At 34.3% G+C, this 57,671-nt stretch carries 40 protein-coding genes (2 of these 40 running past the window's edge); 19 read left to right on the top strand and 21 right to left on the bottom strand.

Annotated elements, in window-relative coordinates; genetic code table 11:
* The 6 genes from HGP29_RS21855 to HGP29_RS21830 all read right to left on the bottom strand — a co-directional run.
* On the bottom strand, positions 1-87 hold the beginning of the coding sequence (locus HGP29_RS21855; RefSeq protein WP_168884572.1) for an MBG domain-containing protein. It extends 3,954 nt beyond the left edge of the window; 87 of the gene's 4,041 nt are visible here — the first part of the coding sequence; its start codon is at positions 85-87; its stop codon lies off the left edge, out of view.
* Positions 88-359: 272 nt separating this feature from the next.
* Positions 360-2,954 (bottom strand): T9SS type A sorting domain-containing protein, encoded by a 2,595-nt coding sequence (locus tag HGP29_RS21850; RefSeq protein ID WP_168884571.1) that lies wholly within the window; start codon positions 2,952-2,954, stop codon positions 360-362.
* A gap of 712 nt (positions 2,955-3,666) precedes the next feature.
* Positions 3,667-5,757: a hypothetical protein gene (locus HGP29_RS21845; protein ID WP_168884570.1), complete on the bottom strand. Its 2,091-nt coding sequence runs from the start codon at positions 5,755-5,757 to the stop codon at positions 3,667-3,669.
* Between the two features lie 132 nt (positions 5,758-5,889).
* On the bottom strand, positions 5,890-7,407 hold the full coding sequence (locus tag HGP29_RS21840) for an alpha-L-fucosidase (RefSeq protein WP_168884569.1): 1,518 nt from the start codon (positions 7,405-7,407) through the stop codon (positions 5,890-5,892).
* A gap of 137 nt (positions 7,408-7,544) precedes the next feature.
* Positions 7,545-8,471 carry an alpha/beta hydrolase gene (locus HGP29_RS21835; protein WP_211093379.1) on the bottom strand — a complete coding sequence of 309 codons (927 nt, stop codon included), beginning with the start codon at positions 8,469-8,471 and terminating at the stop codon, positions 7,545-7,547.
* Positions 8,472-8,595: 124 nt separating this feature from the next.
* Entirely contained in the window at positions 8,596-10,002 is a 1,407-nt protein-coding gene (locus tag HGP29_RS21830) for a sulfatase (protein WP_168884568.1), read from the bottom strand.
* Between the two features lie 215 nt (positions 10,003-10,217).
* Between HGP29_RS21830 and HGP29_RS21825 the strand changes: the two genes are divergently transcribed.
* Positions 10,218-12,674, top strand: coding sequence for a glycoside hydrolase family 2 TIM barrel-domain containing protein (locus HGP29_RS21825; protein WP_168884567.1), 2,457 nt, complete (start codon positions 10,218-10,220; stop codon positions 12,672-12,674).
* A 50-nt stretch (positions 12,675-12,724) separates the two neighbouring features.
* Here HGP29_RS21825 and HGP29_RS21820 read toward each other — a convergent pair whose 3' ends face one another.
* From HGP29_RS21820 to HGP29_RS21810, 3 genes are all read right to left on the bottom strand, one after another.
* Complete coding sequence (locus tag HGP29_RS21820; RefSeq protein ID WP_168884566.1) at positions 12,725-13,624, bottom strand: alpha/beta hydrolase; 900 nt, start codon at positions 13,622-13,624, stop codon at positions 12,725-12,727.
* Between the two features lie 86 nt (positions 13,625-13,710).
* On the bottom strand, positions 13,711-14,376 hold the full coding sequence (locus tag HGP29_RS21815) for a LytR/AlgR family response regulator transcription factor (protein ID WP_211093378.1): 666 nt from the start codon (positions 14,374-14,376) through the stop codon (positions 13,711-13,713).
* The gene (locus tag HGP29_RS21810) at positions 14,373-15,479 is read right to left on the bottom strand and encodes a sensor histidine kinase (protein ID WP_168884565.1); all 1,107 of its coding nucleotides are present in this window, start codon (positions 15,477-15,479) and stop codon (positions 14,373-14,375) included. Before HGP29_RS21810 ends, HGP29_RS21815 begins: the two co-directional genes overlap by 4 nt.
* Before the next feature lie 207 nt (positions 15,480-15,686).
* On the opposite strand from HGP29_RS21810, the gene HGP29_RS21805 reads away from it, so the two are divergent.
* The 3 genes from HGP29_RS21805 (at position 15,687) to HGP29_RS21795 (ending at position 18,430) form a co-directional block, all read left to right on the top strand.
* A complete protein-coding gene (locus HGP29_RS21805; RefSeq protein WP_168884564.1) occupies positions 15,687-16,070 on the top strand; it encodes a hypothetical protein in 384 nt (127 codons plus the stop codon).
* Between the two features lie 381 nt (positions 16,071-16,451).
* Positions 16,452-16,982 (top strand): hypothetical protein, encoded by a 531-nt coding sequence (locus tag HGP29_RS21800; RefSeq protein ID WP_168884563.1) that lies wholly within the window; start codon positions 16,452-16,454, stop codon positions 16,980-16,982.
* 164 nt (positions 16,983-17,146) lie between these two features.
* On the top strand, positions 17,147-18,430 hold the full coding sequence (locus HGP29_RS21795; protein WP_168884562.1) for a C45 family autoproteolytic acyltransferase/hydolase: 1,284 nt from the start codon (positions 17,147-17,149) through the stop codon (positions 18,428-18,430).
* Positions 18,431-18,503: 73 nt separating this feature from the next.
* Here the strand turns inward: HGP29_RS21795 and HGP29_RS21790 are convergent, their stop codons facing one another.
* The 6 genes from HGP29_RS21790 to HGP29_RS21765 form a co-directional block, all read right to left on the bottom strand.
* Complete coding sequence (locus HGP29_RS21790) at positions 18,504-22,514, bottom strand: T9SS type A sorting domain-containing protein (protein ID WP_168884561.1); 4,011 nt, start codon at positions 22,512-22,514, stop codon at positions 18,504-18,506.
* A gap of 279 nt (positions 22,515-22,793) precedes the next feature.
* Positions 22,794-26,516: an Ig-like domain-containing protein gene (locus HGP29_RS21785; RefSeq protein ID WP_168884560.1), complete on the bottom strand. Its 3,723-nt coding sequence runs from the start codon at positions 26,514-26,516 to the stop codon at positions 22,794-22,796.
* 432 nt (positions 26,517-26,948) lie between these two features.
* Positions 26,949-27,269 carry a hypothetical protein gene (locus HGP29_RS21780; protein WP_168884559.1) on the bottom strand — a complete coding sequence of 107 codons (321 nt, stop codon included), beginning with the start codon at positions 27,267-27,269 and terminating at the stop codon, positions 26,949-26,951.
* 175 nt (positions 27,270-27,444) lie between these two features.
* On the bottom strand, positions 27,445-29,697 hold the full coding sequence (locus HGP29_RS21775) for an Ig-like domain-containing protein (protein WP_168884558.1): 2,253 nt from the start codon (positions 29,695-29,697) through the stop codon (positions 27,445-27,447).
* A 173-nt stretch (positions 29,698-29,870) separates the two neighbouring features.
* Entirely contained in the window at positions 29,871-31,517 is a 1,647-nt protein-coding gene (locus HGP29_RS21770) for an arylsulfatase (RefSeq protein ID WP_168884557.1), read from the bottom strand.
* 241 nt (positions 31,518-31,758) lie between these two features.
* Positions 31,759-35,145: an Ig-like domain-containing protein gene (locus HGP29_RS21765; protein ID WP_211093377.1), complete on the bottom strand. Its 3,387-nt coding sequence runs from the start codon at positions 35,143-35,145 to the stop codon at positions 31,759-31,761.
* A 487-nt stretch (positions 35,146-35,632) separates the two neighbouring features.
* Between HGP29_RS21765 and HGP29_RS21760 the strand changes: the two genes are divergently transcribed.
* The 9 genes from HGP29_RS21760 (at position 35,633) to HGP29_RS21720 (ending at position 43,846) form a co-directional block, all read left to right on the top strand.
* On the top strand, positions 35,633-36,211 hold the full coding sequence (locus HGP29_RS21760) for an NAD(P)H-dependent oxidoreductase (protein WP_168884555.1): 579 nt from the start codon (positions 35,633-35,635) through the stop codon (positions 36,209-36,211).
* Between the two features lie 178 nt (positions 36,212-36,389).
* On the top strand, positions 36,390-37,304 hold the full coding sequence (locus HGP29_RS21755) for an AraC family transcriptional regulator (RefSeq protein ID WP_168884554.1): 915 nt from the start codon (positions 36,390-36,392) through the stop codon (positions 37,302-37,304).
* Between the two features lie 132 nt (positions 37,305-37,436).
* The gene (locus HGP29_RS21750; RefSeq protein WP_168884553.1) at positions 37,437-37,874 is read left to right on the top strand and encodes a nuclear transport factor 2 family protein; all 438 of its coding nucleotides are present in this window, start codon (positions 37,437-37,439) and stop codon (positions 37,872-37,874) included.
* 20 nt (positions 37,875-37,894) lie between these two features.
* Positions 37,895-38,323: a nuclear transport factor 2 family protein gene (locus tag HGP29_RS21745; RefSeq protein WP_168884552.1), complete on the top strand. Its 429-nt coding sequence runs from the start codon at positions 37,895-37,897 to the stop codon at positions 38,321-38,323.
* A gap of 47 nt (positions 38,324-38,370) precedes the next feature.
* Positions 38,371-39,279 carry an alpha/beta hydrolase gene (locus HGP29_RS21740; RefSeq protein WP_168884551.1) on the top strand — a complete coding sequence of 303 codons (909 nt, stop codon included), beginning with the start codon at positions 38,371-38,373 and terminating at the stop codon, positions 39,277-39,279.
* Positions 39,280-39,549: 270 nt separating this feature from the next.
* The gene (locus HGP29_RS21735; protein ID WP_168884550.1) at positions 39,550-41,184 is read left to right on the top strand and encodes a T9SS type A sorting domain-containing protein; all 1,635 of its coding nucleotides are present in this window, start codon (positions 39,550-39,552) and stop codon (positions 41,182-41,184) included.
* A gap of 164 nt (positions 41,185-41,348) precedes the next feature.
* A complete protein-coding gene (locus HGP29_RS21730; RefSeq protein WP_168884549.1) occupies positions 41,349-41,702 on the top strand; it encodes a RidA family protein in 354 nt (117 codons plus the stop codon).
* Positions 41,703-41,892: 190 nt separating this feature from the next.
* Positions 41,893-42,561, top strand: a complete 669-nt coding sequence (locus tag HGP29_RS21725) for a CatB-related O-acetyltransferase (RefSeq protein WP_211093376.1) — start codon at positions 41,893-41,895, stop codon at positions 42,559-42,561.
* Between the two features lie 160 nt (positions 42,562-42,721).
* Entirely contained in the window at positions 42,722-43,846 is a 1,125-nt protein-coding gene (locus tag HGP29_RS21720) for an RDD family protein (protein WP_168884548.1), read from the top strand.
* A 76-nt stretch (positions 43,847-43,922) separates the two neighbouring features.
* Here the strand turns inward: HGP29_RS21720 and HGP29_RS21715 are convergent, their stop codons facing one another.
* On the bottom strand, positions 43,923-45,050 hold the full coding sequence (locus tag HGP29_RS21715; RefSeq protein WP_168884547.1) for a linear amide C-N hydrolase: 1,128 nt from the start codon (positions 45,048-45,050) through the stop codon (positions 43,923-43,925).
* A gap of 182 nt (positions 45,051-45,232) precedes the next feature.
* On the opposite strand from HGP29_RS21715, the gene HGP29_RS21710 reads away from it, so the two are divergent.
* The 3 genes from HGP29_RS21710 (at position 45,233) to HGP29_RS21700 (ending at position 47,532) form a co-directional block, all read left to right on the top strand.
* A complete protein-coding gene (locus tag HGP29_RS21710) occupies positions 45,233-46,027 on the top strand; it encodes a helix-turn-helix domain-containing protein (protein ID WP_168884546.1) in 795 nt (264 codons plus the stop codon).
* A gap of 70 nt (positions 46,028-46,097) precedes the next feature.
* Positions 46,098-46,487 (top strand): VOC family protein, encoded by a 390-nt coding sequence (locus HGP29_RS21705; RefSeq protein WP_168884545.1) that lies wholly within the window; start codon positions 46,098-46,100, stop codon positions 46,485-46,487.
* Positions 46,488-46,656: 169 nt separating this feature from the next.
* Entirely contained in the window at positions 46,657-47,532 is an 876-nt protein-coding gene (locus HGP29_RS21700) for an alpha/beta hydrolase (protein WP_168884544.1), read from the top strand.
* Positions 47,533-47,572: 40 nt separating this feature from the next.
* Here HGP29_RS21700 and HGP29_RS21695 read toward each other — a convergent pair whose 3' ends face one another.
* A complete protein-coding gene (locus HGP29_RS21695) occupies positions 47,573-50,581 on the bottom strand; it encodes a CHAT domain-containing protein (RefSeq protein ID WP_168884543.1) in 3,009 nt (1,002 codons plus the stop codon).
* Positions 50,582-51,098: 517 nt separating this feature from the next.
* Here HGP29_RS21695 and HGP29_RS21690 point away from each other — a divergent pair.
* Positions 51,099-51,620: a hypothetical protein gene (locus tag HGP29_RS21690; RefSeq protein WP_168884542.1), complete on the top strand. Its 522-nt coding sequence runs from the start codon at positions 51,099-51,101 to the stop codon at positions 51,618-51,620.
* A gap of 119 nt (positions 51,621-51,739) precedes the next feature.
* Here the strand turns inward: HGP29_RS21690 and HGP29_RS21685 are convergent, their stop codons facing one another.
* The 4 genes from HGP29_RS21685 to HGP29_RS21670 are packed head-to-tail and all read right to left on the bottom strand — an operon-like array spanning position 51,740 to position 56,530.
* Positions 51,740-52,717 (bottom strand): deoxyhypusine synthase family protein, encoded by a 978-nt coding sequence (locus HGP29_RS21685; protein WP_168884541.1) that lies wholly within the window; start codon positions 52,715-52,717, stop codon positions 51,740-51,742.
* Entirely contained in the window at positions 52,707-53,564 is an 858-nt protein-coding gene (speB, locus tag HGP29_RS21680; RefSeq protein WP_168884540.1) for an agmatinase, read from the bottom strand. Before speB ends, HGP29_RS21685 begins: the two co-directional genes overlap by 11 nt.
* The gene (locus tag HGP29_RS21675; protein ID WP_168884539.1) at positions 53,557-54,966 is read right to left on the bottom strand and encodes a type III PLP-dependent enzyme domain-containing protein; all 1,410 of its coding nucleotides are present in this window, start codon (positions 54,964-54,966) and stop codon (positions 53,557-53,559) included. Before HGP29_RS21675 ends, speB begins: the two co-directional genes overlap by 8 nt.
* A gap of 37 nt (positions 54,967-55,003) precedes the next feature.
* Complete coding sequence (locus HGP29_RS21670; protein ID WP_168884538.1) at positions 55,004-56,530, bottom strand: carbon-nitrogen hydrolase family protein; 1,527 nt, start codon at positions 56,528-56,530, stop codon at positions 55,004-55,006.
* A 503-nt stretch (positions 56,531-57,033) separates the two neighbouring features.
* Between HGP29_RS21670 and HGP29_RS21665 the strand changes: the two genes are divergently transcribed.
* Both HGP29_RS21665 and HGP29_RS21660 read left to right on the top strand, forming a co-directional pair.
* The gene (locus HGP29_RS21665; protein WP_168884537.1) at positions 57,034-57,423 is read left to right on the top strand and encodes a tautomerase family protein; all 390 of its coding nucleotides are present in this window, start codon (positions 57,034-57,036) and stop codon (positions 57,421-57,423) included.
* A 224-nt stretch (positions 57,424-57,647) separates the two neighbouring features.
* Positions 57,648-57,671 carry the 5' portion of a group III truncated hemoglobin gene (locus HGP29_RS21660; RefSeq protein ID WP_168884536.1) on the top strand. Its footprint extends 366 nt past the window's final position, so 24 of the gene's 390 nt are visible here — the first part of the coding sequence; its start codon is at positions 57,648-57,650; its stop codon lies off the right edge, out of view.

Below are 57,671 nucleotides of genomic sequence, written 5' to 3'. Positions count from 1 at the left end.
ATCTCCTGTTACATCTTCAGCTAAAGAAGCCTGAGTGAAACTGAAGAGGAATGTGATTGTCAATAAGTTTAGTAAAAAAAATTTCATTCCATTATAAAATAAAATAAGAAAATAGCCGCTTCATAATACTATTAGATATTACGAATGCGTAATAAAAGTTTGAATATTGAATTCCTGTTATAGAAGGTAAAGTCATCTTCTATGGTTAAGTAGTATTTTGTATAGTAAGAGGTCATTCAACATCATATTGTAAAATTATTGGAATCAAGTAGTTTATATGAGCTCAAATTAGACCATTTCATGACAAATAATTGACATAAATGACACAAAATATAGGTTAATTAGCGTATAAACAACATTTATTTTAATGTTATTTTAGAGCGATAAATCTCATCATTAAATCCCTTAATTTGTAGCACATAAATACCTCTAGGAAGACTACTTACATTAATGACATCTACCTGATTTATCTCTGTTATTAGGTAATTCACTCCCAATAGATTGGTCATGGTCACCTGTTTAGGTCCATCCCAATTTCTAGTATTAATCGATAATTGACCTGTTGCTGGATTTGGATAAACCATTACCTGAGTTGCATGAGAGTTTGTAGATGTAACTTGATTATTTTCTGTAATTGAAAATGTGATGGATGCCTCAATATTAAAAGAAGTATTGATTGCAGTTACCGTCACTTCTCCCTCTGCCTTTGCAATCAGAATGTTATTTGTGATAGTTGCTATATTCTCGTCATCAACAATAAATTCGAAATCTTCTAACGCTAATTTTTCATGATCGATAATAAGATCTAAAGTAATCACATCTCCAACAGACAATTCCGTAAAGTGATCACCAAATGAAACGTTATAATCTGGTGTTTCAACAATTGTATTCGTATTGAAGTTATTGTCTGCTCCAATATTGGGGATTTGAGTAGATACTGTTAACGAGTTACCAAAAATATCCTGCTGTGGGAATGGTGTCACATCTTTAAAAATACCTTTCCCTATAACATAGAAAGAAGGTTCAGGAAATGATTGGCCTGCATTGATTACTGGACTCTTTTCTAAAATTTGATAATTTTCTTTCTGACTTTTCCCTTTATCTTTAAATAAAGGATCTTTCATCAATGCTTTTGTATCTAATTTAGAGAAGTCCTCATTTACATTACCAAAGAATAAATTATTGGAAACTATAAAATCCTCTTCCATTTCTAATTCGATAATATCTCCTATTCTTCCCTCTCCTTCATGAACAAAAATATTATTGTACACATATGTATTTTTACTATACATTGTGATATCTGGAGTATAAGGCTTATCGATGTATACTGTATTATTATAAATATATACACTATCTGATGGGATGTGTTCTCTCTGAACTTTGATTCCATCTACAGTTGTTGTGCCCACAAAACCGGAAGTCCATAGTGTATTTCCATGAAAATCTCTAAAACCATCATTCACACTAACATTAAAACGATAAGCTACATTGGTATTGTCTCCTAGTATTTCCACAAAACCACCTTCACAATCTTCTGTATAATTGTATTGATATAAGATATTTTTATTCCCAAAATCAATATGTAAACCATAAGAATCATTTGGACCTCTTACACTGTATGATTCATTGTATTGAGCAATAATATTATTCGAAGAAAACACCCACATTCCACTTCCTCTACCTACCAATCTTGGTTCCTCTTCAGTGCTATACCCCGTATGGTCGAAAAGGTTATTTTCTACCAATGCATTATGGACCTTAGATAGAATAACTCCAGAGCCTCCAGTTTTCTGAAATTCATTATTTCTGATCACAAAATTAATCGACCTGTTAACGCTATCTTCTTCGGTTGTTTTTCCTTTGTGGATAGACCATACTCCTGCTTTTCCTATGTTTGTAAAGAAACAATCTTCAATTAAAACATCTCTAATGGTTATTTCCTTATCTACCTTATTACTATCCGATTCAAAACGAAGTCCAGTTACGTTTAATGCATCAAAGTCCTCAGGTAAAGAATCTCCAAAAATATCTGAGAATTTTAGATCATGAAAGGTTAGACCTTCAGCAACCCCCACTCCCCAATTATTGGCTACCACAAGAATTCCAAAGCTCTTTTCATGTCCCCAAGAAAATCTACTCATGTTTTTTCTATCGTTCTTTATCCATAAGTGAGAAATATCTAGAAAAGAAGTATTGATCAACTTCATTGCTTCAAAATAATCTCCTCCGTCAATATTTCCAGAACCTGAAATCACTGGTAATTCACCTTCACCATAACTAGAAATTGTTATTGGTGCTAAAGCAGTTCCGCTACATTTTAGAATCAAGTTTCCTTCAAATGTGTCACCTCTTTTAAATAACAATTGATCTCCGGGTTTTAATAATCCGCCTGTATTAATGTCTTGAGCTATTTGTGATGCTTTTGCCAACGTTTTCCAAGGAGATGCCATTGTTCCTTCATTTGCATCATCGCCCTCGGCACTGAAATAATAACTTTTGGGAATTGAGCTTTCACTTTCCTGATAGATTCTAATTCTATCTAACAAAATCGTATGACCTGAAACTGCTTTAAAAGTAATCGTATTGTCACCTTCTTTAAGTTCGATTTCTAATAGTGTAGCAACAGCGGGACCAACATATGCCCAATTTGATGGATTCAAGTTATATTCTTGAAAATCATTATCATTTGATTTTATTTCTACTTGCTGTGAAGAACCACCATTAAATTTAAAGACCTGCAATGCGTAGGTACCGCTTTCGGTAATATCATTAATATCAAAAGTGATCCATTCATCAGGTTCTATTTTCATAAATTCCCCACCCGAAGCATTAACGTTAGTGGTCAAAACTGCACCAGATGAAAACAAAGCTTTTTCAGCTTCCAAAGATTGATCATATTCTGCAAATACCCATGAAGGTAAAAAAGCAAAAAAGAGTAGTAGTACTTTTTGCATATTAGAACTTTAGTTTGTCATTTTTAAAAAAGTGCGGGAATTGAAAAATCAATGAATTCGACCTACAGCTTAGATTCTTTTTCTCATTTTTAAAAGAAAAATAGACTCCTCAAACGAGAAGTCTATTCTTAAAATCCATTACTGTTAATTGTCTTCATTAATCTACTTATATAGTGAGTCACACATAACATACTTAGAAATAAATCCTACTATAAACCTCCTCAAACGAAATAAGGAGTAAAAAAATATTCCCATTATTTATAATCTTGCCTAAAATATGGCTACACTTCTCTCAAAGAACTCATCCGAATTAATTAGTCATCGAATGACAAAGTAGCAGCGTTTTCTGCATCCTTGTATAACAAATTTATTATTTCATTATGACCTGTTAGGACAATTAATCATCAATAAATAGCAATAATCAGCTCAACGGTCACATTTCAGACCTGAATTAGCGTAAATTATACTTTTAATGAAAAATGAGTCTAGAAACCAAAAAAGGTCAGACAATATCTGACCTTTTCATCATGGTATGTAATTACTATTAATAATTCTCATTTTATTAACTTTCCATAAGTCTGTTCAACTTGTGGTGAAGTCTGTTTACTTTCTTTTTGAACATTACAAACATACTCAGTCCAAGTGTAAATGATGATCACTTATGAACCTATTCATAACACTTTATAGACCTTCTATCATTTATAATACATTATTACTGTTGCTGTAAACGATAACTATACATTTTATAGTTGATTTGTCTCATGTAGTTTACTAATTCGTAGTAAACCTGATCTGTTGCAGAAACTACTCCACAGTTAGCATTTTCTCCATTGCCCTTACCTGCAGTTGTTGAGTTGGCCCACATAAACCAATGGGTTCCCACACAACGAGGATTTCTTAATGCTCCAGAAACAAAGTTGATGTACTTCTCTCCCCTGTTACGTTGGTTGGAAGCATATCCCAACCCTGGAAAAAACTTACCCGTATCTAAAGCACCAAAGTTGAATTCTGAAATAATAAAAGGCTTATCGATGTATTTGTAGGGATACTTATAATGTTCCACTTCATTTTCGTAAGCATTGAACGACATCAAATCGAGGTACTTTGCACTCACTTCTAAATTTATGTTGTTCTTATGATTACCATGCCAACGACAACCAATATACATCGTGTTGGGAGCATATTTCTTTATCAAACGTTGTGATATCCCAAAGTAAGTCTCGCACATGTTCTTATAATGTGCTTCCGTATACTTTCTGATATTCACCCACTTGATCTCTTTTTTCTTTACATATGTATTTAAAAGCTCCTCCCAGCTAGAGAAGCTAGTTCCAGCAAGTTTATTGAATTGATGAATCTCTTTCAAATTATCTTGTAAAAGCTTCACAAAAGCTGCTTTACCATAAGATTTCTTCCCTTTTTCTAATGTACTGATTGCCAAACCTGCAGGGTTCTTCCAATGGATCTCATTATTAACAAATACACCAAATAAGAAAGGGTCATCTGCTTTACCTTCTAATCTCTTCTTTAATTTCTCTTCCAAATTGGACTCCCACTTTGGGTTAAAGACATCAGGAAATTTCTCATGAATTTCTGGATAAGTTTCATGTACTATTACAGTGTAGGGTAATTTATTTTCTTCTTTATGTTCATTGATACTTTCTTCAGACCAACCTCCAAGAGTATTTAGTCCCCAGCTTCTCATTCTTCTTAAAGAGAAATCGATATATTTAAACTCAGAATTTTCACCATATTTTTTGTAAAGGTTCTGCTTTCCGAACATATATTTTTGACCATCATAAAACTTTGCATATTCAGGGTCATTTTTCGCAGGAAGGTTTTTAAAATAGTGTTCTCTTCCTTTAATAGGTGTCTTCACTTCCAGTTTTCCTGCTCCATTTATTCCATTCGACCAGAAAAGGTGTCCTTCTGGATCAATGATCCACCATTTACCATCTATTTTCTGTGTTCTAAAGTGCCCTGTTTTATTTAATTGTGGCCCCAACTTATAGCCACCAAATTTATCCCATTCCTTAGATCCACTATATTTTAATAATTCTTCTTCCTCTTTGGCTAGTGCTTCTTTTAGCTGAGCATCATTGGTAATTTTACCTTCCCAATTTTCATGAATATACTGTCCATATTCATTGATAAATGGAAAAAACTCCTCTTTATTTTTGGTATAGATTTCTGAAACAGCATTTTGATTTTTAAACACTCTTTTCAAAATTACCCTTCTTTCAAACTCTTGTGATGGAAACTCAATATTTACCTTTTTAATACGAGAAGCATCTACCCCAGCAAAATTTAAAACCACACCTTCAGGAATTCCTTTCATCCCTTTAAAATCAGAAGATTGAGGGTAATCATTTTTCGTTACCGCATCTCTAATCATCGTACAATTAAAGACTAAATTCTCTCCTGAATTAATAAAGCCGATATGCTCATTCCTTAGGTTTTCTTTTTTCTTAAGGTATTTTTTTCTAGGATTGTCATAAATGAGTACAGGGTCAAATCGCACTTGTTGGTCCGATTTATTTTCAAGTTCTATACTCATGTATTTATAAGAAGTCAGGTCCCAATATTCATCAGATGCTGAAAAAGAAATCACTCCTTTACTTCCTTTGGGAATAGTAATTTCAACACCTTGTTTTACCTGATTTACGGTTAAATTGTTAGTGGTATAAGTTTCTCCATCCACCTTTTTAAGGTTTAGAACATCTTCTTGAGGAGAATCAAATCCAAATAAAGTCACTATTACTAAGCATTGTAATGCTGTAATTAAAAAATTGGATCGTTTCATAAGAGTCAAATCAAAGATTGTTTATCAGCAATTTGACATTTTGAGTAAAAAGGAGCTGAAATGGATATTCATAATAATATCACAAAATTGACAACTCCTTTTTTTTATTAGTAAAATGTTTGTTCCTAACAACTATTCAACACTTTTGGGGTCAATAACGACTTTGATCACTTCATGTAACCCATCTTTATTTGCTGGTGGGTTATCAATAATTAATTCCCTATCGTTGTATTGGTACTTTACTTTTGCTCCTGTTCTCAATAATGTTACAGACAAGACTTTAGGTACATTTTGAATGGCTATTGGTTGATTTGGTGAACAACCTTCATAAAAAGGCCCCTTCTGCCATTTCGATTCACCAGGTCTTGCATGAACATACCAAACCTTTTTGTCCAAAGAAGTAGTGATAGGTACATTTGATTGTTCTGGAAAATGAGTTCCTTCAACTTCATAAATCGACTGACTACTATGTTTCATCCACCTTTCCATTTTACTAAACATCACATAGTTCTCATCTGGCAACGAGCCATCAGGCCTTGGTTTGATGTTTAATAGAACATTTCCTCCCCAACATCTCACTCTAGCAATCGCAAAGAGTATATCTCCCATATTTCGAATTGACTCACTTTTGTTGGATTTCCCTTCATAAAACCAACCATATCCTTTATTCAAACTCATACATACTTCCCACTTTACACCATTTGCTTTAAGCTTTTTCATATGCTCCCACTTCACCATATGAAAGTTCTCAGGTGTAACAAAATGAGCTCCAGGGTAAGGGCCTTTTTCAAAATCTGGATGATAGACATTTCCTCGATTATTGAATAACATATCTGGGTTATACGCCAAGGCTGTTTCTTTAAAATTAACGGGTAAACCCGAATCCCACCACCAAATATCAGGAGTGTATGCTTTCATCAATTCAAAAGCAATTTTTTTCTTCTGTTTTAGAATTTTCACCGGAAGTGGTGGAATCGAAGCTTCTGATACATATTCACCCTTCCAGTTCAGTACTTTTCCTTTATATTTCATCAAGGACATATATTCTTTGTCCAAGTGCCAATCTGCTCCAGAGAAATAGAAGCCTAATTTCAAACCTTCGTTCTTTACTGCCTTTACAAATGGTTGAAGCAAATCTCTTCCTTCTAAATTCTTTTGAACACCAAGGTCTGTATGTTTACTTGGCCAAAGGGTATATCCGTCGTGATGTTTTGCAGTAAGTACTACATATTTAAAACCTGCCTTTTTTGCAGCATTCATCCAAAGCGAAGGATCGTAATTCTCAGCAGTAAACCTTTGGATAGATTTTTCATAATACTCTTGGTAAGATGCCATAGGTTGGTCACTCCCTTTTTCTTTAGGTCTTCGCATGACCCATGGAGATCCATAATAGCCCGCAGCGGTTCCCCAGTGAATAAAAAGTCCTAAGCCCGCATTATTAAACCATTGGGCATTTTCAGTCATTTCAAGAGGATTACTCAATGTTAGACGCCATGGTAAGTCTCCAGAATTATGTCCGCCTTCCATTTTCATGGCTAGGTCAGCAATTTCCTTTTGCTCGTTGGTAGTCTTTTTCTCTTTTTTCTGGCTATATCCTTTACTTGTTACTACAAGTAGCAGAAAAATTAGTATTGGTTTCAAGATATTCATTTCATTCTAAGTGTTTATCGAATATCATTTTTTCTTACTTAATGGATAGGCACAGAATCAAAAAAAGATAGCATAATTCTTAATAAGTTGAGCCTAAAAAGAATTATACTATCTCAGATCTATTGTTTAAGGTTTACCTACCAGCTATTTAACCAACCTTCTGCTACTGCTGTCCAATCTGGAGCATCAGCATTGGACTTTCCGAAACCATAACCATGCCCGCCCTTGGGGTAGAGATGCATATCTGTACTGATATTGTTCTTCAGTAAGGCATCATATAAAACTAGAGAGTTCTGGACCGGCACTGCTCCATCATCAGCTGAATGAACAATAAAAGCTTTAGGTGTTTTCTCTGTCACCTGCTCTTCATTCGAGAATTGCTCTATTAATTGTTTCGTTGGTTCTTTACCAAGAAGGTTATTTCTAGAACCCATATGTGTTATTCCTTTTTTCATAGAAACAACAGGATAAATTAGCATCATAAAACTAACTTGAAAGGACTCTTTATCAATTTCATCGGTAGCCTCATAATAACTAGTAGAATGTGTGGCTAATGTGGATGCTAGATGCCCACCTGCTGAAGAACCCATTACACCTACTAATTCTTTTTTAATATGTAGCTTTTGTGCATTCCTTTTGATCCATCGAATGGCCCTTTGAGCATCTTGAATGGGTGCTTTATAAGACTCTATGACAGACGCTGCTTGAGGCGATCTATACTTCAATACAAAAGCTGCAATCCCTTGTGCGTTCAACCATTTTGCATAGTCTGTACCTTCCCAATCATAGGCTACACCTCCATAGCCGCCTCCCGGTAATATTAATATTGCTTTGCCGTTTGCATTTCTTTCTGAAGGCAAAAATATTTCTAATGTTGGCTTTTGTACTTTGCTGATAAACGTAATATCTCGCTTTGCTATATCTTCACGCTCTGCGGTGGATTTATAATTGGGAATATCTTTTTCATCCCATAATTCTATTAGTTCTTGTCCGTAAGTTGTTGAATAAAAAAGACTCATCACTAAGTAAATAAAAAGAGATTTCCTCATTGTCTGTTTGTTCATTGATCTTGTAAATTTGATACCTTTAAATTAGAGTTTTTCATCCAAAATATTCAATAAAAAAAAGGAAATGACTTCAAAATTGATATCACTTCCTTCACATTCCTAAAATTAATAAGTAGCCAAACTATAATTTCTTTGACAAGGCTTTTGGTTGCTTTAATTGATATTCAGTATCATATAAATCAACTTGCTCTCTTCTCCATCGATCTCCTTCCATATATAATATCTGAGGACAAGAAACATCCCAATCCCCTAATTGCTTTAGCATTTCTATTACCATTTCTCGGTGTTGGTCTGCTACGTCATTTTGCTCAGATGGATCTTTATCCAAATTATACAACATCGGTAATCGATCTGGTAGTCGAATTAGTTTCCAATTTCCTTTTCGAATACCAGCACTGATCGTAAACCTCCACATCATTGTTTCATGTGGGTTGCCCTTTTTTACTTTTGTGAGGTAAGGATAAATATCCACTCCATCCAATTGATCTTCCTTCGTTGTTTTTCCTCCCGCTAATGCTACAAAAGTGGGTGTTAGATCTAATGATGTTATTGGTAAATCGTATTGTCCCTTTTTTAAATGTTTTGGATATGAAATCACAAAAGGAACTCTAATCCCACCTTCTAAAAGGATCCCTTTTTGTCCATTCAATGGGGCATTTATAGACGCATTATGATTACATGGACCACCGTTATCACTCAAGAAAACAACAACTGTATTTTCATATAGTCCCTGATCTTTTAACTCTTGAATTATTCTACCAACATTAATATCTAGTCGGTGAATCATCGCAGCATATGTTCTTCTTTTCTTGTCTTTTATTTCAGAATACAATGCCATATCCTCTTCTGTTGCTTGCATTGGTGCATGAGGTGCATTAAATGAAGCAAATAAGAAAAATGGTTCATCTTTATGTCTTTTTATAAAGTCTAAACATTCATCTCCTTTATCATCTGTAATGTAAGAGATAGGCTGTGGTTGTTTATAGTTAGATTCGATACGGTAAGGATAAGGAGTTCCATTCGGTCTATTGGCAAAATAGTTATGACCTCCACCTCTATATCCCCAAAATTCATGAAAACCTCTCTTTGTTGGATGAAAATGATCTGCTTCACCTAAATGCCATTTTCCTATCAGACCATTTACATAACCTAAGTCTGCAAGTCTATCTGCAATCGTTACCTCCTCCACTGGCACACCAATATAATTCTCATCAAATTGTGGTAAATCAACAATAGGATTATTATCGAAACCAAAATTCACTTGATTTCTACCTGTTATTAATCCGGCTCTTGATGGGCCACAAACGGGTGCTGAAACATACCCTTGCGTAAACTGAATTCCACTGTTTGCTAAAGCATCAATATTGGGTGTATGTATTTGTTTACTTCCATTAAACCCAACATCTGCATAACCCAAATCATCAGCAAGTATAATCACAAAGTTTGGTTTCTTATGTTTATCTTGGCCAACAGCTAACAATGTCCACCCTAAGAGGAATGTAAGTAATAAATTCAGTCTGAAGTTCATCTCAAAAATATTTTAGTATATCTCAAAGGTCACTTTTTCTTCCTCGTTTATGGTGTCTATTTTCATCAATTATGGGCATTAAATCGTCAATTATGCTATAAAAAAACCAATTTATGATACTTAACAGGCTTTATTATACTTTAACGAGAATGTTTCACCCCTTTCGCTTTGTATGATTTAAATTTATAAAATCGCAAACTGATAGAAGAAGTGAAATGAAAAAATTTATATACTTATTTATATTCCTTCCAATAATTGTTTTATCACAGAACACATCTGATGATACATTTAATTCAGGAAGACAAGAAGTACTTTTGAAAGAAGGTTGGAAGTTTTTTAAAGGAGATCATTATAATTTTTCTCAAGGAAGTTATGACGACAAAGATTGGGAATCTGTATCTATTCCACATGATTGGGCGATAAAAGGACCTTTTGATAAAAAATACGATTTACAGCAAGTAGCCATATTTCAAGACGGTGAAAAAGTCCCTACGGAAAAATCTGGAAGAACAGGTGCATTACCATATATTGGTACTGGCTGGTACAGAAAAAATATAACGATAGAAAATTCTCTTTCCGAAAAGAAAGTATTGCTACAATTCGATGGTGCGATGAGTGAGGCACAAGTCTATATCAATGGTCAAAAAGTAGGAGAACATCCGTATGGATATGCTTACTTTTTCTTCGATATCACTAAATTCCTAAAAGAAGGAGACAATTTATTGGCGGTAAGATTACATAATCAACCTAAGTCATCGAGATGGTATCCGGGAGCGGGTATTTATAGAAATGTACACCTTATTACTACGAATAAAGATGCCTTTCAACAATGGGGAACCACTATAACTACTCCATTTATCAGTCAGAAAAAAGCAGAAGTAGATGTAACAAGCGAATTAGAGGGTGATATCGACCAGGTCAATTACATAATATCAACTGCAGATGGAGAGATCGTTTCAGAAGGAGCGTCTTCATTAAAGTTTGGTAATACTATCAATACTCAACTTAGTGTAGAAAACCCTCAATTATGGAGTCCTGAATCGCCATACCTCTATACAATAAAACTTACTGCCTTCAGACAAGGACAAGCTGTAGATCAAATAGAAAAAACTTTTGGTATCAGAGAGATAAAATATACTGCTGAAAGAGGATTTGAGCTGAATGGACAACAACGCAAGTTCAAAGGAGTTTGCCTTCATCATGATCTAGGTCCTTTGGGGATTGCAATTAATAGGGCTGCTTTAAAACGTCAGTTAGTTATGATGAAAAACATGGGAGCAGATGCGATTAGAACCGCTCATAATATGCCTTCAATAGAACAGATGGAATTATGTGATGAACTGGGTTTAATGGTAATTGCTGAGAGTTTCGATGAATGGAAAAAACCTAAAGTGAAAAATGGTTATCATCGATTTTTTGATGATTGGGCAGCTATTGATGTAAAAAATTTGGTAAGACGTTTGAAGAACCACCCTTCTATTGTGATGTGGAGTGCAGGCAATGAAGTTCCTGATCAATATGGCAGTGAAGGAGTAAAAAGAGCACTTTGGCTACAAAATATTTTCCATGAAGAAGATCCTACCCGTCCTGTTACTGTAGGTATGGACCAGGTAAAAGCGGTAATGGAAAGTGGTTTCGGAGCTATTTTAGACATTCCTGGTTTAAATTACCGAACGCATTTATACCAAGAAGCTTATGAAAAATTTCCTCAAGGGTATCTGTTGGGATCTGAAACAGCTTCAACGGTAAGTTCAAGAGGTGTTTATAAGTTTCCAGTAAAAGAGTATAAGAAAAAGAAATATTCAGATTTCCAGTCATCAAGTTACGATTATGAGGCTTGTCCTTGGTCCAATATTCCTGAAGATGATTTCATTTTACAAGATGATCAACCGTGGGTATTAGGCGAATTTGTTTGGACAGGATTTGACTACCTTGGAGAACCGTCGCCCTACAATGAGGAGTGGCCTTCTAGAAGCTCCTATTTTGGTATTTGCGATCTAGCGGGTATACCTAAAGATCGCTATTACCTTTACAAAAGTAGATGGAATACGGAGGAAGAAACATTACATATCTTGCCCCATTGGAATTGGGAAGGTAGAGAAGGAGAAACTACTCCCGTTTTTGTTTATACTAATTATAATACCGCTGAATTATTCATTAATGGTGTAAGCCAAGGAAAGCGTACTAAAGATGTTACTTCTCGTTTGGATAGATACCGTTTGCGATGGATGGATGTGAAATACGAAGCGGGAACAGTTAAAGTCGTTGCTTATGATGATAATGGACAAGCTGTTGCTGAAAAAGAAATAAAAACAGCAGGACAACCACATCATTTAAAGTTAGAAGCTGATCGTTCTATCTTATCTGCAGATGGTGAAGACCTCAGTTATGTTACCGTTTCAGTTGTTGATAAAGAAGGTAACTTTTGTCCTACAGCCAATATCCCTTTATCATTTAAAGTCAAAGGTGCTACAGATTATAAGGTGGTTTGTAATGGAGATGCTACTTCTCTTGAAATGTTTCATGAACCAACCATGAAAACTTTCAATGGAAAATTAGTCGTTACGCTACAATCACAAGATATAGCCGGGAAAGGTATTTTAGAGGTAAAGGGAAAAGGATTAAAAACTGCTCAAATTGAAATTAAAGTGAAAGAGCAACCCACTCTATAAGCAAAACCCCTCAAAGACATCTTTATCAAATCTTTGAGGGGTTTCTTTTTTTAGATGTTCTGTGATTTCACTTCTTTCAAGAACTCTTTAAAAAGAGGCATTACATCTTGTCTTCTTTTAAAGTATAACATATGCCCACCCTCTTCGATTTCATATAAAGTAAAGTTATTTATTCCTTTCTCTTCACACACCTTCTTGAAATTTAAGTAATGATAGGAAGGAACAATCTTATCTGCAGTACCATGAATCATAAAAATCTTTGGCTGTCCTTGATGAACATAATGAGTTGGTGAAACACTTTGTTGAAAAGCTATATCTGCCACCTGTTCTTCATTTAAAAACTTGGGAAACCATTCTCTCTCCGGCTTAATCACAAAATCTGTAGGTGTGGAAACGGGCATTATTGTTTTCACCTTACAATCATATTCAGTATATGTACCAGAGTGAAAAGTATCTTCTGGCGATAGACCTATCATTAGTGATAAATGTGCTCCCGCACTGTATCCCCAAATGCCTATCCTATCTAAGTCCAATGGGAGTTCCCCTTCTTTTGACTTTAAACAACGAATAGCTTCTTTCACATCCTCAATACAAACTGGAAAATCTCCTTCAGAAACCAAACGATAGGAAATGGTCACTCCAACAAATCCTTGTTTCGCGACATTAAACACTTGATACAAAACATTATCCTTATCACCGTTGGCCCATCCACCTCCATGAATAAATACAACTACCGGTTTCTTTTTCTGTCCATCATCTTTGTAGGAAATTCCTAACTGATTGGCTCTTTTGGGTGTTTTTACATCCTCTCTATATTGTATAACCTGATACGTTAATCCTTCTGGAATGTTGATCTCTTTTTCTGGTGTTCTACCTTTTTTCTTCTGTGCTGATGCTACATGGAAAAGGCTAAAAAAGACGATCGTTAAAAAAATATATCTTCTCATCATTTCAATTTATAGTCTATTTCAAAAGTAGTAATAATGAAGGGAGAATATGAGTATTGAATTGATGAAGGTGATGCATATGTTGATCACTATAAGTAAAGTTGATCCAACAACTGCTTCTTATATTTCTGTCCTATGGGGATGGAATGTTTTTGAATAACGATAGTATTGCCTTCTATACTTTCTATCCATTTTTCATTGACTATATATGATTTATGAATTCGAATAAAACCTCCTTTTTGTGATAGAAACTCATCATAATAAGAAAGCTTCTGATAACAAATCACAGGTTTATCTTTCACTACCAATTTCACATAATTACCACAGCCTTCTACGTACTGTAAGTCTTTAATATCAATATTGATTAGTTTTTTCTCAGACTTTACAAAAAATTGATCTTTCAAAGACACCTTCTTTTCTAATTTGTTAATCGCGGTCATGAATCGGCTGAAGCTAAAAGGCTTTAGTAGGTAATCGACGACATTAAGTTCAAAACCTTCTACTGCGTATTCCTTATAAGCAGAAGTTACAATTACCTGAGGGGCCTTTGGGAGTGAACGAAGTAATTCAAACCCATTCATTTTAGGCATATTAATATCTAAAAAGATCAAGTCTAAACTTTGTTCATGCATCAGCTCGATAGCTTCAAATGCATCATAAGCGTTGCCTTTCTTTTCTAAATAATTGAATTTTTCACAATACCCTTCTATTATTCTATGGGCTATTGGTTCGTCATCGATGATAATGTAGTTCATGATAGATCGATAGTCAAAAGTGTTTTGTAGGTGTTAATTCCTTTAATTTCTTCAAATGTATATTTATCTGGATAGATTAATTCTAATCTTTTCTTCAAATTTTCAAGGCCTATTCCAACGCGGTGATCCTGCATTGCTTTGTCAAAATTATTTTCAATAGTGAAAGCGACAGAATTTCCATATTCTTCAATTTCGATGAATATGTAGGCGTTTTCCACAAGTGTTTCAACACCATGTTTAAATGAATTTTCTAGTAGAATGATATACAATAACGGTGCTATTTCAAACTCAGAAATTACCGAGTTGATAAAATGTACCTGTACATTCTTCTGATAGCGAATTTTATGTAACTCTATATAATTTTCAAGGTATTTAATCTCTTCCTGAATGGGTACTTTTTCTTCTCTTCCTTCATAAATCGTATAGCGCATCATGTCTCCAAGCTTTAGCACTACCTCTGAAGCCTTATCCGATTTCTCTACTGTAAGCCCATATAAGTTATTGAGGGTGTTAAAGAAAAAATGAGGGTTAATCTGACTTTTTAGAAGTTGTAATTCAGCACTTGCTTTCTCATTTTTTAATGATTTTATCCACTTCCATTGTTCATAAACCCACAAACAGAAAAGAATAGGAATTGATAAAGCCAAAGAAATCGTAATCGTCTCAAACCTTTCATGTTCATCCATGCCAATGTTACATAACAGTACAATACCCATCATGCATGCATAATAGATATATACATATTTTAGGAAAAACTGTGGAGTGATAAAATAACCAATCATACTAAACCACATCACTACCATAAATATGGTGGTGTAGTTCTCTTGAATTCCAGCACTTTCATCGTAAATATTAATAAAAATAAGAGCGAGAATTACAGCTCCTAATTTTAATAGGGCAGGTACTTTTCTCTTTAAGTAATTGAAGTTGTGAACAATTACTGAGGATAGTCCTGACCAAAACAAGAATATAGCCACTACTTCTCCTTCCCTATCAAAAGGAATGATGATCATGTCCATCAATGACATAAGAATAAGCATAAAGAAGACGAATGAAGATCCAATGATTATTGATCTGCCGTATTTTTGTATTTTATTTTTCATGATTCTAAAGTAGCGTTAGACCAGTAGGTCAACAATTTTTTTATGTCAACCTGCTTATTTTCATGACAAACACTATCAACCAAGACAAGATACTCTTTCTCAAGCAAAAAATTTATGCTTTAGCGTAGAAGAATTTTAAAATGTATTTTTGAAAGTAATCCTTTAAAGAGTATTTTGGCTATTCAATAATTATGAAAATACATTTCAATGGGGGCAAAAAATAAAAAAGCAAATAAAGATACAAGTATATCGGTAAGGGTAAATTCTGACCTGCTCAACTTGTATAGAAAAGAGATTAAAAACAGTGAGAAAACTGTTGCTGAAAATCAAGACTTACTTTTAATAAGTACTATTTTACAAAGAAATACAGAGTTTGAAAAAGGCTTTGAAGAATCGCCTTTAATGTCCATGACAAGAATTGCACTCTCACTTGCCACCAACAATGAAAACTTTGATTACATCTCCGCTATTGAGTATGTAGAGAAAAACGGGAAAGAAATATACGATATGTGTACAACCATGTCAAAATTAACTGGAAAGACTTTTAATGATGTTATAGACTCCATTGTTTCTCAAATAGAGATTAAATAATCACCTATCCGTTACAAAAAATAATAAGAGGCAGAGTTGCCTCTTTTTTTATGCACTTTTGATTTTAAACTGACTATAAGACCATTCTTAATTCTGTTTTTTTGACATGTCATTTTATATATATAATACATTTCATAATTAAGAAAAGTTAAATACATTATTCACTGTAACCCTTTTTGAATAACTACGTCTCAATACTATATAAAATGACATTTCATTTTTAATTATTTTGAAATACATTAGTTGTAAGTTTTAGATGATGTTTGCTAACACTTCAATCTGTTTCATTTCAGCTATTAAGAATTTAACTCTGAGCGAGAAATTGTCTACTGTCAATTCGAAGCTCAAAAATCAATTTTATTAATCACAAAAATCAAAACAATGAAAAACGGAAAATTATTAACTACTGCATTTTATCTTCTTTTCTCCATCTCTATGGGGGTCATCTTTTCTTCTTTGACTTCTTGTAGTAAAGAAAAGAATAACGATCCTAATCCAACCCCTCCTAAACCTGAGGCAAAGGCAGGTTTCTCTTTTAAAAATATGATCGTTGATATGTCGGAGTATGACTTGGACGATTTATGCCCTGCCACTGATGAGGTACGATTTAAAATATGGGATGCTTATGGTAATGAAGAGGACGTTACTATTGCTGAAACCGAAGACTTATGGCAATTAAAGGAAGAAGGTTTGTTGCAAATCACATTACAAACGAAAATTATAATTACAAAAGAAAAACCCGTTTACTTCATTGGTTATCCGAAATCAGAAGTGGATAAAATGATAGTCCCCAAACAAGTAAAACGAGAGATGAGAATCCCTGAAGAATTGCATGGGGAAATTCCTACTGATAAGATCGTCGAGACCGATTTCAATCTATATATCCATGACTTTAAAAGAAATAAAAAATAGTAGATAAATGGATAAGACACCTATAATTAACTAATCTATTACGGGTTCTTTACCCCTCGTAGTTATCGGAAATTTACTTTGATAACCACAAAACGTTTTCTTTACATTACTACTTAACAAAGGAGGAGTATTCAGTTACTCCTCCCTCTCAAAACATGAATTTTATGAATAAAATAAAGATAAATCAAATCAGATTCATTCTCGTTTGGATGGTAACCATTTGGGCATTTCCTACTAACTCTTATGCAGGAGTTCCACCGATTTATTACCAAATTGAGTTAAATGAAAATAGCCATTATTACACAGTACAGGCAGAAGGAACTCCTTTTGAAAGAGGATTTACCCACGGCAAAAAGCTGAAAAAAGAAATTAGGTATGCCATTAACCGCTTTAAGTACGATTTAACTGTACCTATGATGCAGTCTGTTGGTTTACCAGCAGAGTATCATCGATACCACAACTATGTGCTTCAAAACACTGGATTTATAGAAGCGATAAAAACACAAACCCCTGATCTTCTCGAAGAGTTAGAAGGAATCGCTAAAGGAGCTGAAGTTAACCTTGAAGACCTATTGGTGTACAATATTAGCTTTGATGAGATATTTGCAGTACTCGAAAAGATGACAGGGCATAATCCTGCTTTTATCGAAGGAAATGATTTAAATGGTCATTGTAGTTTTGGATCAATCCGTGGCAAAAAGAGAACGACATCTATCTATACTTGTGATTGGGCTCGTCCTTTTGAAGGCTCTCAATGCCTGATGGTGTATAAAAAGTTTGATGGAACGACGATGTTGATTACTGGGTATGTGGGCACTGTTGGTATACAAGGGGTTAATCTCAGTAATGGGTTTTCTGTAAATGCACATTCAAAATTTGATCTTAATGCAAACCTCAATGGTTTACCTTCTTTATTCTTTGCTAGAAGATTAATGGAAGCTAAAGATAAACACGATGCGGTAGTAAAATTATCAGAAACTAAGATCGCTGTTGGTTTAGGCTATGTGATTACAGATAAAAATGGTTCTGTATCCTATGAAGTTTCTCCGAATCAAACAGAAAAGTATAACCCTGGAAGTCACTGGTTTGCTATAGCAAATGCTGCTAGAGTAAATAATGATTTAAAAGCTTCAGTGAAAGAGCACTTTAAATTAGATGAACAGGTCAACATGAAAAGACTTCCAAAAGGATATTGGGAACACAATGCAGACAGTGAAACTCGATATTCAATGATTAAGGAAGAATTAACGGATAAAAAATGGATGACGGTTTACGAATGGGTTAATCTATTTAAACAATACCCCATTGGAAAGTATGTTGATGAGAATCAAGCAACAACCAACTTCTGGATAATTGTAGAGTTTTCTGATAAATACATAGATATATGCACCGCCCCCGGTGTACCTGGCGAATTACAGGCAGAAACAATACGTGTGAAATACCAATAATAACAATGCGTTAGAGAAGTAGTGATAAAGGATTAGTGTCGTTTGACCTAATCCTTTTTACACTATATTCGTCTTATTCAACTATAAATCTAGCTGTGATATTTTCTCCATTATTGTCTGTCAATAATATCACATAAGTCCCTTTAGGATATTGGCTTACATTAATTTCTAACTCACTTAATAAATCATTTTGATATATAAGTTTACCCATGATATCATAGATCTTTACTGTTTTATGCTGATGATCGTTTGTTTCTATAGTCAGCACTTCTTTCGTTGGATTTGGAAAGACTTTAAGTAATAATCCATCGTCAAAGATTTGATTAGGTATATATTCAGCATCACCTAATCTTTTAATTTTAATGGAATCTACCCAAACATTTCCTCCTTTGCTATCAGTACTTGACCATTCAACTTTCACATCTTCACTATTGGGGTCTGTATTGAAAATGATACTTTGTTCATTATTTTGAATACTGCTTATTTCTTGTTTTGTGATTAACTCTTCGTCTTTATCAAAAACACTGAATTGTAACGTTTGATTTTCCAATTGAGCAGTAAAGACAATTTCATATTGAGAATTAGAAGCTGTTTTAATCCACTGTGATAGTTTCGCATTAGCTCCTATTTTAGCAGACGAATTATCAATATTTACTGTTCCTTGAGTTTCCCAACATGAAAGCTCTTTCTCAAAGTCTGGATTCAATACATAAGCTGTTTTCTTAAAAACAACCTCATCTAGATATGATTTTCCTGTACTACCTTTTGTTCTTTCAAATACAATCTGCAATGAGTCTGTTACTTCCTCAGTTGTAAACATTAATCGGTATCCGGTATAATTTTCACTGTTCACCTCAATCGCTCTAATTGTTTTTCCATCATTATCCTGAATAGATAAAACGGCATTGCCATTCTCTATATCTTGTACTCTTGCAAACGCACTTAATGTATATGTGGTATTTGGCAATACTCTTCTCCATGAGTTCAGTTGCCCTGTTCCTGTTAACTCTGCAGCATATACACCATAATAGGCAGAAGTTGTAGCCATCACTTGATCATCAGAATTCCAATTGATAAGTTTTGCTTCAAAATCACCATTTTCATGAAGTCCTTCCAGAGGTGCTTGCTCAAGTTCTACTCTTAAGATTCTGGGTACACCTTTTGGAATCTTTATCGCGATTTCATTTTCAGTACTAGACAGTATACCTAAGGAGTTTCCTGAGAGTTGATCAATAACTTCACAAGATCCTGTTAAAGTATTTCCTGCTTTAAAGCTAACTAAACTTTCTTCTGGAGTTAGAAAGCTGTTCCCCATTAACATGACATAATACGTTAATGGATCATTATCTTTCCTTAATGTCTGCCAGAAACAAGTCCCATCAACATAGAAATCTAAATTTTTCTTTTGTACTCTCAGTTCTGAAAGTATATGTTCTCGACCTTGTTGTAAAGAAAAGTCATCCCAAGAATCCCCGTTTGTTTGGTAGGCCACATTACACCAATTATTACCCTCGACTTCAACGCTTTGACGATGAGGAACGAAGGTAACAAATCCGCCTTCTGAGGTAGGTAGCATATTATCAAACCTTCTTTTTGCATTGCTGATATAGCTTGTTACATCTGTTTGAGGTACATCATTAAAAGCATTCCAACATGCTAATCTACTTAGTACATATTCCTTTATGTCAGCATTGTATAACTCATGGTCATGCTTATAATGTTGCTCTTTCATACGTTCAGTACCATTATAAAGCGTTACTGCAACAGGTGAAATCCCTTTCATTTCACTTGGACTTTGGGCATGTGGGTAAATACCACTTTCTACTATTTTCAAGAAATTCAAAACCCCCTTCTGATAGGCCTGTGTCCATTCTTCTTCTTTATCAGAAACATCACCTCTAGTGTATAAAGGATTTTCTTTACTAGTCACTGAGGTTAACCTAAAAACCTTAGCTCCTAAGGCATATTGAGATAGCATTTGTCTTAAGACTACATGAGCATTACGCATACCACCCCATTCTGCTACTCTATTTGGAGTCAGGTTATCTCCAATAATATTACAACCCCAGTTTTTAACGTCTCCATTCATCCATAAACCTACTCTTTCTTGAATACTTAAATCTTGTACCCCTACATTCGAATTCTCAACTCCTGGTACTAAAATATCTCTGTATTTAGGGAAATATTCATCCCCTTGTTCTTGAGAAAAAGAACTTATTATTGCTCCTTTTGCACATAACATTATCATAGGTGGTTTTGCCTTAATGGCTTCAGCTTTTTCTAAAACTGCATCCAACATTGGGGTATAAAAATCGAAGTATTCGTCTGTTCTTAATTCTTTAGATCTAGCCATCATGTAACATTCTCCATCTACGATCGAAGCTTCGTAGATGGATGCCAGTGTTTCAGGAGTCATGTATAAATGACTACCATGACCAATGATAATACTAAAGTATACACCCTTATTTGCTAATGCCTTACAAAAAGCAATTACTCCCTCAGCTGTAATTTTTGGGTTCTCATCTTGGGTTGTTTCGCCATAGATGGCAGTATTCATGGTCAGGGCTAGTCGAACATTCTTACTTCCTCCAATTTTAGCATACCATTTTTGCATTTCATCGTAGGCTGCTTGTGCTCTTATATTACAATTATCAGCGGTCATGTCCCAACCTAGCCATCCTCCAAATGAAGAACTTACAAACCAGATGGGTTCACGGTTTTCCTCTTTTTCTTCTGTCTTAATTTGTTGGAGGCTGTTCGTCAGTTCATCAAGGTTATCATTCACTTCTTTAAAAGCTCCTCGATAAGCAATTTTTCTTGCTTGCTGCTGCCAATCAGAAGTACTAACATCTACTACATAGAAATGATCATCACCATTCATAGGTCCCGACAGCACTATTTTATCATATCCTCCATTTCTAACTTCTAATCGGGCAATACTTGTAAAATGATAATCAGAATGTGCCCATGTATATTCTTCTATAGAAAATGCCTTTTCATCAACATTATATTTTGATAAGAAAAGATCATCGCCATATAAAGTAAATAATTCCTTTGCTTCATCAGTTGTAAAATTACCAGGCAAACCATGTTGCATCAGGTATTTTCCAGTGTTTGTTATATGGTCTTTGTTTTTATATCCTAGAAGGCCCTTTAAGTATTGCTTAGCAAAGTCTTCATACTTTTTGAGTGTAAGCTTCTCATCTTCCTCCAGCATTGTTGAAAATTCTTTTGAACCCACTCCATTTTCTGGATGAAATACTCCCCAATGAGCTACAATATCTTCGTCTCCATCATTATCTATATCATAAGCAAAAGGTAATTGTTTGTCAGTAAAGCCCAAACCAGGAGTAGTGTTATCAGAAATAAAACCTGTATCTCCATTCCAATAACTAGGACGGGTATAAGTAGAAATATCCAACACATCTAAGAAGTTATTCCCTTCAAAACTCCTTCGATTAATAAATACAGCAACTTCATCACTCCCATCTCCATCAAAATCACCAGCTACCAAATGACGAATCAATCCAGCTAAATTACCTGATTTATCTGTTTTAGGTCGAACGGTTTTTTGTAATTCCAAATCAGTATTAAAGAAGTAAACAAGTCCATCTACTCCCGAGGTCATAATTATAGTTTCCCCATCAGAGTTCTTACCTACTGTTGCTGTATACAAAGCTCCTGTACTAACATTCTTATCTTTTAATAGTTTTCCTGTAGAGGACAGTATTCTTAAATGTCCATCCGTACCGGGCAAAATTATCTCCTCCCCTTTACTGCTTGCTATTAACTCTTCAGCAAATATTCTGATACCAAGACTAGGTAGATCGGTATATTCCCACAATCGATTATCTGCCTCAGGAGATGTTATTTCAGAAGGCCTTTGAAATGCAATTACTTTTCCTTCCACTGTCATTGCAATCACATAATCTTTATAACCTACACCATCTAAATCTGCTGTTGTTACATGAATTAGATTGTCTCCCTGTGTATTGTAAGGTTGAAAATGAGAAAGGTTTTCTTGTGAAAAGGCAAAATATGAAGTAAAAAATGTAAGTTGAAAAAATATAAATAGCCGCTGCATAAATCTGCTTAGTTTGATTGCACTGAAGTAATAATTCAATGACAATAAAAGTCTTTTTAGATAAAAATATGAACACAGAAAAGTGTGAGATTAACACAAAGCATTAATTATTAATACAATAGTTCATTAAGGAAAAGAGATAGTGATTGAGAGAAATACCCTAAGTGAAAATATTTTACCATAAGATCGAAAAACTTCAAGTTCATTAGCGAAGTCTTAAGAAAAACAAAGCAGTATACCAATTAAGATATACTGCTTTTTATCAGTTTTATACCCAATTTATTTTACAATAAAACGGCTTGGGATGCGATGACCATCTTGGTCAGTAACAATGACAATATATGTTCCTTTTGATAATTGCGAAACAGGGATTTTGAGAGAACTATCAAACTGTTTCTGCAGGATAGAATGACCTACTAAATCAAAGATTTCAAGTGATTTTTCACCTTTATGATTCTCCAATCTAAAAGTGATATAATTAGAGGCAGGATTTGGATAAACCATTAAGTTTTCCAGTTCATTTTCTAATGTCTCTGCACTAATTTTTCTTGCAGAGGAAGCAGGTGCTTTGTACAACATCGCGTTATCTAAATATGCATAACCTGTACCTCCAGAAGGTCTCCAGAAATAAACTTTAATCATCGTCTGATTTGCACCTGTTTCAAAAGCGACCTCGTGATAAGTATAATTTTGGTTGGTAATATTCTTGAATGCAATACCATTAGAATTCTCATCATTTACCCCCAACACTACTCTTTCAGAAGAAGGATTATCTACTTTAGCATATCCAGAGAAAATATAAGATGTATTTGGTTCTACTTCTACAAATTGGTTACATGAAGCTACTCCATTTAATCGTAATGCAGCTCCTTCATAAGCACCACTCGTTGTTGTAGTGATGTTTTGCCAAGTACCCCAATGGTTTAAACCATCTTCAAAATCACCATTTTTAAATGCTTCAATACTTGATGGAGATACTGTTACTTGAGTAGTAGCTGTAAACTCGCCGTCAACTGTTTTCACTGTAATATTGGCCGTTCCAACTCCTTCAGCTGTGACTGTTCCATTAAATACAGTTGCTACCGCACTATTATCACTACTCCAAGTCACTGATTTGTCTGACGCTGTATTTGGTAATACATCTTCAGATAAAACTAAGTCATCACCCACAAACAATGGATTCACTTGTGCTGAGACTGTCACTTCAGTAACAGGTACATATACCGTTGGTTTTTTCACTACTTTCATATTATCTACAGTAGCCACTGCACTACCACTTTGCGGTAACCATGAGTATACTTTTACCGTTTCATTATTTCCAGAATTAAATACCACCTCATGGTATTTGTATACACCAGAGTAAATATCCTTCGATTCCAATCCTTTATTGGCTGCATCATTTACACCTAAAACTACTCTTTTTGATGTATCTGTGATCTTCATGTAAGCGGATAAAATATAGTCGGTATTTTTTTCAACGTCAATCCACTGATTTAAAGATCCTTTTGTTGTAATCGCCATAGCAATATCGCCTTCATATGCATCTGAGGTTTCTTGAGGATTATTCCATGAGTTCCATTCGCTATTGAACCCTTCTTCAAAACCTCCATTAATAACTAAATCTACTTCAGGTTCTACCCCAACCGCTACATTTGTTGATGCTGTATATCCTCCATCAGTTGTTGTTGCTTTTATTAAAACATTTCCATTAGCTACAGCAGTCACTAAACCTGCTTGATCAACAGTCGCAATTGTTTCATCATTACTCGACCATGTTACAGATTTGTGAGTTGCATTGGATGGTAAAAGCGTTGCCGTAAGCTGTACCGTTTCTCCTATTTCAATAGCATTCCCTGCTCCAGAAACTTCTACTCCAGAAACTCGAACATCATCTTTATGATAACCACTGTTAAACGTATTATCGGCTCCGATATTTGGAATTAAATTTCTAACATCCACATCATTACCATAGATGTCTTTTGCAGTATATAGAGAGAAGTTTTCAAAAATACCTTTACCGGCCATTGGGAATGAAGGTTCTGGAAGTACTCTACCACTGTTAATGGCAGGGCTACTTTCTTGTAGGTGATATCCATAAATATCACCTGCTGTTTCATCTACAAAAACAGGGTCTTCACCAATAATTTTATTGTTATCAAGATTTGTGAAAGCAGGTGCAATATCTCCATAGAACATATTGTTGTCTACTATTAATTCACTACCATTTTCAATATCAATCATGACTTCTTCAGCTCCTACTTGTGCTCCATCAATAACCTTAAAGATATTGTTGTAGATATAAGTATTCTTTGCAAAAATTGAGATATCTGGCTTATAACCTGCCTGATCATAAAAAACAGTATTGTTGTAGATAAAGCTACTGTCTGAACGAACAGGATCGTTTCCTGTGCCTACATAACCTGATAACCAAATAGTATATCCATGATGATCTCTAAAACCATCATTTTTACTCACATTATAACGGAAAGTACTGTTAACACATTCTCCCAAAATCTCAACAAATCCACCTTCTGTGTCTTCACTATAATTGTATTGGAATATTGAGTTTTTACAATAGAAATCCACATGACCAGAAGCATAAGTATCACCAAAACCTCTAGATCTAAGTTGCTTGTTGAATTGAACTACAACGTTTCTTGTATTCCAAATCCAGCATCCTTCACCTCTACCATAATAAAGGTCTTGAACATTTTTCTCTCCGACACCTAAATCAATAAATGTATTTTTCTCTACGATCGCATTACAAACTGAAGATAGAATGACACCATCACCACCTAATTTCTCAAAATGACTATTTCGAACTACGAAATTGATATTTCTTTCTTCTTCATCAATTGGGTTATTGACAACGTTGGATAAATGACGAATACTCACCGCTGTTGAACCTAAATTGTAGAAGTAGCAATCCTCAATCAAAACATCATTAATTCCTATTTCTAATTTTGGTGTAACAGTTAAATCGTCTTTATCAGCATCAAAGAAAATACCTTTTGCTGTATAATAATCTAAAGTAAATTTACCCTCAAAATCGAGCATATTGATGGCAAAAACATCTGTGATTTTTAGGTTTCTAAATGTTAGACCTTGGATGACACCACCCCATTTATTTGCAATCACTTTGATACCATAAGCTGTGTTTGTACCCCAAGTGATATCTCCCATGTTTTTACGGTTATTTTTAATCCAAAGTCCATCCATTGTGATGAAACTTGTGTTCGTTAACTTCACTGTCTCTAAATAATCTCCCGTAGGGATATTACCTGAACCTGAAAGTATAGGAAGTTCACCCGTTCCATAACTACCAATTTCGATAGGTTTACCTTCGCTTCCAGAACACAAGACTACTAGTTGCCCTTCAAAAGTATCTCCTTTTCTAAATAGCAGTTTATCTCCCGGATTTAATAACCCACCTTTATTCGACTGCTTTGAAATCGCTGTAGCTTTCGCTAATGTTTTCCAAGGTGAATTGATACTACCATCATTGTTGTCATCACCATCAGCACTAAAATAGTAAGCGTTATAATTTTCTAATAAAGTCACGTAATCAATAGACAACCCCACCGAAGAAGTCGCTGATATTGTTACTGTGTTAGTACCTGCTTCTAATGCGACATCAAGCACTGTCACCTGTGCTGGCCCTTCAAACGCCCAATTGGAAGGAGATAGTGTAACAGAGGTTGTTGCGTTACTATTTACTGTTAAGTCTGCCGCTACTTCGCTTCCTCCATTATAAGAGTAGACTTCCAGTTTGTAAGTTCCTGCAGAAGGTACATCTGTAAAGGTTACTTCCATAGCACCATAAGGCGCTACATTTTTTAATTTCACAAAAGATCCCCCAGAGGCATTTTCATTCGTGGAAATTGAAAATTCGCCGGTAAGATTAGCTGTTTCTCCTTCTTGATCTTCGTTAACTCCTGTAGCATAGAGAAGTTGTCCTAGTGAGAAGAATGTAACTAGAAAAAATAAGTACGTTTTCTTCATAGCATTTAATTCATTAATAAGTAAAAAACCGTGGTATTCATTTTCTATTCATTTCATTATTACGTTCTAATTATGTTGATTTTTAAACCCAAAATTCAACTGAATACCATTTGTGTAAAAAGTGATACTTACTCTTTTGGTAAGCATTTCTTCGATAGAATATTTGTCAATTAAGGAGAAATACGAGAGAGTGAAGGGCACAAAACTGCATTTTGGATAACACAATCTTAGATTTTTTAACAGTAGCAGAATTTTTAACGTAAATAATACACTAATTTAAATTTTGTGCTAAAAAAAACTACCGAATAATCTTCGAATCGTAAGATGTACTTTACTATATATACAATTTATAAAGTGAGTTTCTGACTATATTAAGGAGAGAATATCCATAAAAAAAGGCCTCAAGGTATTTCCTTGAAGCCCACTTAATAATTACATTGCTTTTCCTAATTCCTGAATCAGGATGATTAATCCTAAGATGCCAAAGATAATTCCCCAATACTGCATTTTAATCCAGAAAAGAGAATGATTAGGTTTTAGCAAAATGTCTTGCCCTGTTGATTTGTTCATGAGAATTTGGGTTTTTCCATTCCATTTCTTCCCCATCACCCAGCTAAACACTGCAGTAACGAAAAGGCTAACAATAAAGGCATACGAGGCAAAGTCTCTTGGAACAATTTGTACTAAGCCAAATATCGATACCAATAATACCAATACAGAGAGGCCACCTCTCCCAGACCATACTAAGATCATGTGAATAGTTGAAATTTGTGAGCTTACTTCTATTTTGGGTCTTTGTTCAGCATATTCAGACCTTCTAACTACTCCATTACAATATTTTAGTCACAATTAAAGAGAAAGTGCTTGCTTAATTTCAGTCACAGTAATAGTTGCTTTTTCTTTTTTGCTGATGTTTTGAAGTAGTCTTTTAATATATCACTAGCTTATGAGTAGTTGATACACCTTTTTCATTTGTAATCACCAGGATATAAGTACCTGCAATATAATTATTAAGATCTAAGAATAATGTATCTGAAAATTTATTTTTAAATTTTAATTTCCCAAATACCGAGTAAATAGCTAAATCATGATTCCCTACTGATGTAATCATCACCTTTCCTGTCGTCGGATTAGGGTAAACTTTTGATTGAAATGATGGATCATCCACACCTAAAACCTCACCATTGGAATCAGATTTTATAGTGATGTTTATAGAAGATGTAAAATTGCCTTCTTCGGTAGTTACGGTTACTTTAACCGTTCCCTCAGTCAATGCTTTTACTTTCCCGGTTTGATCTACAGTTGCAATGGACGAATCACTTGAAGTCCATGTCACTTTCTTATTCGTTGCATTTAAAGGCAAAACTTGAGCAACACATTGATTTTCTTCTCCGATGATCAATTCTTTTACCTCATTCTCAATCAACACTGATGATACTGGAAGGGAGGGACCTGCATTAATATCTTCATTAAAGTTATTATCAGCACCAATATTTGATATTAAGTTTCTGACATCTACTTCGTTGCCATAAATATCTGTGGCTGTATATATCGAAATATGTTTGAAAATACCTTCCCCTGCCATTGGAAAAGAAGGTTCAGGAATTTTTCTTCCTGCATTAACAACTGGGCTACTCTCTTTAATCTGATAACCATCTATTCCACTAGTACCCTCGTTGATAAATTCTGGGTCTTCATCGATGATTTTATTATTGTCCAAATCTGTAAAGTCAGTGGAAATATCCCCAAAAAACAAGTTGTTATCTACAATCAATTCACTTCCTTCTTCAATATCAATTTCTACTCCATCTGCTCCTATTGCTGCACCATTTTTCACCTTAAATATATTATTGTAGATATAGGTATTCTTTGCAAAGATTGAGATATCCGGTTGGCAGATTTCCTTGTCGAGATACACCGTATTATTATAGATAAAGTTACTGTCTGAACGTACAGGTTCAACATCCTTACCTACATACCCTGATACCCAAAGCGAATAGCCATGAAAATCACGTTGTCCATCATTGACACTTACATTATACCTGAATGTACTGTTCACACAATCACCTAAAATCTCTACAAAACCTCCTTCGGTATCTTCGCTGTAATTGTATTGATAAATGGCATTTTTAGTAAAAAAGTCGATATGTCCAGCTGCTCCATACGTATCACCAAATCCTCTTGCTCGATATTGTTTATTGAATTGTACAATCACATTTCGAGCATTCCAAATCCAACAACCTTCTCCTCTACCAAAATATAAATCAGTTGATGATCTATGATCTCCCCAACCTAAATCAATAAAGTCATTATGTTCTACCAAAGCATTATAAACAGACGATAATACGATACCATCCGCTCCAAGCTGTTCGAATGTATTATTACGAATAATGAAGTTCTTATTTCTATCTTCATCATCAATTGGGTTGTTTCTGATATTTGTTAGATGACGAGAAGTTATACCTCTACTACCAATATTGTAGAAATAACAATCTTCTATTAAAACATCTTCTATACCTATCTCTTTGATGGGATTTACAGTAAGATCATTGGATTCTGAATCCAAAAATATGCCATGTACTGAGTAATAATCCAAGGTAAACTTCCCTTCCCAGTCAATCATGTCAATACCAAAAATATCTGTCAGCTTTAGGTTCCTGAATGTTAAGCCTTTTGATATACCTCCCCACTTATTGGCAATTACTTTGATACCAATTGAGTTGTTTGTAGCCCAATTTAGGTTGCCCTTATTTTTTCTATTGTTTTTTATCCAAAGTCCATCCAAAGTAACATGACTTATGTTTATCATTTTTATGGTTTCATGATAATCACCATTCGGTATATTTCCTGAACCTGAAAGAATAGGTAATTCTCCTTCTCCATAATGACCAATTAGAATTGGATTTGATTCCGTTCCTGAAACTGAAAAGATAAGTTGTCCTTCGAAAGTATCACCTGATCTGAATAACACCTGATCACCGGGGTTTAAGATGCCTCCTTTATTAGTCGCTTTCGAAATTTCAGTAGCTTTCTCAAGTGTCTTCCAAGGGGAATTTATCGAGCCATCATTATCGTCATTTCCTTCATTACTAAAATAATATGATCTTGATGTTTCTTGTGAAAAAATGGGATAGGAATACCCTATTAATAAAATCGAAAAGAATAATAAAAACCTGTTCATGTTTGTAGTCATCCAAAAAAGTGAGTGATTATTTGTACTGTCAAGTAAATAAATATTATCAGTCGGTATGAACAGATTTGCCTTAAAAACTAGCATAAAAAAAACATGAAAACCCCATCTACAATTGTAAATGGGGTTAGCCACTATATTCACTCTAATAATATTGTTTCTTATTAAATATCTTTATTGTTTATATCACTTTTTATGCGTTTTCCCCAACCTCTACCATCTAATGGAAGGACATTGTTCGCTTCAGCCCAAGTATTCCATTTTTTCTCAAGGTTCTTCGCAACTTCTGGATATTGCTCAATCAAATTATTTTCCTCTGTTCTATCTACTGTAAGGTCATATAATTTCCATTGCCCTTTGTAAGGAGGCTTATTTCCTTTTAAAGCAACAAGTTTCCATCTTCCTTCTATTATTGCCCTGTCCGCCTCATGCTCAAAATACATGGCTCCTCTATCTTGTATTTCTCCATCGAAAGCCGAAACAAAGCTTTTCCCTTGGTAAGGTTTAATGGTATGGCCTTTGTTTTCTGTTGGATAAGTAGCACCTGTCAATTCCATCAAAGTGGGTAAAATATCCAATACATGTCCAGACTGTTGTGATACTCCTGCCATTCGAATTTTTGAAGGCCAATGAACAATTAAAGGTGTGCTAATTCCTCCTTCATGATTAGAGCTTTTATACAGTCTAAAAGGCGTATTACTCACATTCGCCCAATTTCTACGGTAACTTTGATTGAATGTTTTTCCACCAATATCTTTCATATCTGCTACATTCATCAACTGACCTTCTGGCTCTTTATTCCCTCCATTATCAGAAAGAAACATGATGATCGTATTCTCTAAATCACCTTTCTCTTCTAAAAACTGGATAATCTGTCCAACACCTTGATCCATTCTATCTATCTGTGCTGCATATACTTCCATGTATACTTCCCACATTGCTTTTTCGTCATCAGTAAGTGTATCCCAAGCGGGTATATCTTCAGGTCTTTTGCTTAATGCCCAAGCATCTGCTAAACCTTTCTTTTTCATTTCATTGTATCTTTGCTTCCTGAAGTGGTCCCAACCTTTACTAAACTTTCCCTTATATTTTTTGATATCTTCCTCCAAGGCATGCAAAGGTCGGTGTGGTGCATAATGTGCTACATAGAAAAAATAAGGTTGCTCTTTTTTAGATGTATAATGCTGTTCCAACATTTCTATAGTTGAAGTATTGATCGCTTCAGTCAAGTAAAAATCATCAGCTGGTGGAACAATAGTATTTCCTTTAGTTAAAGTGTTGGGGTCGTAATATCCTCCCCCTCCGGCTAATATTCCATAATATTGATCGAAACCTCTCTGCAATGGCCAATTCTTATTGTCACCTCCCGGTACCATTGTCTTATCGTAAGTTACATGCCATTTTCCTGTCATATAGTTCGCATAACCTGCTGTTTTTAAGACTTCAGCAATGGTTACACTATTTTGACTAATTGCTCCTCTGTACCCAGGTCTTCCAAAATCTGAAGCCGTCATCCAACCTAAATCAGCATTGTGGGCATACAATCCTGTAAGCAAAGTCGCTCTAGTTGGACAGCATCTTCCTGCATTATAAAACTGATTAAAGGTAAGTCCTCCTTTAGCTAATCGGTCGATATTCGGTGTTTCAATTCCAGACCCCATAAAACCAAGGTCTGAGAAACCCATATCATCTGCCATAATCAAGATTATATTCGGTTGTTTTCTTGTCTCTTGTCGAGTAGTCTCACTTTGGGAAGTTTTACAAGAAAAAAACACCAATGTTAGTAGGCTAAAAAAAATTATTCGTTTCATACTTTATTGATTGCTGTGTTCGATCAATACAATAATATGGATGTTTGATAGGTTTAACTGCTACAAATTAGTCAAATGGTAACATAAAATGGTCATGAAAACATAAAAAGGCCCTCCCAAAGAAGGTAATGACTGATTTACACATGTGATGCATAATTTACCCGCTTCAAGAGGAACCTCATTTTATGAAGAGTACATTCTCTCTTCACTTTTAAACCCTATTACAAGTCGTTTTTGGTAGTTATTTAATATAAAGTTTTTCAGAAGATTTATGCCCAAGAGCATCAGTTACTACAATTAAGTATAAACCAGCTTTAAGGTCTGTAACCGATAGCTTTGTTTGATTTTGGAAAGTTTTCTGCAACAATGGTTGTCCTAGAAGACTAAATACATTCACAGTAGCATCTCCATTTACTACATTCGTAGAAATATTCACTACCCCTTTTGCTGGGTTAGGATACATCATTACTGATAACTCCTCTTCCAAAGCTACTTCTTGATTAATACTTCTAGCATTACTTCCCACTTCAGTGATGACGATATTATCTAAATACGCTCCGCCTGTTGACCCATTTGGTCGCCAGAAGCCCAATTTAGTATCTTCACTTTCTGCAGATGTAGTAAACGTAATGGTATAATCTGTCCACTCAGTAGCAAAAATATCTTTGGTGGTATAATTTCCTCCACCAGATTCTCCAGTTACAAAATTTGCCTTTACAGACGCATCGTCTAGTTTAGCAGAGAAAGATACCTCATAAGTTGTATTAGATTTTGTCTTGATATACTGATTTGCTCCACCATACCCAACAACTTTCATCGAAGAAGCGCTATTCGAAACAGTTCCAGAACCCCAAGGGTTCCAACCTAATAACCCTTTATCGAAATTACTATTGATGGCATAAGCCGTTTCTTGTAATGTAATTTCATCTACAAAGGCATTTCCTACTCCATTTCCAGGTCGCCAGAAAAATACTTTCACTGAGTCTGTCGTTGCCTTTGTTGTAAACATAAAGTGATGTAGGGTATACTCAGTATCATAGATTTGAGCATTATCGATACCTTTGTTTTTCTCATCGTTTACACCTAAAACAACACGATCATTTTCAGGATCCAGTACTCTTGCGAATGCGGATAAAGTATACGTTGTATTTGGTTTTACTTTCACCCATTGTCTAATTGACGATGGACCCGTTAACTTCGCTGCAGAATTTCCATGGTATGCATCTGTTGAAGTAGAAGCATCAGCCCAGAATTCCCAATTTGTTAAACCATTTTCAAAACCGTTATTTAATACTTCTGTGATGACATCTAAACCAACATGAATAGTTGCTACCGCAGTTAGCCCCTTATCTTCCGTTGTTACAGTAATCGACACAGAACCATCTCCTACAGCCGTCACTAATCCATTTTGGTCTACTGTTGCAATGTTGGTATCACTACTTGACCAAGTGACATTTTTATTATTCGCGTTCGCAGGAGTAATTCCAGCTGACAATTGTTGCGTATCACCCACTACAAGCTGTGTACTTTGAGGACTAACAGTTACTCCATCTACTCTAATGACAGTAGGGTCTATTTTTGTATTGTAATTGTTATCTGCACCAACGTTAGGATAAAAAGTAGCGATATCCACTTCATTCCCATAGATATCTTGAGTAGCAACCAATGAAATATCTTTAAAAATTCCTTGTCCAGCCATCGGGAAAGTTGGCTCAGGGAAAATTTTACCAGAATCAATTACAGGGCTACCTGAGTTGATTTTATATCCTTCAATATTTTTTGCTCCAGGGTTAACAAAGTTAGGGTCCTGAGTCAATGAAGAATTATCTAGGTTTTTAAAAGCAGAATTGATGTTACCCACAAATAAGTTGTTATCTACGATCAACTCGCCTCCATTTTGGATATCTATCTCTACTTTTTCACCAATGATACCACTTCCTGTTTGTACAAAAATGTTATTGTAGATATAAGTGTCTTCACTAAAAATCGAGAAATCTGGTTTCTGATTCGCATCTAAATAAATAGTGTTATTGTATACATAAACATCATTCGAAGGTACTGGTGTGTTCCCTGTTCCTACATACCCTGAAGTCCAGATTGTGCTTCCATGGAAATCTCTGATTCCATCGTTCACACTAACATTATAACGGTAAGCAACATTGTGGTTATCACCTAATACTTCAACAAAACCACCTTCGCTATCTTCACTATAATTGTACTGGAAAATAATGTTCTTATTACCAAAATCGATGTGCATACCATAAGAATCATTTGGTCCTCTTACACTGTAAGATGCATTGTATTGAGCCAATACATTGACACATTTAAATACCCACATGCCACTTCCTCTTCCGGCCAAACGACCTTCACTACTTTGGCTATGTCCTGAATGATCAAAGTCGTTATTTTCCACTAAAGCATTCAGCATCTTAGAAAGAATCACACCAGAACCACCCGTTTTAAAGAACGTGTTATTTCTAATGATAAAATCACTATTTCTGTTCGTCACATCATTATTAGGGTCATCACTACCTTTATGAATAGCCCATACACCTGCTTTACCTAGGTGAGTAAAATAACAATCCTCAATTAATACATTCTTAATCGTCACTTCTAAATTTGGTTCATTTTGTTCGGATTCAAAGCGTAATCCTGTCACACTATAATCATTGAATTCCTCCGGAACACCAACACCAAAAATATCTGAGAACTTCAGATCTCTAAATACAAGGTCAGATGATACACCGCCCCACTTGTTAGCGACAACTCTTACCCCGTAACTATTAGATTCTCCATAAGTATATCTAGCATTACTTTGTCTGTCGTTTTTAAACCAAAGTTTAGACATCACTACATGTGATACGTTAATCAAACGCATCGCCTCAAAATAGTCACCACCTGCAATGTTTCCTGAACCTGAGATAATTGGGTACTCACCAGTACCATAACTACTCACTTCGATAGGGTTTCCTTCTTCACCCGAACATTTAAATAGAAATTCACCTTCAAAAGTATCTCCAGCTCTGAAGAGCATTTTATCACCTCCAGATAATAAACCTCCACTACTTTGTTTTTCAGCAATAGCAGATGCTTTTGCAAGTGTTTGCCAAGGAGAATTGATACTTCCATCATTTAAATTGTCATCACCATCTGCACTAAAATAAAATACATTGTAATGTTCAGTGACTTCAAACTTATCTAATAAAATATCCGCATCGTGAGGAGCAAGACTAATCGTATTATCTCCACCTAAAAGGTCCACGTCTATTAAAGTCACTTTAGCAGAGTCCTCAAAAGCCCAGTTAGAAGGCTGAATAGTGATAACAGAAGATGTCCCACCGTTTACACTTAAAGATAGACTTTGAGACACTCCACCATTAAAACCATAGATGTGTAATTTGTAGGTTCCTGCTTCAGGAATACTGTTTAAAGGAATGTTGATTGTTCCTTTGTTCCCTTCTGTGTTTTTTAATTTTACAAAACTACCACCTGAAGCATACGTTTTGGAAGAGATGCTTGTATCCCCAGTTAAATTAGTACCCTCTGCTTCGATTACATTCCCATCGGAAGTATTGCCGAATGCAGCTTGTGTCAGAAATAGTAAAGTTGTAATAATCCGTAAATACATTCTTTTCATAGCATTTAATTTGAAGTTTCCGTTCGCTTCCTATACATGAAGTAGCCTAGGATAAAAACTCATGTGTCGTATTGAAAAAAAGGAAGCATATATAATGTTCTTCTAAGCATCTAGAATCTGCTGAAGAACGAATAGTTAACTGAAAGCAAGTTAGTTGTACTCTTTGTTTAGGACGGTCACAACCACACAAATTAAATATCACTGAAATGACTATTTATAACGTAATAACTACACTAATTAATTGATTTGATCTGTTCATTTTGAAATAATTTGTATTCAGCCGGTCGAAATCGTGTTGATAGGTTTACCAATTTTTGCTCATGATTAATCCATGCCATTAACATTAAAATGGACAGAAAAATGATGGGTTTATTATCGATCAATAAGTAAAATAACATAAATAAGTACTGAATTAGACATTTGTCCTATTATGAGTTTCTCCCCCTTTCTAGATTTGTGATAAATAAATAATACAACGATGAAAAAGATTTTAATAATTAACGGACACCCTGATCCAGAAAGTTTTAATAAAGCCTTGGCTGATGCTTATCATACTGGTGTAAAGAAAGCCGATGCTGAAGTTTCGGTCTTAAATATAGGTGAGTTAGAGTTTAACCCAAATTTAGAATTTGGTTATAGAAAAAGAACATCCTTTGAACCTGACCTTGAAATGGCTATTGAAAAAATAAAATGGGCAGATCATCTTGTTTGGATATACCCAATGTGGTGGAGTAGCATGCCCGCAAAATTAAAAGGGTTTATTGATCGTACTTTTTTACCCGGAATCACATTTGACTATGTGGAAGGAAAAGTCTTCCCGAAAAAATTATTAAAAGGAAAAACAGGCAGATTAATTGTCACTGCAGACAGTCCACATTGGTACCACCGCATTATTATAGGTAACCCGATTATCAATCAAATGAAAAAAGGAATACTACAATTTTGTGGAGTGAATCCTGTTAAAGTAACCTATATAGCTACAATCAGAAAATCAACAGAAAAATTTAGACAAGATTGGTTGTCGAAAGTAGAAGCAATAGGATACAACGATGTGTAGATAATCTATACCCGAAGTACTTTATTCTTTGAAAGAGATTTTTCTATCACCTCACTATCATTAACCCAGGTAGTGGGGTGTTCTTTTTTATAAATTTTGTAGATTTAATATTCGATATATATCAATTCTAATTTTAACCCGAACATAACTTTTGTTCTGTAACTAAACTTTATTCTTTTTGGAGCATTTTAAAAGTATAACTGATTATTGTAAAACGATAGGAATTTCAGCCCCGTTACACCCTCATTTTGATATCAGAAGTTTTGAGGAAAACATGGGTAAGGTGATTCCAAATATGCCTCCCTTCCGACATGAATTTTTCTCCATTGCTATTAAAGCGGATGGTGATGGAAAAGCGATAACAGGCCACAATACAGATTTCCCTGATGGGGTGACGATATTTTTTAATTCTCCATTTCAGATCCTCTCTTGGGATATTGTCCCCAATTGGACAGGATTTTATATCATGCTTTCTCAAGACTTCTTAGCATCTTCACATTATTTTGATCGCTTTTTAGAAGACTTTCCTTTTTTAAAGATTGATGAATCGATTCCTTTTGAAATACCAAAGGAGGAACTACCCGCAATATTGGATATCTACCGTAAGATTAAAAAAGAATATTCTGGAGCAGAAAACGATCAGTTTAATTTTATCCAAGTGTATGTTCTTGAACTTCTTCATCAAGTAAAAAGACTCTTCAATAAAAATATTGATGTAAAAACTGCAGATGAACAATATCGCTCTGCCGATTTAAAACTACTTTCCCGTTTTCAGAAATTAATAAAAATCAGTTTTTATCCTGATGCTGAAATTGAAGCACAAGCTAATATTCATTCTCCAACTTATTATGCAGGGATTTTAAGTGTACACCCCAATCATTTGAATGCCATTGTTAAATCAATAACTGGAAAAACAGCATTAAATCATATTCATCATCATATTTTACGCTTAGCCAAAGCTGAATTGGCACAAACAGATGTTAGTGTGAAAGAAATTGCCTATGGGTTACACTTCGACTCACCAAATAATTTTAGTGCTTTCTTCAAGAAAAATGCTGGGATGACGCCCCTTACCTATAGAAAAAACAGCTAATCTTTGAAATTCATACTTCTTACTTTGAAACTATAAATTATTTCCATTCCAATCTTCAGACTTTTGTATCATCACATTAACAAAAGCATTAGAAGTCAACACGTTATCTCTTAATTTTCAAAACGAAGAACTATGGAAATAATTAATGAAACCGTCACTCGATTATTTATCGCTACCGACAACAAAGACTGGAATACTATTGAAAGTATCTTTTCTGATCAGGTAGAGTTAGATTATTCTAGCATGAACGGGAACCCTAAAACAACATTAACTCCGAAACAAATCATCGATGGGTGGAAAACTATTCTTCCAGGATTTACATCCACTCACCACCAAATAGGAAACTTTGTCACAACCATCAGAAATACTAAAGCAGATGTATTCTGTTATGGTACTGCCACTCACTTCTTAGAAGATGAAGCCGGAAATGTTTGGACAGTGGTTGGTAGCTACAATTTTGAGTTAGAAAGAGTGAAAAATGATTGGAAAATCACACTTATGCAATTCAACTTTAAATACCAAGATGGTAATACTTCTCTTCCTTCAAAAGCAATTGAAAGTTTAAAATAAATCCCTCTTAGATTACAATTATGAACAATTCATCCGAAAGAAATAAAGAAATTACATTAGCCTTTTTAAAAGCTTTAGAAGATTATGATTTGGAAAAAGTAGTACAATCATTTGCAGAAGATGGTGTACATATTAACCCTTATTCTTCAGGGTTATTTCCAGAAGGCACAAAGGGTCAGGAAGGTGTTAGAACCTATTGGGAGCCCGTTTTTCAAAATTTTGAGAAAATGGAATTTCCTGTTGAAGAAATATACTCCATGAATGAAGCTAATATGACTTTTGTAAAGTTTGAAGGTAAGATCAAATTGAAAAACGATGGGGGTTGGTATAAGAATAACTATTACGCCACTTTCAAATTTAATGAGGAAGGAAAAATCACGGAATATGTAGAAATTTTTAACCCTATTGTTGCAGCCAAAGGCTTTGGCTTACTAGATCAAATAAAATAGAATTCATCTCAATTTTTAACTCCATATCAAAACAAAACTATAAAGACATGAAAAATATTAATTTCAAAAGCGAAGGTTTAAACTTAGTAGGTAATTTATTTTATCCAGCAAACTATAAAGAGGGAGAAACTTATCCAGCAATTATTTCAGTAGGAAGTTGGACCACTGTCAAAGAGCAAATGGCGGGGTTATATGCTGAAAAATTTGCTGAACAAGGCTTTATCACTTTAGCATTTGATTTTAGAAACTACGGTGGTAGTGAAGGAGAGCCACGCTTTTGGGAAAACCCTACGATGAAAGTAGAAGATATCAAAAACGCAGTCACTTATTTACAATCCCTACCTGAGGTGGATAGCAATAAAATTGGAGCATTTGCAGTATGTGCAGGTTCTATGTATACATTAATGGCTGCCTCAGAAGATAATCGTATTAAAGCCGTTGTTACTGCTGCTTCTTGGTTACATGATGATGAAGCTGTGAAATTATTCTATGGTGGTGAAGAAGGGGTAAATAGCAAATTAGAAGCTGCAAGAAAAGCAAAAGACAACTTCGCTAAAAATGGTGTAGTAGAGTATATTGAAACCATTTCAACCACCAATACTTCGGCGGCTATGTATGGTGAATATGACTATTACCTTAACCCAGCAAGAGGTGGCGTAAAAGAATGGAGTAATGATAAATTTGCAGTAATGAGTTGGGAAAATTGGTTGACACTAAATCCTATGCCTTATGCAAAGCAACTTCAAGCACCAACATTAATGATCCACTCGAACGGTTGTGTTTTACCTCAATACACAAAAAACTTTTTCGAAGAGATTGGTACATCAGACAAAGAGTTAATTTGGTTAGAAACAGCATTAGATTCTCCAATGCAACAGTTCAATTTTTACGACCAAGATGAAGAAGTCAGCTTGGCCATTGAAAATGGTACAAAATGGTTTAATGAGAAATTGTAGGAGGTAAATCCTTCAATACTATAAATCCAGAAGGGTTAGTTCTTTTCTGGATTTACGTTTTTATTGTACACAATGTTTATTAGAAATACGTTAAAACCAAATGTATAAATTCAAGTAAAACCCATCAAAAGGGGTTTTAGATAGATATCTATTTTAACCCTTCCATTATTGTTTCTTATATTACATCCGAAAATCAATTAAACACTAGACTAGCACTTAATTTTTTATCTGAGAATTAATACTTTAAGTTAGTCCTATTTAAAGCAAATAATGAACAAATTACTTCTTACACTCACTATGATTCTTGGAATAATACCGTTAACCTTCGGCCAATCAGACCAAGAAAAACACCTATCACTTATATATGATTTTGAAGGGGAAGATTTCGAATATAACGTTAAAGCCATGGTAGGTTTGAACGATTCTCTATATATTATTTCAGGAACACCCGATTACAATGGTATGTTCTTCCGAATCGACAGAAATGGACAAGGGTTTGAAGAAATATGGAAATTCGATGAAGTAACTAGAATGCCAAATAGCTTAATTGCAAACGATTCTATCATCTACGGAACAACTAGATTTAGTGAAAATGGTGGTGGAGTATTGTTTCAATACTCCCTAATTGACCACAACTTAAAAGTGATTAAAGACTTTGATATCGATGATGCTCAAGAGATACAAATTAAATACGTAACCGATAGTGTGTTTTGGTTATGTTCCCAGATATCTCCTGTTGATGAAGGAAGTATTTTCACTATTAATAAGGATGGATCAAATTTCAAAAAAATATATAATAACACTAGTTCCGAAACAGGCCAAAACCCTGTAGATTTTGTGTTTTATGAAGATAGTATATATATCGCTTGTTTTAATGGTGGTGGTATCCCATATGTTAGTAATGATGGTTCAACTAATTCTAGTGGATGTTTTATCCGTGTGAATATTGATGGCTCAGGATATGAAAACATCATTCAAGGAAGTGATAGTACAGGTACACAACCTTCATCATTATTAATACACGACGGAAAATTAATAGGGTTATTTGGCTATTCTGGAAGTAATGCGGCTTCTGGTGGCCGTTTTTTTAAAAGTAACTTGGATGGAAGTTCTTATGAAGCTCTAGGAAGTCTTACAGATCGAGCATTTACAAGATTACTATTAACAGATAGCCTTATCTATGGCATGAGTTCTTTTAATATTTTTGGTCTCAATCCTGTAAATGGAGAAGTAAGAATTTTTGATGATTTATTGAGTAATTCCGATTTTGGTTATGATGTTGTATCAAGTCCAGCTTACTTAAATGACGAAGTATTTTTTGCTACTCTGCAAGGCGGACCAAATAGAGGTGGTACAATTCTTAGATGGACAAATCAAGCTCCTGAAGTAATTGAAGAAGATTCATTGGTGAGTAATGGCCGAATTGTAGTTACTAATAATGTCGCAGAAATTAATCTAAAATCAATTTTTAGTGACCCTGAAGGGGATAAAATGACCTTCTTCTTAGATTATGATGAAACAAAAATACAAGTCACGGAGGAAAACGGTAACCTTAACATCACTTCATTGGTTGCTGGTACTAATGATATAACTATTACTGTAACAGATGGATGGTCTGGGTATAATTCTACAACCATTAGTTATTCTTCAGAAAATGGTAGTATTACTAGTAGTAATGATTTATCTTCTGCTCCTCTTTTATTTCCAAATCCCGCACATTCTACTTTAAATTTCAATATCAATAATATAGAATTAATTGAAGTACTAAGCCTCGATGGAAAGCTTTGTTTTGCAAAACAAATGCCCAACGGGTATATCGATATTAGTTCACTCAAAAATGGGATTTATATTGTGAAGATTTATACAGAAAATGAGTCATACTCTCAGAAGTTCTTAAAACAATAGTCTTCAATACTTATTAGAAATAGTCTAGGGTAATGCTATACAAGTAAATAGCATTACCCTTTTTTCGTAATAAATAATTAAGAGTACAATACAATTAGTGGAAATTGATTTTATATTTGTATGACATATAACTTCATAATTAAATTCAATAAACTTTCTACACCATGATTACAAAAAAAAGAGGAATATATACTGGAAGGAATAAATCATCAGCTTATAAAGATTTAGTTTGGACTGTAGCCACAGCTAAAGATGTTTCTCTTTCAATAGAAGATCAGACCAAACAAACCCTAGCAACCATAGAGCAAAATCTACTCGAGTTAAATTCAAATAAGCATCAAATCGTATCCGCTCAAGTGTACCTTGCTAATATAAATGATAAACCAACGATGGATTCTATTTGGCAAGATTGGATTGGTGATAACCCCGATCACTGGCCACAAAGAGCTTGTTTAGGTGTAGACTTAGAAGGGGATGTATTAATCGAAGTTACGGTCACTGCAGTTGCTATTCTTTAGTATATTTTTTCTTACATTGAAGAATCGTCACAAGTTAAAATCATAGAGGTTTTAATAAAGTCGCTGTATTATCCACATTCTTCATTTCAGAATTGATTACACTTTTTTATCTGAAGAAAAATGACAAAACTTTAAAGATTAATGCCTCCATTTTTATTCAACCTACTCTTGATCTATTACCTTTAAGGTCATGAAAGAAATCAATCCTAATAACTTATACCCTGTCGAAAATTTCAAGAATACGATCTTCTTGAAACCACTAATAGAGAAGAGCGAAGTAGAAAATATACATGTGGGAGAATACTCCTATTACAGTGACTTTAAGGATCCAACAAAGTTCTTAGAAGAAAATGTTTTGTATAATTTCGGCTTCTCAGGTACCTCATTACATATTGGTAAATTTTGTGCTTTTGCTGATGGCGTAAAAATAATAATGGCAGATGCCAACCATGCCACTGAAGGCATTACAACTTTCCCATTTGCGATATTTGGAGGAAAATGGTCTGACGAACTTCCAATAACAGATTATCCTTTTAAGAAGTACGATGATATCGTAATTGGTAATGATGTTTGGTTAGGAAAATCTGTGACTGTTCTTCCTGGTGTTAAGATCGGTAATGGGGCAATCGTTGGTAGCCATGCAGTAGTCGCTAAAGATATTCCTCCATACAGTATTGCTGTTGGCAATCCAGCAAAAGTGATCAAACAGCGATTTTCAGAGGAAAAAATTGCCATTTTAGAACAATTGAATTGGTGGGATTGGCCTGTAAAACATATCGATCAAAATATTACTTCGCTAGTAAAAGGAGATATGGATACCATTATCGATTATGCTAAGAAAAACCATTTAATGGAATAGCTCAATATGTGACAAAACGTTATTTCTCATTACGTGATTTGCATGTTTTTGCGATGTTATTTTTTAAAGTCAGTTTATATTTTTATCATCGAATCTTATAAGTGACTATGTAGACGATAGGGATATTTAGAATAATAAAGCAAACATTGATCGTAACGTTATGAGTATTTTTTATAGTAGGTTTAAAGACAAACCTAACGACGAACTTCATTCCATTATTCGCCATAAATCAAGGTATCAAGAAGAAGCTATTTTTGCTGCCATTAAAATTCTAAAAGAAAGAGGTGAGGCAATAGCTGAAGAAGAACAACTTCTATTAGAATTAAAAGAAAGACAACAGAACAAGATTAATTCTGAAACTACTACTTCTTTTACACAAAAAAGAGTATTAGCATTTGCCATCGACTTATTAATCTTAACCATATGTAGTTATATCATCGGTGGAATTCTTTTATTCACATCACAAACAGGGGCTGTTACTTCGTTAGTAATAAGTGCGATACTTATTATTGGATACTTTACCATTGGCAATAGTTCTGTAACCAAAGGAAGTACATATGGTAAACAGAATATGGGACTTCATGTCATCGATGAGGCTCAAAACACTTTGTCTATTGGAAAATCTCTTATAAGAAGCCTACTTATTTTAAGTCCTTATTTTGGTTTTAAATTTTTAGAATTAATTGATATTGAAAATGTATTCATTCTTACAATAATTGACAGTTTGTCTTTTAGTTACTATCTATCCTTTCCATTTCTCTTTTTTTACAATAAAAAGGATAGAGTATTGTATCATGATTTAATCATGAAAACTAGAGTAACTCCAAGTAATGTAAATAGTAGTAACTACTTTCACCAAAACAACTCATTAAAATATTTAGGATTTATTCCTGTCTTTTTCCTAACTCTATTTCTTTCTTTAAATTATCTCCTTGAAGACCAACCTGTAGAAATTCAAAAGAATAACATAGATGCGTTTCATAATAACGAGGAAGTGTTTTCTTCATTAATGACTGAGATAAATAGTATTGATGAGATTGAGGAAGTTGAGAATGTATCCTTTACTACTTATAATCAAACATCTACAAGTTTCATCATTACGGTGAAGTCCACTGTCAAGATCAATGATGATGAAACACAAAAAGTTGCTCAAATTATTGAAGCAAAGATAAAAGAGAGAAATATCAAAGATCTTATTCCTTATGATAATATCGTAATTGTAAGTAAATATGGATTTACTTTACCATTAGCAAGCTATACAATAGAAAGACAAGATGTGTTTTAAAATACTATGAATATATATAAAATAGAGAGGCAATAAATTCAGTAATTTAAAACCTCTCTATTTTATTATCACTTAACTAGTTAAATTGAGGTGTTCTATCTAAAATGTCTTGTGATCTGTCGATGTCTAATGGTAAACGCTTAATTTCATTTCCCATTGTCGTAAAATCGATATCACTTAAATTAATTTGTTGAACTCTTCTATTGTCTTGAGTATGATAATTGAATACTTTATTAGTTAAATCAAAAGATGTAGTCCATATAGTTGCACTTCTCATCGTACTATGATCTTTTCCGAAAAATATACCTGTCCCCTCTGCTCTATCCGCACCTAATGATAGATTGAAATTATCTAATATTCTGAACATTTCATATAAAGATTCCTCTGAGTTTTCCATTGGTCTAGTCGTTTGTGTCCAAGCTACTGCTCTTACAAATCGTGAGGTTGGTGTCATATCACCAGGTAGGCCTAACATACCTGAACCCATTCCAGTTGGTTTAAACTCAACTCCAGAGATCGTTTTTGAAGGAGCTGAATTAAAATCAAGATTTAAGTAATTTCTTAAGTTCATCATGTGCCAATCATAAGAAGGTGCATTAGTGATTACGCCTAGTGGAGCATCATGAATATGAAGTTGACCATCTACAAATTCAATAACAATTGACTCACCTGAAGCATCAGTTACCATCCAGTGTCCATCAACTTCAATACCTATTGCTTCTTCTATTACTCCTACTACTGCTACATTTTGAATTCCTTCTTTTACTTCATCAACAGTTGCGTACTGTGCCAAAATATAATTTACAACATCTTGTGATGATATCGTATTTTCAGCTTGTGAAGGATCATACTCTGTATATTTTGCTAAATTTGGAAAGTAAAATATTCCTACTGATAGACCTGCATCATTCATACCATCAATAATTAGATCTTTACCGAGCATATCAAGACCTACAATGCCATATTTTGCTTCAAATTTTTTCCCGTTATTCCCTTCAGGGGTTAAGCTTGAAAATGCATAACCTTTAGGAACAATTGCTACTTTTGAGAATAGATCAAAAGCGCCCCATTCCATTGTTCGACCATATCGAATACTTCCATCTTCAGCAACTAAGCGAATACCTGTACATGCGAAGATTGTTGAGTGAACTAATAAAATTAGGCTTAAACCTAAGACTGATGAGATTTTAATTGACTTTTTCATTCTGATTTTTAAATGATCAACAGATTAATTAATTATTACCTTACAAAGGTCTTGATAATCACATTCAATCATTTACACATAAAAAAAATGAATTTGCACAGAACTGTCAATCTACAAAAGTTGGAATTCATAGATTTCCTTTACCTTTAATAGAAAGAGTATATTCCCTTGCCATTATTTAAATGTTAAAGATAAAAACACATTTTCCAGAATTTCATTCAGATCTCATTGAAAGGTTTTGGATCATTGAAAATACTGAAGTAGAAACAAAAGTTGTGATTCCCCCAAGTCAATATATCAATATAATTTTCCCTATTGGGACATCAAACTATAAACGAAATGAAAGCTGGGTCACTTCTCCTCAAATAGAGGGTATCTCTTTACAGAACAATACCATTACATACCCACCGAATACCAAAGTTTTTGGCATTCGACTCTTTGCTTATGGTCTCTATCCATTCTTCCAATTTGCAGGAAAAGAGATTATGGACACTTCAATACCTATTCAACTTGAAGGTTTTCCTTTTATTACAGAGCATAAAAGTGATGATGCACTTATTAAGAAGCTAGAAAAAACCATTTTATCTCACTTTTCTGTTGATCGATATAATGAGATTAAACCAATACTAAATTTCTACCAAAAATTCCGATGGAATGATGAAAACGAATCCATAGAACGCTTCTGTAAAGATTCTGAGACCAATTATACTTCACTCAACAGACTATTTAGTAAAGTGATTGGAATCTCACCAAAGAAGTTTGAACGTTTAATTAAGTTTCGAAAATCGCTATGTAGTATAATAGATAGTCAAGAACAACTCACCTCCATAGGTATCAATTCAGGGTATTTTGATCAAGCCCATTTTATCAGAGAATTCAAATTATTCCTTCATCAAACTCCCTCTGAGTATAAGAAAATGATAAAAGAAGCGGATAAAGAAAGTAATATCATCAATTACAATTTCAAATTACATTAGTGTTTAAAATATACAATTCTCCTGATTTTAGCTTTTCTACTTTTGTCATATCATAAAACATAAATAAAAAATGAGAATTGAACACATTGCTTATTGGGTCAAGGATTTAGAAGCTTCAAAAGACTTTTTCTTAAAATATTTTGTGATGAGTACTAGTGAAAAGTATACCAACACAACAAAGAATTTCAGCTCATACTTCTTATCTTTTGAAGGTGAAAATACTAGAATTGAAATTATGGCTCGACCAGATATCCAAGCTTCTGAAATAAGTAAAGGACATTCGTTTGGTTTAACACATCTAGCAATTTCCGTTGGAAGTAAAGAAAAAGTAGATCAACTTACCGAAAGGTTTAGACAAGACGGCTTTACTATTATCGGAGAACCTAGAACAACTGGCGATGGCTATTATGAAAGTATCATTGAAGATTCGGAAGGAAACTGGATTGAGATTACTGAGTAATTAAACAAATAGGTCCTTCAAAAACATGTCCATAAATATTATTACTAAACAACTAATTATCAATTAACTGAAAAGGAAAATAATGCCCCCCTAAAATTGCCATGATACTATATTTTTCATAAATTATTGAATAATAAACCCAACTATTTAACTAAATAATAAATACAAAATGTTTGGAAAAGTTATCTCTGACATGATGATCAAACCTGGTAAGTCTCCAGTTTTTGAAACACCTGATAAATACAACCTTCCATTTGAAGATGTCACTTTCAAAACTTCTGATGATATTACATTATCAGGATGGCTTATCAATGGTAACACAGACAAGGTAATCATTCAATCACATTTTGGTGTGCAATGCTCAAGGTGTGGTTTCACACAAGAAGGAAAAGGAATGATGAAAAATGCGTTATGGACTAGTGATATTCATTTTTTAGATCAAGCAAAATATTTATTCGAGAATGGATATTCAGTATTAATGTATGATATGAGAAATCATGGCAATAGTGAACAAACAGACTGGGTATCATGGGGGGTAAAAGAACGAAAAGATATTGTAGCAGCCATAAAATATATCTCAGATAAAGACATTTACAAAGATGCATCCATTGGTTTACTTTCTATCTGTATGGGACAGGGAGCAACAACTTTTGCTTTTGGAATGGAAGAAGAAATGAAATCATTTAATCAGCTTAAAGCAATGATATCTGTACAACCCCTGACCTATGATTTTTTTGTTAAAGCTATGGGACTACCAAATTTTCTAATCAACTCAGGAAATAAATATAACAAAGAAAAGAGAAATACAGATCTCACCGGGGAAGCTTTTCTACCATATGTAAAAGACATTTTTATCCCAACTCTTGTTATTCAAAATAAAAATGATCCCATGACTAATCTAAATATGGTTCAAGAGTATTATAATTCACTAACTGTAGAAAAGGATTTATTATGGTTGGATCTTGAAAAGAAACGAGGTGCCGCATACTCATGGTTAGGCAAAAATCCTGACCCAATTTTAAATTGGTTCAATAAATATTTATAACCTGCCATTCCACAAGGGACGACAGGTTAAAAATATTATTTTATTGCACATGCACAAAAGCTGCCCAATAGTATGGATTTTCATATTCTTCTTTAATGGTAGCCTGTGCTTTACTTACTGCCTCACCGATATCAGATAGCTCTACATAGTACTTGTAGAAAAGCGTCATAAATTTTTGTGTTGCAGCATCATCCACTGTCCACAGAGATATAATTTGATGCTCAATTCCCGCTAGCTTCATCGCTCTTTGGAAACCATACACGCCTTCGCTTCGTGTACTTTGTCCAATTCCTGATTGACAAGCAGAGATGATGGCTAGTTTAGTTGCTCTTAGATCGTAATTCGATAATTCATTTGCCATCAAAATTCCATCATTTTTATCATCATAACGTTCGCCAGTTTCCCAGAAGTAATTCGCTCCAGAAAATACGATACCTGCCCTATTCATAGGATCGGGATCAGAATAAATCATCGCTGCTCCTTTATAAGATCCTGCTGCTATTTTATCCTTTGGAATATAAGGAGAGAAATAGGCATGAGTAGCAATATGTAAAATATCTGATGGTGCTTTACAGAAATCTTTAAATTGCACTTCAGAAGCATCATTCCCTGTAAAAAGATCAACTTGTAATTTAGAAGCTTCTAACTCTTCATTAATTAGTTTGACTTCTTTAAGTGTTCCCGGTAAATAAGTGAACGTACCTCCTACTGTTTGAACTTCTGAAGTTGTATTTGTTGAAGTTGATGATCCAGATGTTTTCGCCTTTAATTTTAAACCTCTTTCACCACTTTCGCTTGTGATCTGTTCTAATGCATTTTCATCATAGTTCATACCACCAAAAATAGTTGCTTTTCGAGGCGACAATTGTGATTTACTCGCAATAAGTGATGTCTTACTTACGCGTTTCAGTTTATACTCTTGTCCCCATCTTTTTTCTGAATTTTTAGATTGAAGTGCATCCATCGACAAACCATGTAGAATCCCTGCCGGCGAATAATGCACTGTTTTTACATTATCAAGGTAAGGCCTTAATGGATCAACAATTAAGTTGGCAATCTTCAGTGAGTTAGTATTATAAATATAATTCACCTGCCATTGTTCTTGCTGACCATTGTCTGGAGGAAGTAATTCTTTTAATTGTTGTTCATCACATAAAGGAATAAAAACAGGAGATTTCATATCGCTTTTTAGTACTAAAGCAGCATATTTTTCAGGAGCATAATAAACAAACTCAACGGCTACCTCATTAGGCTTTAAAGCCTTTTTCACCATTTCCCAATTCACATCATCCTCATCAATTACAGCAAAGACTTCCTTTCTTGTTTTTGTCGCTAACTCTCGGTGCAGACCAAACGCAATGTCTTTTAAACTATCAATATCTACCCTAGGATCATGGAATAAGATCTCTTTTCGTACATCCATCCAATGTTCAAATAGATTTTTCAAATCTTTGTTTTTACTATCAGCTGCATATTTTCTAATGGCAATTACTGATGATAATCCTATTTCTTTAGATAAAAGCGTATAATCATAAGCTAGCTGTTGCGTAGCCTGATTAGGTAGTTTTTCCGCTAAGGAATACAAAATATCTCCACTTTCTTCGGATATCTTTACCATCTGTTTCTTATCCATTTTAGATGGATTCAGCATGACGTTTTTAATCAGATATTCGAATGTTTCATACTCTTCCATCAACTTCGCTAAATCCACCTTATCTGTTTGTTTTGCTTCTACTAGAATACCCACGTAATTGATATAGTAATAGAACCTGAACATTCTAACATATAGCAAAGAAGCTACATCATTTGCATCCACTTCCGGAAAACGTTTATACTCTTCAATGGAAGTATTATAGGCGATTAGGGCATATTTTTGAGCATTCTTTAAGTCTCCTTGATATTTATACACATTGGCTAAAGTGAAGTAGGGACCAGATCCAACTGTACCACCAAGTTTCTCTGCCACCTCGATCATGTCAAAACATTCTTTCTTCGTCTTCTCATAATCTTTCATCTCAAATAAAACCGTCATCTTCATATTCTTAATTCCAGGATATAAAGGATTGGTTGCATCGTTATTGTCTAAGAAATTATTAGCCAGGTCTAAAGCTTCCTTGTATCTACCCAACATCTGATAGTTAGAAATTAACATCGCATCGCTTTGTAGATAGCCTAACTCCTTTTGCTTTAATTGGACAGTCAGCATATTTTCATAATCCCCTTGGAGCATATAAAGACTACTTAAGTTCAATAGAAACGAACTGTAGTAGTGTGATGTGGTATCTCCTTCTTTTTCGATTTTTTCGATCGCATCCTTTACCAATTTCGTCGCCAGATAATATTGGTTTGTACTGTACATTTTACCAACAAGCATCAATGTAGTATTGTAGTCCATTGTGCCTGCAGCCAGATGTTCTTGTATGATTCGATCAAAGTTTAGTGATTGACTTTTAGCATTCTTCCAGAAGCGCTGAACGTCATCGTATAAGTCTTCATATTCCTCTTTCTCTTCAGGAGTAGCGTTCTTATATAATTCCTCCAAATGATCGAGGTAGGGTATTCTATAAAAGAAGTTATCAGCTACTTTTTGTAATGGATTTGCCAATGCATACTTCTGTGTTTGTATCCATCGATAAGACTGAACCATTTTGAAAAGTTCTTCCATTTCTTCAAAGCTTTCTTTTTCATCCATTTGTACCTTAAAAAGATACTCTTCCACTTCAGAAAGGTAATCGATAAGAAACGGATCTAATTGAGGCTGCTCTTTTAAACGAATAAAACTTGACAGTTGCTGTGCAGCAGCAGAGCGGATATAATAGTCTTCTTTATCAAGTGTAGGGACCACTTTCTCTACCCAATTTGCTTTCCAATCATCATTCTCTTTAGCGAGGGCACTTCGGGTTGCTTCCAAGCTTTCATACTCTTTTTGCATTTCGGGTAATGCAGATCGTAATTGGCTTGTTTTAAATGACATAACAGCTTTCTTGTCCTGAGCACAGGAAATTGTGACAAAAAAAGACAGTATTAGCAGTAGTTGTTTAGTTTGCATAATAGTTTTGTTGAGTTGTAAATCTTAAAAAATTGATTCCAGACAAATTTCTAAGGCGTCTTCTTTTCAATACAGTAAATAATCAACGCCCAACAAAGGTATAAAATAGAACTTGATATGAAAGGAGAGGAATTAAAAAATTAAAGGAACGAAGTATACATTTCATAGGTTTCATCTTATGGAAGAGAAATATAGGTATTTAATTTTGTGATACACTTTCTAAATACACTTTAGTGCGTCTACCTTCTTTATTTATACTAGAATTAAAAAAACTATATTGAGTTACTGATTATACAAAGTAACCGTTACACTTTTCGTTACATCAATGTCCTTCAGTAGCTTATCAAAACCAGTTGATAACAATGTGCATTTCAATACAAAACTCTATGAATTCAGTCTTGATTTATCAATTAAACTTTCTATTTTTGATAGTGTTATACCCTATCCATCGATAATACAATAGGTATAACAGCTATCTGATTATTAACTAAATGCCTTACAAACCTCACTTTTAAAAATGAGCAAATTATCAAAAGTAAACATTACTGTTGCCTCTGTACTTTCGTTTCTCGGACCTATAGGCCTTTTATACATTGGTTTAAATTTCACCTTTTGGGCCTTTTTCTATTCAGCTGTTTTTATATATCTCTATGACTTTTTGTTGTTATATACGCTGAACCAAGGTATTCAATTACCGCTAAATGTTATCTATGTTTCATTATTAGCTTGGGTGTTTTTCGGGCATCAATTAGCGGTATTACGAAATGAAATTGTGGAGAAATATTCTTCATCAGAGAAAAAACAGAAACAGTTCAAAAGTTTTGGATTTGGATTTATCCATAACCTGAACCTTTTTAAACTTTACCTTCAGTTCTATACTGTTGGTTTAGGCTTATATGCTGCTTTTGGATTTTTCAAATCGGGTGATCATGAATGGGCACCTGTTGCCTTAGCAATTATAGTTGTAGTCATTGGATTACTTCAGGTACTTTTTGTCGGCCTACAGAAAGGATTAACTAAGCTTTTTAAGTACGAATAAATCGATAGTATACCACTTACTATATTCAATAAAAACACACCTTTTTTTAATGAGTGTAGGGGCTACAATATACTGGCAATAGTATCATTATAGACCCCTACAGTTCATTTAAAGGGAGATTAATACCCCAATAAATAAGCAAATATTAAAGGCGCTACTATCGTAGCATCCGATTCTACTATATATTTTGGCGTATCTGCATCCAATTTGCCCCAAGTTATTTTCTCATTAGGAACAGCACCCGAATAAGAACCATAACTTGTCGTAGAATCCGAAATTTGACAGAAATAACTCCAGAATGGCGTCGCCTCTCTCTCTAGGTCTTGGTACAACATTGGTACGACACAAATTGGGAAATCACCAGCAATGCCTCCTCCTATTTGAAAGAATCCTATTCCATTGTCCTTTGTATTTTCTGTATACCAATCAGCTAAAAAGGTCATGTATTCTATGCCTGATTTCACTGTGGATGTTTTCAACTCATTCTTTATACAATAAGAAGCAAAAATGTTCCCCATTGTAGAGTCTTCCCATCCTGGTACAACGATCGGCAAGTTCTTCTCTGCTGCAGCCAATAACCAGCTATTTTTAGGATCGATTTGGTAATATTGTTCCAACTCACCTGATAATAACATTTTGTACATGTACTCATGCGGGAAGTATCGCTCGCCGTTTTCCTCAGCAGTTTGCCAAATCTTAAATATGTGACCTTGTAATCTTCTGAATGCCTCTTCTTCAGGAATACAAGTGTCTGTCACTCTATTCAGCCCTTGGTCTAGTAACTCTCTTTCTTGCTGAGGAGTTAAATCTCTATATTCAGGAATTCGCTTGTAGAAAGAGTGTGCAACTAAGTTCATTACATCCTCTTCCAAGTTGGCCCCTGTACAGCTAATAATCTGGATTTTATCCTGACGGATCATTTCAGCTAACGACTTACCTAATTCAGCAGTACTCATTGCTCCGGCAAGTGTTACCATCATTTTATTTCCAGCTGCTAATTGATCTTCATAACCTTTTGCTGCATCCACTAAGCTAGCAGCATTGAAGTGCTTAAAATGATCTAGTATGAATTGAGAAACTTGTCCTTTATTTTCCATAGTATTGATATGATAATAGTTTATAGTATAATTTAGAAACGAGAAAACCAGGTGCTGTTAAACCTTCTATTGGGGCAAACTCTACAATATCAAACCCCACAACATTCTTCTGTTTAAAAACACGCTTTAGGTAAATCATTAAAGTATTCCAGTCAAAGCCTCCAGGCTCTGGAGTACCTGTTGCAGGCATAATTCCAGGGTCAAATGCATCAAGATCAATAGAAAGGTAAACGTTATCGGTCATCTGCCCAATGGACTTATTCATCCAATCATTTTTTCCATAGATCTCTTCTGCAAAATAGGTCTGCTCCCTATTCATATGCTCCTTCTCACTGATGTCCATACTTCTAATCCCTACCTGTATTAAATTGGTACTTTTTGATGCTCTATACATCGCACAGGCATGATTAAATTCCGTTCCCAAATAATCAGGTCTTAGGTCTGCATGGGCATCAATTTGTACCACTGTCAAGTCCTTGTACTTTTCTTTAAAGGCATCGATAACACCAATACTAATTGAATGTTCTCCTCCAAAAAACGTCAGGTATTTACCAGTTTCCAATAGTGATTTTGTCTTGGAATAGACTGCACTATATACCTCTTCTGGACTATTATCTTCCTCAATTGCAGGCAAAACATGGATTCCTTTTTTATAAACTTCAGAATCTGTTTCTATATCGTAGACTTCCATATTTTCGGAAGCCTCAATAAATACTTCCAAACCTTTATCAGCGCCTTTTCCCCATGTGCTTGTTCCATCATAAGGAATGGGCTGGAGTAATACATTAGCGGTATCATAGGAAGAGTACTTCTCTTCTACTCCAGCGAATACATATTTCTTACTCATTGTATCCCAATATTTTAAACATTTCAGCCACAGATTGTTCTTCTCTGTAAACAGTGTCTATAATATTTCCTTTGTCGTCTCTATCAATGATTACATGTTTTGGTGCTGGAATCAAACAATGTTTAATACCACCATAACCACTCACTGAATCTTGATAGGCACCCGTATGGAAGAATCCTAAGTACAATGGCTCTTTGTCTTTTTCCTTATCAAATTGAGGCAATAATACCTCTTGGTTTAGATCATCAGAGTTATAATAATCTGAGTGATCACAACTGATTCCACCAATATTTACTCTACCATACTCATGATTCCATTTGTTGACAGGTAACAAGATGAATTTTTCTTGAATCGACCACGCATCTGGAATCGTATTCATCAAACTATTGTCAATGATATACCAAGTCTCGTTATCGTTTTGTTGTTTTTTATCTAATACTTCAAAGATGATTGCACCTGCTTCACCCACAGTGTATTTTCCGTACTCGGTAAACAAGTGTGGTTCTGGAATATTGCTATCAGCACAAGCACTTTTTATCGTTCCTACAATCTCATTGATCATGTATTCATAATTGTACTCAAAGCCCAAGCTGTTTCTGATAGGAAAACCTCCACCCATATTTAGTGAGTCTAAAGAAGTACTCTCTTTTTTCAAGTCAATGTAAAGTGATAATGCTCTTCTAAATTCTCCCCAATAATATGGCGTATCTTTGATACCCGAATCCACAAAAAAGTGGAACATCTTGAACTCTACTTTAGGGTTGTCATGAATATATGTTCTATAAAACTCAAGGATGTCTTTTTGTGGAATGCCTAACCTTGAAGTGTAGTAAGCCGATTGTGCTTCTTCATTGATAGACATTCTCACTCCAATTTTCACCACATGCTTAGTTTTTATTCTAGCCAATCTATGGTACTCGTTAATGCTGTCCAGAATAATCACAGAGTTGTGGAAACCTGCTTTTTGTAAGTCAACTATTTTTCTTAAATACTCTTCTGTTTTATACCCGTTATGAATAATTTTTATGTCTGTAGTAATTTTTCCTTTTTGATATAAGGAAAGGATAAGGTCAATATCAAAAGATGAAGATGTTTCTAGGTTGACGTTGTGTTTTATGGCCTCATTGACCACATGATAAAAGTGATTACATTTAGTACAATAGCAAAAGTTATATTCCCCTTTGTAAGCGTTGTTTTTAATTACTCTGTTGAATAGATTTCTTGCTTTTTTAATTTGGTCTCCGATTTTGGGCAGATAAATAAATCGAAAAGGAGTTCCGTGTTTTTCAATTAAGTGTTTCAATGAAACCCCATGAAATGTGAGAGAGTTGTCTCTTAAGTCAAAGCCTTCTTGTGGGAAGTAGTAGCTTTGCTCTATTAAATCAAAGTATGTGTTTTTCATCTTTACATAAATAGTTGAGGTATAAATTATTAATCGTTTAATTTTTGGAAAGTGTGTACAAATCCTTTCTTCTATCTTTTAAGTTTCTGACACTTCCGTGTTGATGTAATTCTCTAAGTAAATCCAGATCTACGTCTGCGATCAATATCATTTCTGTGTTCGGTGTCGCTTCTGCTTTTACTCCACTAGTTGGAAATGCGAAATCACATGGGGTAAAAACTACAGATTGTGCAAACTGAATATCCATATTGTGTACTTTTGGTAGGTTGCCTACACTACCAGTAATGGCCACATAACATTCATTTTCTATCGCTCTGGCCTGAGCACAATGCCTTACTCTCGAATATCCATTTTGAGTATCTGTTAAAAACGGCACAAATAAAATTTCCATATCTTCCTCTGCCAATAGGCGACTTATCTCTGGAAACTCAATATCATTGCAGATCAAAACACCGATTTTACCACAGTCTGTATTAAAGGTCTTGATCTCATTTCCTCCTTGCATCCCCCAAACTTTTGCCTCATCTGGGTTGATGTGTATTTTTTCGTAACGTTCAACTGTTCCATCTCTCTTACATAAATAGCCAACGTTTAGTAACTCACCATTTTTAATCTCTGGCAGAGATCCTGCGATAATGTTGATGTTATATGAAATCGAATAACTTGAAAATTTCTCTACAATTTCGTCTGTATACTTTGCTAGTTCTCTAATCGCTTGTGCTCCCGACAAGTGATTGTATTTTGCCATTAATGGGGCATTGAAAAACTCTGGAAATACTGCAAAATCAGAACGATAACCAGAGACTGCATCTATAAAATATTCTGCTTGTTGTAGTAGTGATTCAATGTCTTTGTAGGGTCTCATTTGCCATTGTATCAAGCCTAAACGTACAACTTTCTTTTGGGTTGTCGCTTTTTTAGTTGGCTTTGTATAATAAATGTTATCCCACTCTAAAAGCACCGCATACTCCCCAGAATCCGCATCGCCTTCCAAATAGCCTTTTAATATTCTTGTCGGATGGAAGTCATTAGAAATCTGAAAGTTGAGTACCGGATCATGAATTTCTTTCAGCTTAACTTTCTCTAAATATTCCTTTGGTGAAAGTGAATCCGCATGTTTATAATAGTTTGGAATTCTACCTCCAAATGCTATTCCTCTCAGGTTTTTATTTTCACAAAGCTCTTTTCTATAATCGTATAATCTTCGACCAAGTCTTAAGCCTCTAAACTCCGGTTTAATAAATACATCTATACCGTAAAGTGTATCACCTTCATAATCGTGAGAATTAAATGTATAATCTGCAGTGATATCACGATAGGTATGGTTATCATCAAAATCTTTATAGTTCACAATGATCGACAAAGCCGTCCCGGCAATATGACCATTCACCTTAATGACCACCTGACCTTCTGGAAATTTTTCCAATAAGTTTTTTATTTGTTCTTCTTTCCAGTAAGAATCAGGCATGGAAGAATAAGCTGAGACCATCACGTCTTTTATCTCCATATAGTCATCGAACTTTAGGTATTCCAATTCGATTTTATCGATACTTTTAAGATCCATTATTTAATGCGTTGGTAGTTTATATGTGTAGGTAAACAGATTAGAGTTATTATTTTGATAAGTTTTTGGCTATTACAACTTTAAAATTATAATACACTTAAAACAACAACTTATTACAGCTATATTAGTTTTAGTTTTCATGAAATTTCTTGAATAATTAATATAAGAGCAATGATTATGTTAGCCTTGCTGAATGAGAAATCATTAGGCCTAATGTGTTAGTTATTTAGTAGTCGTCTTCGTTGATTGATCATTATATCATTTTCAGCGGCGCAAATATAGATTTAGTTTTTGAATCGCCTATGTTTTTGTGATTTTTTATCAAACTAATTTTTTAGCCCGTAAAAACATAAACATAAGTAACTAAATATCAATTCAATAGACATGAATTTTACACTACTCCTAAACTCCATTAATTAAAATTAGATTAAATGTCGAGATGATAATAAGTTGGAATCATACTTGCTTTTTCTCAAAAACAATCTCTCTTAAAACTAAATACAATGTCTCAAATTAAAATTTACGGACTAAGGTCCCACTTAAATGGTAAAAAGCAACAACTTTCAGACATTATACATGCTTGCGTTGTTGAAGCATTACAATATCCCCAAAACAAACGAGCACATCGTTTTATTAACTTAGAAAAAGACGATTTTTACTATCCTGAAGGAAGAACTGATCAGTACATTATCATTGAAATTATGATGATTACCGGAAGAACCGTAGAAACTAAGAAAAAGCTTATTCAGTTGCTCTTCAAAGAAATAAGTGAGCAAACTGGTATATCTACAACAGATATAGAAATTCTTATCCAAGAAAGCCCCGCTTCAAATTGGGGATTTAGAGGTATGACCGGAGATGAAGTTTCACTGAATTATAAGATAAATGTCTAATATCTTTTTATAAAAAACTCAATGTATTAAAGGTTTTGAAAAAGATAAACTAGTGCATTTTGGACAGTATTATTTCTTAAATAAAAGAGAACATTTTGGACGCAATTACTGAAACCAAAAATGAACTACTACATTTGTATTCTGAAAAAGGAATACTTATAAACGAATAGATGATAGAGATTTATCGCCTTTTTCAAATTCAATTTATTTAAGAATAATAATGTATGCCTGAAATTCAAAACAGAGAA

The organism is Flammeovirga agarivorans (assembly GCF_012641475.1).
GTDB lineage: Bacteria > Bacteroidota > Bacteroidia > Cytophagales > Flammeovirgaceae > Flammeovirga > Flammeovirga agarivorans.
This window is presented reverse-complemented; position numbering and strand designations above follow the sequence as displayed.

Bases quoted from the DNA above. Each gene is read 5' to 3' on its own strand.
- HGP29_RS21850 (WP_168884571.1), bottom strand. From the start codon at position 2,954: ATGCAAAAAGTACTACTACTCTTTTTTGCTTTTTTACCTTCATGGGTA.
- HGP29_RS21845 (WP_168884570.1), bottom strand. From the start codon at position 5,757: ATGAAACGATCCAATTTTTTAATTACAGCATTACAATGCTTAGTAATA.
- HGP29_RS21840 (WP_168884569.1), bottom strand. From the start codon at position 7,407: ATGAATATCTTGAAACCAATACTAATTTTTCTGCTACTTGTAGTAACA.
- HGP29_RS21835 (WP_211093379.1), bottom strand. From the start codon at position 8,471: ATGAACAAACAGACAATGAGGAAATCTCTTTTTATTTACTTAGTGATG.
- HGP29_RS21830 (WP_168884568.1), bottom strand. From the start codon at position 10,002: ATGAACTTCAGACTGAATTTATTACTTACATTCCTCTTAGGGTGGACA.
- HGP29_RS21825 (WP_168884567.1), top strand. From the start codon at position 10,218: ATGAAAAAATTTATATACTTATTTATATTCCTTCCAATAATTGTTTTA.
- HGP29_RS21820 (WP_168884566.1), bottom strand. From the start codon at position 13,624: ATGATGAGAAGATATATTTTTTTAACGATCGTCTTTTTTAGCCTTTTC.
- HGP29_RS21815 (WP_211093378.1), bottom strand. From the start codon at position 14,376: ATGAACTACATTATCATCGATGACGAACCAATAGCCCATAGAATAATA.
- HGP29_RS21810 (WP_168884565.1), bottom strand. From the start codon at position 15,479: ATGAAAAATAAAATACAAAAATACGGCAGATCAATAATCATTGGATCT.
- HGP29_RS21805 (WP_168884564.1), top strand. From the start codon at position 15,687: ATGGGGGCAAAAAATAAAAAAGCAAATAAAGATACAAGTATATCGGTA.
- HGP29_RS21800 (WP_168884563.1), top strand. From the start codon at position 16,452: ATGAAAAACGGAAAATTATTAACTACTGCATTTTATCTTCTTTTCTCC.
- HGP29_RS21795 (WP_168884562.1), top strand. From the start codon at position 17,147: ATGAATAAAATAAAGATAAATCAAATCAGATTCATTCTCGTTTGGATG.
- HGP29_RS21790 (WP_168884561.1), bottom strand. From the start codon at position 22,514: ATGCAGCGGCTATTTATATTTTTTCAACTTACATTTTTTACTTCATAT.
- HGP29_RS21785 (WP_168884560.1), bottom strand. From the start codon at position 26,516: ATGAAGAAAACGTACTTATTTTTTCTAGTTACATTCTTCTCACTAGGA.
- HGP29_RS21780 (WP_168884559.1), bottom strand. From the start codon at position 27,269: ATGATCTTAGTATGGTCTGGGAGAGGTGGCCTCTCTGTATTGGTATTA.
- HGP29_RS21775 (WP_168884558.1), bottom strand. From the start codon at position 29,697: ATGAACAGGTTTTTATTATTCTTTTCGATTTTATTAATAGGGTATTCC.
- HGP29_RS21770 (WP_168884557.1), bottom strand. From the start codon at position 31,517: ATGAAACGAATAATTTTTTTTAGCCTACTAACATTGGTGTTTTTTTCT.
- HGP29_RS21765 (WP_211093377.1), bottom strand. From the start codon at position 35,145: ATGTATTTACGGATTATTACAACTTTACTATTTCTGACACAAGCTGCA.
- HGP29_RS21760 (WP_168884555.1), top strand. From the start codon at position 35,633: ATGAAAAAGATTTTAATAATTAACGGACACCCTGATCCAGAAAGTTTT.
- HGP29_RS21750 (WP_168884553.1), top strand. From the start codon at position 37,437: ATGGAAATAATTAATGAAACCGTCACTCGATTATTTATCGCTACCGAC.
- HGP29_RS21745 (WP_168884552.1), top strand. From the start codon at position 37,895: ATGAACAATTCATCCGAAAGAAATAAAGAAATTACATTAGCCTTTTTA.
- HGP29_RS21740 (WP_168884551.1), top strand. From the start codon at position 38,371: ATGAAAAATATTAATTTCAAAAGCGAAGGTTTAAACTTAGTAGGTAAT.
- HGP29_RS21735 (WP_168884550.1), top strand. From the start codon at position 39,550: ATGAACAAATTACTTCTTACACTCACTATGATTCTTGGAATAATACCG.
- HGP29_RS21730 (WP_168884549.1), top strand. From the start codon at position 41,349: ATGATTACAAAAAAAAGAGGAATATATACTGGAAGGAATAAATCATCA.
- HGP29_RS21725 (WP_211093376.1), top strand. From the start codon at position 41,893: ATGAAAGAAATCAATCCTAATAACTTATACCCTGTCGAAAATTTCAAG.
- HGP29_RS21720 (WP_168884548.1), top strand. From the start codon at position 42,722: ATGAGTATTTTTTATAGTAGGTTTAAAGACAAACCTAACGACGAACTT.
- HGP29_RS21715 (WP_168884547.1), bottom strand. From the start codon at position 45,050: ATGAAAAAGTCAATTAAAATCTCATCAGTCTTAGGTTTAAGCCTAATT.
- HGP29_RS21710 (WP_168884546.1), top strand. From the start codon at position 45,233: ATGTTAAAGATAAAAACACATTTTCCAGAATTTCATTCAGATCTCATT.
- HGP29_RS21705 (WP_168884545.1), top strand. From the start codon at position 46,098: ATGAGAATTGAACACATTGCTTATTGGGTCAAGGATTTAGAAGCTTCA.
- HGP29_RS21700 (WP_168884544.1), top strand. From the start codon at position 46,657: ATGTTTGGAAAAGTTATCTCTGACATGATGATCAAACCTGGTAAGTCT.
- HGP29_RS21695 (WP_168884543.1), bottom strand. From the start codon at position 50,581: ATGCAAACTAAACAACTACTGCTAATACTGTCTTTTTTTGTCACAATT.
- HGP29_RS21690 (WP_168884542.1), top strand. From the start codon at position 51,099: ATGAGCAAATTATCAAAAGTAAACATTACTGTTGCCTCTGTACTTTCG.
- HGP29_RS21685 (WP_168884541.1), bottom strand. From the start codon at position 52,717: ATGGAAAATAAAGGACAAGTTTCTCAATTCATACTAGATCATTTTAAG.
- speB (WP_168884540.1), bottom strand. From the start codon at position 53,564: ATGAGTAAGAAATATGTATTCGCTGGAGTAGAAGAGAAGTACTCTTCC.
- HGP29_RS21675 (WP_168884539.1), bottom strand. From the start codon at position 54,966: ATGAAAAACACATACTTTGATTTAATAGAGCAAAGCTACTACTTCCCA.
- HGP29_RS21670 (WP_168884538.1), bottom strand. From the start codon at position 56,530: ATGGATCTTAAAAGTATCGATAAAATCGAATTGGAATACCTAAAGTTC.
- HGP29_RS21665 (WP_168884537.1), top strand. From the start codon at position 57,034: ATGTCTCAAATTAAAATTTACGGACTAAGGTCCCACTTAAATGGTAAA.